53 protein-coding genes are annotated in these 56419 nt (G+C 62.2%); 31 read left to right on the top strand and 22 right to left on the bottom strand.

The annotated features are described in order from the left end of the window. Nucleotides 1-255 precede the first annotated feature (255 nt). The 5 genes from mnmE to rpmH all read right to left on the bottom strand — a co-directional run bounded on the left by mnmE (nucleotide 256) and on the right by rpmH (nucleotide 4178). Nucleotides 256-1626: a tRNA uridine-5-carboxymethylaminomethyl(34) synthesis GTPase MnmE gene (gene mnmE / locus NUH87_RS17210; protein WP_338521955.1), complete on the bottom strand. Its 1371-nt coding sequence runs from the start codon at nucleotides 1624-1626 to the stop codon at nucleotides 256-258. Nucleotides 1627-1705: 79 nt separating this feature from the next. After that, complete coding sequence (gene yidC, locus NUH87_RS17205; RefSeq protein WP_338521953.1) at nucleotides 1706-3382, bottom strand: membrane protein insertase YidC; 1677 nt, start codon at nucleotides 3380-3382, stop codon at nucleotides 1706-1708. Nucleotides 3383-3384: 2 nt separating this feature from the next. Continuing rightward, a complete protein-coding gene (yidD, locus tag NUH87_RS17200; protein ID WP_084615171.1) occupies nucleotides 3385-3630 on the bottom strand; it encodes a membrane protein insertion efficiency factor YidD in 246 nt (81 codons plus the stop codon). Beyond that, complete coding sequence (rnpA, locus tag NUH87_RS17195) at nucleotides 3623-4030, bottom strand: ribonuclease P protein component (protein ID WP_338526842.1); 408 nt, start codon at nucleotides 4028-4030, stop codon at nucleotides 3623-3625. The genes yidD and rnpA overlap by 8 nt, the downstream gene beginning before the upstream one ends. Nucleotides 4031-4043: 13 nt before the next feature. Continuing rightward, nucleotides 4044-4178, bottom strand: a complete 135-nt coding sequence (gene rpmH / locus NUH87_RS17190; protein WP_003213577.1) for a 50S ribosomal protein L34 — start codon at nucleotides 4176-4178, stop codon at nucleotides 4044-4046. A 565-nt stretch (nucleotides 4179-4743) separates the two neighbouring features. Here rpmH and dnaA point away from each other — a divergent pair. The 4 genes from dnaA to gyrB are packed head-to-tail and all read left to right on the top strand — an operon-like array spanning nucleotide 4744 to nucleotide 10961. Continuing rightward, nucleotides 4744-6258, top strand: a complete 1515-nt coding sequence (gene dnaA / locus NUH87_RS17185) for a chromosomal replication initiator protein DnaA (RefSeq protein ID WP_338521948.1) — start codon at nucleotides 4744-4746, stop codon at nucleotides 6256-6258. A 38-nt stretch (nucleotides 6259-6296) separates the two neighbouring features. Further along, nucleotides 6297-7400: a DNA polymerase III subunit beta gene (gene dnaN / locus NUH87_RS17180; RefSeq protein WP_338521946.1), complete on the top strand. Its 1104-nt coding sequence runs from the start codon at nucleotides 6297-6299 to the stop codon at nucleotides 7398-7400. A 35-nt stretch (nucleotides 7401-7435) separates the two neighbouring features. Beyond that, entirely contained in the window at nucleotides 7436-8539 is a 1104-nt protein-coding gene (gene recF / locus NUH87_RS17175) for a DNA replication/repair protein RecF (RefSeq protein WP_191489164.1), read from the top strand. Between the two features lie 4 nt (nucleotides 8540-8543). Beyond that, nucleotides 8544-10961 (top strand): DNA topoisomerase (ATP-hydrolyzing) subunit B, encoded by a 2418-nt coding sequence (gene gyrB / locus NUH87_RS17170; protein ID WP_338521942.1) that lies wholly within the window; start codon nucleotides 8544-8546, stop codon nucleotides 10959-10961. Nucleotides 10962-11172: 211 nt separating this feature from the next. Here gyrB and NUH87_RS17165 read toward each other — a convergent pair whose 3' ends face one another. Next, on the bottom strand, nucleotides 11173-11601 hold the full coding sequence (locus NUH87_RS17165; protein ID WP_338521940.1) for a nuclear transport factor 2 family protein: 429 nt from the start codon (nucleotides 11599-11601) through the stop codon (nucleotides 11173-11175). A gap of 162 nt (nucleotides 11602-11763) precedes the next feature. On the opposite strand from NUH87_RS17165, the gene NUH87_RS17160 reads away from it, so the two are divergent. Further along, a complete protein-coding gene (locus NUH87_RS17160; protein WP_338521938.1) occupies nucleotides 11764-12873 on the top strand; it encodes a saccharopine dehydrogenase family protein in 1110 nt (369 codons plus the stop codon). Further along, a complete protein-coding gene (locus NUH87_RS17155; protein WP_040071869.1) occupies nucleotides 12870-13343 on the top strand; it encodes a hypothetical protein in 474 nt (157 codons plus the stop codon). The genes NUH87_RS17160 and NUH87_RS17155 overlap by 4 nt, the downstream gene beginning before the upstream one ends. Nucleotides 13344-13465: 122 nt before the next feature. Here the strand turns inward: NUH87_RS17155 and NUH87_RS17150 are convergent, their stop codons facing one another. Beyond that, nucleotides 13466-14731 (bottom strand): sensor histidine kinase, encoded by a 1266-nt coding sequence (locus NUH87_RS17150; RefSeq protein ID WP_338521935.1) that lies wholly within the window; start codon nucleotides 14729-14731, stop codon nucleotides 13466-13468. A 390-nt stretch (nucleotides 14732-15121) separates the two neighbouring features. Here NUH87_RS17150 and NUH87_RS17145 point away from each other — a divergent pair, with 390 nt between their 5' ends. The 13 genes from NUH87_RS17145 (at nucleotide 15122) to NUH87_RS17085 (ending at nucleotide 28673) form a co-directional block, all read left to right on the top strand. After that, nucleotides 15122-16333, top strand: a complete 1212-nt coding sequence (locus NUH87_RS17145) for a methyl-accepting chemotaxis protein (RefSeq protein WP_422393868.1) — start codon at nucleotides 15122-15124, stop codon at nucleotides 16331-16333. A gap of 9 nt (nucleotides 16334-16342) precedes the next feature. After that, nucleotides 16343-16711, top strand: a complete 369-nt coding sequence (locus NUH87_RS17140) for a response regulator (RefSeq protein ID WP_040071872.1) — start codon at nucleotides 16343-16345, stop codon at nucleotides 16709-16711. 42 nt (nucleotides 16712-16753) lie between these two features. After that, complete coding sequence (locus tag NUH87_RS17135; protein WP_338521933.1) at nucleotides 16754-17053, top strand: STAS domain-containing protein; 300 nt, start codon at nucleotides 16754-16756, stop codon at nucleotides 17051-17053. Between the two features lie 65 nt (nucleotides 17054-17118). Continuing rightward, nucleotides 17119-19362, top strand: a complete 2244-nt coding sequence (locus NUH87_RS17130; protein ID WP_338526839.1) for a chemotaxis protein CheA — start codon at nucleotides 17119-17121, stop codon at nucleotides 19360-19362. Then, the gene (locus NUH87_RS17125) at nucleotides 19359-21017 is read left to right on the top strand and encodes a methyl-accepting chemotaxis protein (RefSeq protein WP_338521931.1); all 1659 of its coding nucleotides are present in this window, start codon (nucleotides 19359-19361) and stop codon (nucleotides 21015-21017) included. The genes NUH87_RS17130 and NUH87_RS17125 overlap by 4 nt, the downstream gene beginning before the upstream one ends. Nucleotides 21018-21058: 41 nt before the next feature. Then, a complete protein-coding gene (locus tag NUH87_RS17120; protein WP_040071875.1) occupies nucleotides 21059-21592 on the top strand; it encodes a chemotaxis protein CheW in 534 nt (177 codons plus the stop codon). A gap of 22 nt (nucleotides 21593-21614) precedes the next feature. After that, nucleotides 21615-22421 (top strand): CheR family methyltransferase, encoded by an 807-nt coding sequence (locus NUH87_RS17115; protein WP_338521928.1) that lies wholly within the window; start codon nucleotides 21615-21617, stop codon nucleotides 22419-22421. Beyond that, nucleotides 22418-22954 (top strand): chemotaxis protein CheD, encoded by a 537-nt coding sequence (locus tag NUH87_RS17110; RefSeq protein WP_338521926.1) that lies wholly within the window; start codon nucleotides 22418-22420, stop codon nucleotides 22952-22954. The genes NUH87_RS17115 and NUH87_RS17110 overlap by 4 nt, the downstream gene beginning before the upstream one ends. Then, nucleotides 22923-23990 (top strand): chemotaxis response regulator protein-glutamate methylesterase, encoded by a 1068-nt coding sequence (locus tag NUH87_RS17105; RefSeq protein ID WP_338521924.1) that lies wholly within the window; start codon nucleotides 22923-22925, stop codon nucleotides 23988-23990. The genes NUH87_RS17110 and NUH87_RS17105 overlap by 32 nt, the downstream gene beginning before the upstream one ends. Before the next feature lie 183 nt (nucleotides 23991-24173). Next, nucleotides 24174-25229, top strand: coding sequence for an FtsH protease activity modulator HflK (hflK, locus tag NUH87_RS17100; protein WP_338521922.1), 1056 nt, complete (start codon nucleotides 24174-24176; stop codon nucleotides 25227-25229). Then, a complete protein-coding gene (locus tag NUH87_RS17095) occupies nucleotides 25226-26107 on the top strand; it encodes a protease modulator HflC (RefSeq protein WP_338521920.1) in 882 nt (293 codons plus the stop codon). The genes hflK and NUH87_RS17095 overlap by 4 nt, the downstream gene beginning before the upstream one ends. Nucleotides 26108-26152: 45 nt before the next feature. Continuing rightward, the gene (locus tag NUH87_RS17090) at nucleotides 26153-27391 is read left to right on the top strand and encodes an NRAMP family divalent metal transporter (protein ID WP_338521918.1); all 1239 of its coding nucleotides are present in this window, start codon (nucleotides 26153-26155) and stop codon (nucleotides 27389-27391) included. A gap of 25 nt (nucleotides 27392-27416) precedes the next feature. Continuing rightward, entirely contained in the window at nucleotides 27417-28673 is a 1257-nt protein-coding gene (locus tag NUH87_RS17085; protein WP_338521916.1) for a TerC family protein, read from the top strand. Between the two features lie 13 nt (nucleotides 28674-28686). Here NUH87_RS17085 and NUH87_RS17080 read toward each other — a convergent pair whose 3' ends face one another. Continuing rightward, the gene (locus tag NUH87_RS17080; protein WP_338521914.1) at nucleotides 28687-29574 is read right to left on the bottom strand and encodes a LysR family transcriptional regulator; all 888 of its coding nucleotides are present in this window, start codon (nucleotides 29572-29574) and stop codon (nucleotides 28687-28689) included. Nucleotides 29575-29712: 138 nt separating this feature from the next. On the opposite strand from NUH87_RS17080, the gene NUH87_RS17075 reads away from it, so the two are divergent. Further along, complete coding sequence (locus NUH87_RS17075) at nucleotides 29713-31362, top strand: GMC family oxidoreductase (RefSeq protein ID WP_338521912.1); 1650 nt, start codon at nucleotides 29713-29715, stop codon at nucleotides 31360-31362. A gap of 100 nt (nucleotides 31363-31462) precedes the next feature. After that, complete coding sequence (locus NUH87_RS17070; RefSeq protein ID WP_338521910.1) at nucleotides 31463-33082, top strand: MFS transporter; 1620 nt, start codon at nucleotides 31463-31465, stop codon at nucleotides 33080-33082. Nucleotides 33083-33308: 226 nt separating this feature from the next. Here the strand turns inward: NUH87_RS17070 and NUH87_RS17065 are convergent, their stop codons facing one another. Genes NUH87_RS17065 through glyQ form a run of 4 tightly spaced genes read right to left on the bottom strand, consistent with a single transcriptional unit; the run spans nucleotide 33309 to nucleotide 37708 of the window. Next, nucleotides 33309-34103, bottom strand: coding sequence for a lysophospholipid acyltransferase family protein (locus tag NUH87_RS17065; RefSeq protein ID WP_209437115.1), 795 nt, complete (start codon nucleotides 34101-34103; stop codon nucleotides 33309-33311). Nucleotides 34104-34160: 57 nt separating this feature from the next. Then, nucleotides 34161-34694 carry a D-glycero-beta-D-manno-heptose 1,7-bisphosphate 7-phosphatase gene (gene gmhB / locus NUH87_RS17060; protein WP_338521907.1) on the bottom strand — a complete coding sequence of 178 codons (534 nt, stop codon included), beginning with the start codon at nucleotides 34692-34694 and terminating at the stop codon, nucleotides 34161-34163. 9 nt (nucleotides 34695-34703) lie between these two features. Further along, nucleotides 34704-36758 (bottom strand): glycine--tRNA ligase subunit beta, encoded by a 2055-nt coding sequence (gene glyS, locus NUH87_RS17055; RefSeq protein WP_338521905.1) that lies wholly within the window; start codon nucleotides 36756-36758, stop codon nucleotides 34704-34706. Then, the gene (glyQ, locus tag NUH87_RS17050; RefSeq protein ID WP_040062988.1) at nucleotides 36755-37708 is read right to left on the bottom strand and encodes a glycine--tRNA ligase subunit alpha; all 954 of its coding nucleotides are present in this window, start codon (nucleotides 37706-37708) and stop codon (nucleotides 36755-36757) included. The genes glyS and glyQ overlap by 4 nt, the downstream gene beginning before the upstream one ends. Nucleotides 37709-37789: 81 nt before the next feature. Between glyQ and NUH87_RS17045 the strand changes: the two genes are divergently transcribed. From NUH87_RS17045 to NUH87_RS17035, 3 genes are all read left to right on the top strand, one after another. Continuing rightward, entirely contained in the window at nucleotides 37790-38353 is a 564-nt protein-coding gene (locus NUH87_RS17045; protein ID WP_338521903.1) for a DNA-3-methyladenine glycosylase I, read from the top strand. Nucleotides 38354-38391: 38 nt separating this feature from the next. Beyond that, entirely contained in the window at nucleotides 38392-39279 is an 888-nt protein-coding gene (locus NUH87_RS17040; RefSeq protein ID WP_338521901.1) for a lysophospholipid acyltransferase, read from the top strand. Nucleotides 39280-39355: 76 nt separating this feature from the next. After that, on the top strand, nucleotides 39356-39601 hold the full coding sequence (locus NUH87_RS17035; RefSeq protein ID WP_338521899.1) for a PilZ domain-containing protein: 246 nt from the start codon (nucleotides 39356-39358) through the stop codon (nucleotides 39599-39601). Here NUH87_RS17035 and NUH87_RS17030 read toward each other — a convergent pair. The 5 genes from NUH87_RS17030 to def form a co-directional block, all read right to left on the bottom strand. After that, nucleotides 39588-39911, bottom strand: a complete 324-nt coding sequence (locus NUH87_RS17030; protein ID WP_338521897.1) for a tetratricopeptide repeat protein — start codon at nucleotides 39909-39911, stop codon at nucleotides 39588-39590. The genes NUH87_RS17035 and NUH87_RS17030 overlap by 14 nt on opposite strands. Nucleotides 39912-39936: 25 nt before the next feature. Further along, a complete protein-coding gene (gene trkA, locus NUH87_RS17025; protein ID WP_338521895.1) occupies nucleotides 39937-41310 on the bottom strand; it encodes a Trk system potassium transporter TrkA in 1374 nt (457 codons plus the stop codon). A 22-nt stretch (nucleotides 41311-41332) separates the two neighbouring features. Next, nucleotides 41333-42643, bottom strand: coding sequence for a 16S rRNA (cytosine(967)-C(5))-methyltransferase RsmB (gene rsmB / locus NUH87_RS17020; protein ID WP_338521893.1), 1311 nt, complete (start codon nucleotides 42641-42643; stop codon nucleotides 41333-41335). Next, nucleotides 42640-43584: a methionyl-tRNA formyltransferase gene (gene fmt / locus NUH87_RS17015; protein WP_338521891.1), complete on the bottom strand. Its 945-nt coding sequence runs from the start codon at nucleotides 43582-43584 to the stop codon at nucleotides 42640-42642. The genes rsmB and fmt overlap by 4 nt, the downstream gene beginning before the upstream one ends. A gap of 202 nt (nucleotides 43585-43786) precedes the next feature. Further along, nucleotides 43787-44293, bottom strand: coding sequence for a peptide deformylase (def, locus tag NUH87_RS17010; RefSeq protein WP_338521889.1), 507 nt, complete (start codon nucleotides 44291-44293; stop codon nucleotides 43787-43789). A 152-nt stretch (nucleotides 44294-44445) separates the two neighbouring features. Between def and NUH87_RS17005 the strand changes: the two genes are divergently transcribed. The 3 genes from NUH87_RS17005 (at nucleotide 44446) to NUH87_RS16995 (ending at nucleotide 47285) form a co-directional block, all read left to right on the top strand. Continuing rightward, the gene (locus NUH87_RS17005) at nucleotides 44446-45468 is read left to right on the top strand and encodes a LysM peptidoglycan-binding domain-containing protein (protein ID WP_040062973.1); all 1023 of its coding nucleotides are present in this window, start codon (nucleotides 44446-44448) and stop codon (nucleotides 45466-45468) included. Between the two features lie 111 nt (nucleotides 45469-45579). Further along, complete coding sequence (gene dprA / locus NUH87_RS17000) at nucleotides 45580-46680, top strand: DNA-processing protein DprA (RefSeq protein ID WP_338521886.1); 1101 nt, start codon at nucleotides 45580-45582, stop codon at nucleotides 46678-46680. A 47-nt stretch (nucleotides 46681-46727) separates the two neighbouring features. Next, nucleotides 46728-47285, top strand: a complete 558-nt coding sequence (locus NUH87_RS16995; protein ID WP_338521884.1) for an L-threonylcarbamoyladenylate synthase — start codon at nucleotides 46728-46730, stop codon at nucleotides 47283-47285. A gap of 63 nt (nucleotides 47286-47348) precedes the next feature. Here NUH87_RS16995 and NUH87_RS16990 read toward each other — a convergent pair whose 3' ends face one another. Next, nucleotides 47349-48326: a quinone oxidoreductase gene (locus tag NUH87_RS16990; protein WP_338521882.1), complete on the bottom strand. Its 978-nt coding sequence runs from the start codon at nucleotides 48324-48326 to the stop codon at nucleotides 47349-47351. A 180-nt stretch (nucleotides 48327-48506) separates the two neighbouring features. Here NUH87_RS16990 and hemF point away from each other — a divergent pair, with 180 nt between their 5' ends. Both hemF and aroE read left to right on the top strand, forming a co-directional pair. After that, nucleotides 48507-49427, top strand: a complete 921-nt coding sequence (gene hemF / locus NUH87_RS16985; protein ID WP_338521880.1) for an oxygen-dependent coproporphyrinogen oxidase — start codon at nucleotides 48507-48509, stop codon at nucleotides 49425-49427. Continuing rightward, nucleotides 49427-50248, top strand: a complete 822-nt coding sequence (gene aroE, locus NUH87_RS16980) for a shikimate dehydrogenase (RefSeq protein WP_338521878.1) — start codon at nucleotides 49427-49429, stop codon at nucleotides 50246-50248. The genes hemF and aroE overlap by 1 nt, the downstream gene beginning before the upstream one ends. Before the next feature lie 6 nt (nucleotides 50249-50254). Here the strand turns inward: aroE and NUH87_RS16975 are convergent, their stop codons facing one another. The 3 genes from NUH87_RS16975 to betC form a co-directional block, all read right to left on the bottom strand. Beyond that, entirely contained in the window at nucleotides 50255-51823 is a 1569-nt protein-coding gene (locus NUH87_RS16975) for a SulP family inorganic anion transporter (protein WP_338521876.1), read from the bottom strand. Between the two features lie 221 nt (nucleotides 51824-52044). Beyond that, nucleotides 52045-52965, bottom strand: coding sequence for a choline ABC transporter substrate-binding protein (gene choX, locus NUH87_RS16970; protein WP_040062955.1), 921 nt, complete (start codon nucleotides 52963-52965; stop codon nucleotides 52045-52047). 19 nt (nucleotides 52966-52984) lie between these two features. Continuing rightward, nucleotides 52985-54499 (bottom strand): choline-sulfatase, encoded by a 1515-nt coding sequence (gene betC, locus NUH87_RS16965; RefSeq protein ID WP_338521873.1) that lies wholly within the window; start codon nucleotides 54497-54499, stop codon nucleotides 52985-52987. Between the two features lie 114 nt (nucleotides 54500-54613). Between betC and NUH87_RS16960 the strand changes: the two genes are divergently transcribed. After that, a complete protein-coding gene (locus tag NUH87_RS16960) occupies nucleotides 54614-55564 on the top strand; it encodes a choline sulfate utilization transcriptional regulator (protein WP_040062952.1) in 951 nt (316 codons plus the stop codon). 31 nt (nucleotides 55565-55595) lie between these two features. Then, nucleotides 55596-55922 carry a DOPA 4,5-dioxygenase family protein gene (locus NUH87_RS16955; protein WP_040062950.1) on the top strand — a complete coding sequence of 109 codons (327 nt, stop codon included), beginning with the start codon at nucleotides 55596-55598 and terminating at the stop codon, nucleotides 55920-55922. A gap of 4 nt (nucleotides 55923-55926) precedes the next feature. Here the strand turns inward: NUH87_RS16955 and NUH87_RS16950 are convergent, their stop codons facing one another. Then, nucleotides 55927-56373 (bottom strand): anti-virulence regulator CigR family protein, encoded by a 447-nt coding sequence (locus NUH87_RS16950; RefSeq protein WP_338521870.1) that lies wholly within the window; start codon nucleotides 56371-56373, stop codon nucleotides 55927-55929. Nucleotides 56374-56419: the final 46 nt, after the last annotated feature.

Raw genomic sequence — 56419 nt, 5'->3', positions numbered from 1 at the left:
TTCATCCTCAGTTTTCAGGCCTGGTTATCAACTGACCTGAGGCGCGGTTATTCACAGGGCTTAATCCACAGAAAAAGGCCCGACGAGGCAAATCGCGGGCAGCCGAAAGCAGTCGAAACGATTTGAAATCATTCGACTGCCAAGGAAATCAATGGGGGTTTGCGCTCACTGTGGGAGCAGAGCTTGCTCGCGAAGAGGCCTTCAAGGCCGACAAAAGTTTCGCGGGCAAGCCCGGAGGGGGGCCGGCAGGTAAGGTTATTTACCGATGCAGAAGCTGGAAAAGATCCGCCCCAGCAGGTCGTCGGAGCTGAACGCGCCGGTGATCTCGCCCAGGAACTGCTGGGCCTGGCGCAGATCCTCCGCCAGCAGCTCGCCAGCACCGGCCAGGGTCAACTGTGCATGACCGTGTTCCAGGGCTGCACTGGCGTGACGGAGCGCTTCCAGATGACGCCGACGGGCGCTGAAGCTGCTCTCGGAGGTCTGTTCATAACCCATGCAGGCCTTGAGGTGCTCGCGCAGCAGCTCCAACCCCGCGCCGCCAGCCTTGGCGCTCAAGCTGATGGTGACATGGCCATCCTCGCTGACTTCCAGTGCCATGGCCTCGCCGCTCAGATCGGCCTTGTTGCGGATCAAGGTGACCTTGGCCGGATCGGGTCGTTGCTCGAGGAATTCCGGCCACAAGGCAAAAGGATCCACAGCTTCCGGTGCGGTGGCATCCACCACCAGCAACACCCGATCCGCTTCGCCAATGGCCTTGAGCGCACGTTCGACACCGATCTTTTCCACATGGTCATCGGTGTCGCGCAAGCCGGCAGTGTCCACCACATGCAACGGCATGCCATCGATGTGGATATGTTCGCGCAGGACATCACGAGTGGTACCCGCGATCTCGGTCACGATCGCCGCTTCACGCCCGGCCAGGGCATTGAGCAGGCTGGACTTGCCGGCGTTCGGTCGACCGGCGATCACCACCGTCATGCCATCGCGCAACAAGGCCCCCTGCCCGGCTTCGCGCATCACTGTGGATAACTCGTTGCGCACCGCATCGAGCAAGGCCAGCACATGACCATCGGCGAGAAAGTCGATTTCCTCCTCGGGAAAGTCGATGGCCGCCTCCACATAGATCCGCAGGCCGATGAGCTGCTCGGTGAGGTTATGCACACGCTGGGAAAACGCGCCTTGCAACGAACGCAGCGCATTGCGCGCGGCCTGAGCGGAGCTGGCTTCGATCAGGTCGGCAATCGCCTCGGCCTGGGCCAGGTCGAGCTTGTCGTTGAGAAACGCCCGCTCGCTGAATTCCCCCGGCCGGGCCAGCCGACAGCCCAGTTGCAGGCAACGCTGCAGCAGCATGTCCAGGACCACCGGACCGCCATGGCCCTGCAGCTCGAGCACATCTTCCCCGGTGAAGGAGTGCGGCCCCGGGAAATACAGGGCGATGCCTTCGTCGAGCACATCACCACTGTCGTCCAGGAACGGACCGTAGTGGGCGTAGCGCGGTTTCAACTCGCGACCGCTGATGGCCAGCGCCGCGGCGTGCGCCAAAGGCCCGGAAAGTCGGACAATACCGACCCCGCCACGGCCTTGGGCGGTGGCAACGGCGGCGATGGTTTCCCGAGGAAGGTTCATGAAGCGGGTCTCGACACTAAATGACAGATAGCAAAACGCCCCACTAGGGGGCGTCTTGAGTGGTTATCCACAGAGTAGGTTACGCAGTGGCTTTCTTGGTAGCCGCTTCGATACTACGTGTGATGTACCACTGTTGGGCGATGGACAGGCAGTTGTTCACAACCCAGTACAGCACCAGGCCCGCAGGGAACCACAGGAAGAAGAAGGTGAAGACGATCGGCATCAGCTTCATCACCTTGGCTTGCATCGGATCCGGAGGCGTCGGGTTCAGACGCTGCTGGATGAACATGGTGGCGCCCATGATGATCGGCAGGATGAAGAACGGATCCTTGATCGACAGGTCGGTAATCCACAGGATGAACGGGGTCTGGCGCATTTCAACGCTTTCCAGCAACACCCAGTACAGGGAAAGGAAAACCGGCATCTGCACCAGGATCGGCAGGCAGCCGCCCAGTGGATTGATCTTCTCCTTCTTGTACAGCTCCATCATGGCTTGCGACATTTTCTGCCGGTCGTCGCCATGTTGCTCTTTCAGTGCCGCCAGTTTCGGCGCCACGGCACGCATGCGCGCCATCGATTTGTAGCTGGCCGCCGACAACGGGAAGAAGAGCCCCTTGATCAGCATGGTCAGGACGATGATCGAGAAGCCCCAGTTACCGAGCAGGCTGTGGATATGTTGCAGCAGCCAGAAGATCGGTTGGGCGATGAACCACAGCATGCCGTAGTCGACCGTCAGTTCCAGGCCTGGGGATAACTGTTTCAGTGCCGCCTGGATTTTCGGGCCGGCGTACAGAACGGCGCTGGTCTCGGTTTTCTGGCCCGGGGCCAGGGTCAGCGAAGGACCGGTGTAGCCAATGATGTAGTTGCCTTGGCTGTCCTTGCGGGTGGTCATGACATTGCTGTCACCCTTGGCCGGAACCCAGGCGGTCACGAAGTAGTGTTGCAACCAGGCAACCCAACCGCCTTGGGCGGTTTCCTTCAGCTGGGCCTTGTCGATATCTTTCATCGACACTTTCTTGTACGGCTCGGAACTTGTCCCCAGGGCGGCGCCCAGGTAAGTCGCGGTACCGGTGGCGGTGCTGGAGGATGGATCGGTGCTGGCGTCGCGTTTCAGCTGGGCGAACATCGCACCCGACCAGGACTGGGCGCTTTCGTTGTCGATCAGATAAGACACGGTCATGTCATACAGGCCGCGTTTCAGGGTGAAACGCTTGATGTAGTTGACGCCGTTTTCACTGAATTTCAGGTCGACGACCAGTTGGTCCTGACCGTCAGCCAGTTGATAACTTTTCTGCGCGGAAGCGTACAGCGGGCGACCGGCCGCACTCGAATCCGGGCCGTTGGTACCGATCAGGCCGCTCTGGGCCAGGTAGGTACGCTCGCCACCGTTGTCGAACAACTGGAAAGGAATTTCCGGATGGTCCTGACGACGTGGATAGAGTGGCAGCTTCAGCTGGGCAATATCCCCGCCTTTTGGATCGATAGCCAGGTCGAGCACATCCGTTTTCACGTGGATGAGGTCGTTGCTGGCAGCCACCGGTGCTTCTACAGGCGCACTGGTGTCATTGGCTGCACGTGGAATGTCATCACTGGCGCTGGCTTTGTTGCCAGGTACCGAATCCGGCAAACCGGGAACGGTGGTAGCGACATTCTGGGTCGGCAGGGCAGCTTGACCGTAGTCCTGGTTCCATTTGAGAACCCCGACATAGGTCACGATTGCCAGGGCGACGATCAGGATTGTGCGTTTGATATCCATGATTACTCGGCCATCGAAGAAGAACGGGAGGTAGGGATTGGTGGAACCGGGTCATAACCACCGGCATTCCACGGATGACAGCGACCTAAGCGACGAACGGTCAGCCAGCCACCGCGCAGGAATCCATGAGTTTCAATGGCTTCATACGCGTAGCAAGAACAACTGGGGTAGAAACGACAGTGATTGGCCATCAAGGGACTGATGGCATAGCGATAAAACTGGATCGGAACGAGGGCCAGTTTACGCATCTGGGCTGTCTACCCTCACAGTTTCGGTTTTGACTGCAGGTACCGCTGGCGCCGTACGGGCCAGGCGTTTCCAGAGTTTGCCGAAATGCTGGATCAATTCAGGGTTTTCTACATCGCCCAGACCTTTGCGCGCGACGATAACGATATCCCAGCCGACCAGTGAATCCTGGTGCAGGCGGAACGACTCGCGCATCAGACGTTTGAGGCGATTGCGCTCAACGGAGAGCTTGACGCTCTTTTTACCGATAACCAGCCCCAGACGGGGATGATCCAGATCGTTGTTGCGCGCAAGGAGCAGGAGATTTTTCCCCGGAACCTTGCCGGTAGGGGAGTCAAAGACTGCCTTGAAATGTCGAGGAGTAAGCAGACGCTTTTCCCGACTGAAGTCCTGACTCACCACCCGCGCCGGATTATCAAACTGCCAGACGAGCACGGCCTTTGGCGCGGCGACGCGACAGGACGGCACGACCGTTCTTGGTTGCCATGCGAGCACGGAAACCGTGGGTGCGGGCGCGTTTGATAGTGCTGGGTTGGAAAGTACGTTTCATGGCGTTGCTACCTGGTTCGTCACAACGGGCCGGAATGGCCCCCGTTTTAAGAGACCGGGGATTCTAGAGAAAGCAAGCCCGCAGGTCAATTTCCAACCAGCTTTTACTTCATATAGGTATTCGAGCCGATCACCCGGTCCCACTCGCGACCCAGATATAAAAATAAAGAAGGGAATTATTTAAAGCTTTTCTGTAAAGCTTATAGAAGCTTAGGTAGCGGTTATCTGTGGATAAGTCGCGTGAGGCCAGAAAACACGTACTGTACAGAGAATGACAACTGGGTGGGTAAGCGGTGCTCCGCCTGTGCCGTGCTATCGGATAAGCTGTGCGCGGAATGCCAGGTTATCCACAGGCGGGTTACCCACAGACTTTCGCCCCCACTTGTACAACGACCTCAAGCACGGTTATCCACAGAGCTTATGCACATGCCGTTGGTCGCCTTGTCCACTGATAAGCGGTTGATTCCTCAGGTTGTCCCTGCAACCTACATGTGGATAAGTGCTCTGGCTGCCGGTACAATGGCGGCTTGTTTTTGCCTCACCGGCTTTCAACTTAGGGGATATCCGTGTCAGTGGAACTTTGGCAGCAGTGCGTGGAGCTTCTGCGTGATGAGCTGCCTGCCCAGCAATTCAACACCTGGATCCGTCCACTACAGGTCGAAGCCGAAGGCGACGAGTTGCGTGTCTATGCACCGAACCGTTTTGTGCTCGACTGGGTGAATGAAAAGTACCTGGGACGTTTGCTCGAACTGTTGAACGAGCACGGCAACGGCCTGGCGCCGGCGCTCTCCTTATTAATAGGCAGCAAGCGCAGTTCCGCTCCGCGTGCCGCGCCGAATGCCCCGTTGGCCGCCGCCGCGTCCCAGGCCATGGCTGCAAGTGCTCCGGCACCGGCCGCCGTAACCCCGCCTGCACAGCTGGCCCCGACCCCGAAGACGGCGGTCGAGGTCAGCGAAGAACCGTCGCGCGACAGCTTCGACCCGATGGCCGGCGCCAGTTCGCAACAGGCCCCGGTGCGTGCCGAACAACGTACCGTCCAGGTGGAAGGCGCGCTCAAGCACACCAGCTACCTGAACCGCACCTTCACCTTTGAGAATTTCGTCGAAGGCAAGTCCAACCAGTTGGCCCGGGCCGCGGCCTGGCAGGTGGCGGACAATCCCAAGCACGGCTACAACCCGCTCTTCCTGTATGGCGGCGTCGGCCTGGGTAAGACCCACTTGATGCACGCTGTGGGTAACCATCTATTAAAGAAGAACCCGAATGCCAAGGTGGTCTACCTGCATTCGGAGCGTTTCGTCGCGGACATGGTCAAGGCCTTGCAGCTCAACGCCATCAACGAATTCAAGCGCTTCTACCGTTCGGTGGATGCCCTGCTGATCGACGACATTCAATTCTTCGCCCGCAAGGAACGCTCCCAGGAAGAGTTTTTCCACACCTTCAACGCCTTGCTTGAAGGCGGTCAGCAAGTGATCCTGACCAGTGACCGTTATCCGAAAGAGATCGAGGGACTGGAAGAGCGCCTGAAGTCGCGCTTCGGCTGGGGCCTGACCGTTGCGGTCGAACCGCCGGAACTGGAAACCCGGGTCGCGATCCTGATGAAGAAGGCCGACCAGGCAAAAGTCGAACTGCCCCATGACGCGGCGTTCTTCATTGCCCAACGTATTCGTTCCAACGTCCGTGAACTCGAGGGCGCGCTGAAACGGGTGATCGCTCACTCGCACTTCATGGGCCGCGATATCACCATCGAGCTGATCCGCGAATCGCTGAAAGACCTGCTGGCGCTGCAAGACAAGCTGGTGTCTGTGGATAACATTCAGCGCACGGTGGCCGAGTACTACAAGATCAAGATTTCCGACCTGCTGTCCAAGCGCCGTTCGCGCTCGGTGGCACGTCCACGTCAGGTCGCCATGGCCTTGTCCAAGGAACTCACCAACCACAGCTTGCCTGAAATTGGTGATGTCTTTGGCGGACGCGACCATACTACGGTCTTGCATGCATGCCGCAAGATCAACGAACTTAAGGAATCCGACGCGGACATCCGCGAGGACTACAAGAACCTGCTGCGCACACTGACCACTTGATGACACCAGCGCAGCTTACTAAGGCAAGGGACTAGACCATGCATTTCACTATTCAACGCGAAGCCCTGTTGAAACCCCTGCAACTGGTCGCAGGCGTCGTCGAGCGCCGCCAGACCTTGCCGGTGCTCTCCAATGTGCTGCTGGTGGTCGAAGGCCAGCAACTGTCGCTGACCGGTACCGACCTCGAAGTCGAACTGGTCGGTCGCGTCCAGCTCGAAGAGCCGGCGGAGCCGGGTGAAATCACCGTGCCGGCGCGCAAGCTGATGGACATCTGCAAGAGCCTGCCCAACGACGCCCTGATCGACATCAAGGTCGACGAGCAGAAGCTGGTGGTGAAGGCCGGTCGTAGCCGCTTCACCCTGTCCACCTTGCCGGCGAATGATTTCCCGACAGTGGAAGAAGGCCCGGGCTCGCTGACTTGCCAGCTTGACCAGAGCAAGCTGCGTCGCCTGATCGAACGTACCAGTTTCGCCATGGCCCAGCAGGACGTGCGTTACTACCTCAACGGCATGCTGCTGGAAGTGTCCGCCGGTGTGATCCGCGCCGTGGCCACCGACGGTCACCGTCTGGCCATGTGCTCGATGCAGGCTGATATCGGTCAGCCGGATCGTCACCAGGTCATCGTGCCACGCAAGGGCATCCTGGAAATGGCCCGCCTGCTGACCGAGCCGGAAGGCAACGTGAGCATCGTCCTCGGCCAGCACCATATTCGTGCGACCACCGGCGAGTTCACCTTCACCTCCAAGCTGGTGGACGGCAAGTTCCCGGACTACGAGCGTGTCCTGCCAAAAGGCGGTGACAAGCTGGTCCTGGGGGATCGCCAGGCACTGCGCGAGGCCTTCAGCCGTACCGCGATCCTGTCCAACGAGAAGTACCGCGGCATCCGTCTACAGCTGGCCAATGGTCAACTGAAGATCCAGGCCAACAACCCGGAGCAGGAAGAAGCGGAAGAAGAAGTGGGCGTCGAGTACAACGGCGGTCCCCTGGAAATCGGCTTCAACGTCAGCTATCTGCTGGACGTGCTGGGCGTGATGACCACCGAGCAGGTGCGTCTGATCCTGTCCGACTCCAACAGCAGCGCGCTGGTGCAGGAGTCCGACAACGACGACTCCGCCTACGTCGTCATGCCGATGCGCCTGTAACGGTGTCGCGCCTGCCCATGTCCAGCCAACGCTAGATGTCCCTCAGTCGTGTTTCGGTCACCGCGGTGCGTAACCTGCAGCCGGTGACCTTCTCCCCCTCCCCGCGTATCAATATTCTTTACGGCGCCAACGGCAGCGGAAAAACCAGCGTGCTCGAAGCGCTGCATCTGCTCGGGCTTGCACGCTCGTTCCGCAGTACCCGCCTGCTACCGGTGATCCAGTACGAGCAACTCGCCTGCACGGTCTTCGGTCAGGTGGAGTTGGCCGAGGGCGGGCACAGCGCGTTGGGGATATCGCGGGATCGACAGGGTGAATTCCAGATCCGCATCGATGGGCAGAACGCCAAGAGCGCCGCGCAACTGGCGGAAATCCTGCCGCTGCAACTGATCAACCCGGACAGCTTTCGCTTGCTGGAGGGTGCGCCGAAGATCCGTCGACAGTTCCTCGATTGGGGCGTGTTCCACGTGGAACCTCGTTTCATGTCGACCTGGCAGCGCTTGCAGAAGGCCCTGCGGCAGCGGAACTCATGGCTGCGGCATGGTACACTTGACGCCGCTTCGCAAGCGGCCTGGGACCGGGAACTGTGCCTGGCCAGCGCCGAAATCGATGAATACCGCCGCGCTTACATCAAAGCCTTGAAACCAGTCTTTGAGCAAACCTTGAGCGAGCTAGTCGAACTCGAGGGCTTAACGCTGAGCTATTACCGGGGTTGGGACAAAGAGAAGGAATTGAGCGCTGTGCTCGCCTCTTCCCTGCACCGGGACCAGCAAATGGGTCACACCCAAGCCGGACCACAGCGAGCTGATTTGCGTCTTCGATTGGGCGCACACAATGCCGCGGACATCTTGTCCCGGGGTCAGCAGAAACTGGTGGTCTGTGCCTTGCGCATTGCTCAGGGGCATCTGGTCAGTCAGGCCCGGCGCGGCCAGTGTATTTATCTGGTGGATGACCTGCCGTCCGAGTTGGACGAGCAACACCGTCGTGCACTCTGTCGCTTGCTGGAAGACTTACGCTGCCAGGTGTTTATCACCTGTGTAGACCACGAATTATTGAGGGAAGGCTGGCAGACGGAAACGCCAGTTGCTTTGTTCCACGTGGAACAGGGCTGTATCACCCAGACCCACGACCATCGGGAGTGAAGGCATGAGCGAAGAAAATACGTACGACTCGAACAGCATCAAGGTGCTGAAAGGTTTGGATGCCGTACGCAAACGTCCCGGTATGTACATTGGCGACACCGATGATGGCAGCGGTCTGCACCACATGGTGTTCGAGGTGGTCGACAACTCCATCGACGAAGCGCTCGCCGGCCATTGCGACGACATCAGCATCATCATCCACCCGGATGAGTCCATCACCGTACGCGACAACGGTCGCGGTATTCCGGTAGACGTGCACAAGGAAGAAGGCGTTTCCGCAGCCGAGGTCATCATGACCGTGCTGCACGCCGGCGGTAAGTTCGACGACAACTCCTATAAAGTCTCCGGCGGTCTGCACGGTGTAGGTGTGTCGGTGGTGAACGCCCTGTCCGAATTGCTGGTGCTGACCGTGCGTCGCAGCGGCAAGATCTGGGAACAGACCTACGTCCACGGTGTGCCTCAGGAACCGATGAAAATCGTCGGCGAGAGCGAAACCACCGGTACCGAGATTCACTTCAAGGCCTCCGCCGAAACCTTCAAGAACATCCACTTCAGCTGGGACATCCTGGCCAAGCGGATTCGTGAACTGTCCTTCCTCAACTCCGGTGTCGGCATCGTCCTCAAGGACGAGCGCAGCGGCAAGGAAGAACTGTTCAAGTACGAAGGCGGCCTGCGTGCGTTCGTTGAATACCTGAACACCAACAAGACTGCGGTCAACCAGGTGTTCCACTTCAATATCCAGCGCGAAGACGGCATCGGCGTGGAAATCGCCTTGCAGTGGAACGACAGCTTCAACGAGAACCTGTTGTGCTTCACCAACAACATTCCACAGCGCGATGGCGGTACTCACCTGGTGGGCTTCCGCTCCGCGCTGACCCGTAACCTGAACAACTACATCGAACAGGAAGGTCTGGCGAAGAAGCACAAGGTCGCCACCACCGGTGACGATGCCCGTGAAGGCCTGACCGCGATCATTTCGGTCAAGGTGCCGGATCCGAAGTTCAGCTCCCAGACCAAGGACAAGCTGGTCTCTTCCGAAGTGAAGACCGCTGTCGAACAGGAAATGGGCAAGTACTTCTCCGACTTCCTGTTGGAAAACCCGAACGAAGCCAAGCTGGTGGTCGGCAAGATGATCGACGCCGCCCGTGCCCGTGAAGCGGCGCGTAAAGCGCGTGAAATGACCCGTCGCAAAGGTGCGCTGGATATCGCCGGCCTGCCGGGCAAACTGGCGGACTGCCAGGAAAAGGACCCTGCCCTTTCCGAACTGTACCTGGTGGAAGGTGACTCTGCTGGCGGTTCCGCCAAGCAGGGTCGTAACCGTCGTACCCAGGCGATCCTGCCGTTGAAGGGCAAGATCCTCAACGTGGAAAAAGCCCGTTTCGACAAGATGATCTCGTCCCAGGAAGTGGGCACGCTGATCACCGCACTGGGCTGCGGTATCGGTCGCGAAGAGTACAACATCGAGAAGCTGCGTTATCACAACATCATCATCATGACCGATGCTGACGTCGACGGTTCGCACATCCGTACCCTGCTGCTGACGTTCTTCTTCCGTCAGCTGCCGGAGCTGATCGAACGCGGCTACATCTATATCGCCCAGCCGCCGTTGTACAAGGTGAAGAAAGGCAAGCAGGAGCAATACATCAAGGACGACGACGCCATGGAAGAGTACATGACGCAGTCGGCCCTGGAAGACGCGAGCCTGCACCTGAATGAAGATGCCCCGGGTATTTCCGGCGAAGCGCTGGAGCGTCTGGTGAATGACTTCCGCATGGTGATGAAGACCCTCAAGCGCCTGTCGCGCCTGTACCCGCAGGAGCTGACCGAGCACTTCATCTACCTGCCGGCGGTGAGCCTGGAGCAACTGGGCGATTACGCGGCGATGCAGGAATGGCTGGCCAAGTATGAAGTCCGTCTGCGTCTGAACGAGAAGTCCGGCCTGGTCTACAAAGCCAGCCTGCGTGAAGATCGTGAACGTAACATCTGGCTGCCGGAGGTCGAATTGATCTCCCATGGCCTGTCCAACTACGTCACCTTCAACCGCGACTTCTTCGGCAGCAACGACTACAAGACCGTCGTAACCCTGGGTGCGCAGTTGAGCTCCCTGCTCGACGAGGGGGCTTACATCCAGCGTGGCGAGCGCAAGAAAGAGGTGACCGAGTTCAAGGAAGCCCTGGACTGGCTGATGGCCGAAAGCACCAAGCGCCATACCATCCAGCGCTACAAAGGGCTGGGTGAGATGAACCCGGATCAGCTGTGGGAAACCACCATGGACCCGACGGTTCGCCGGATGCTGAAAGTGACGATCGAAGATGCCATCGGTGCGGACCAGATCTTCAACACGCTGATGGGTGATGCGGTAGAGCCACGTCGTGACTTTATCGAGAGCAATGCGTTGGCGGTGTCGAACCTGGATTTCTGATCAGGTGTAGGTTCACAGAATAGTTGCGCATTTTCACAAATAAATGGTTCGGCTAACCCCATGGGTTGGCCGGCCATGCCCAAAGGAGGCCCGCTATCAGCGGGCCTTTTTTTTGCGTGCGACGATACTATTGCCCGGTGTGTCATGACCCAAGCGCGTGTGGCGTGAACCTGTGCAAGCTGACACTGCATTACGCGCCGTAGTGTGAAACTCAGTTCTTGGCAGCCGCCAGGTAGGGTGCCAAACGCCGCCCCATTTCCTCGCCGAGTGCCTGCAGCGCGTTCATGGGGCGAACCATGACTTCGAACTCGACAATCTTGCCGGTCTCGTCGAAACGTATCATGTCGATGCCCTTGAGCTGCCGGCCCGCCACCTCGGCGCTGAACTCCAAGACCACACTGAGACCGTCAGCCGTGACCAGTTCACGATGATAAGTGAAGTGCTCGAAGACCTTGATGACCGTGCCGAGGATGGTCGAGACCACCAGCACACCGGGGTATGGGGTATGAGCCACGGGAGAACGGAACACCACATCCGCCGCCAACAGCTCGGGCAAGGCGGCCAGTTCGCCGTGCGCGACCATGTCATGCCAGCGTTGCAGCGAGGCAGCGGCTTGCGGGTGAAGCTTGAGTTCGGACATCTTGCGTTCCTCGGTATCGTTATTGTTCTGGAGTGCATTCAACGTTCAGCAGCCAACTGCGAGCCCCGAAGGTATTGGAGGTTTGCGGGGACCTCAGCCTTCATTGAACTGTGCAGTGCAGCCTTATACTCTAGCCGCTGAGAGCTTATGCCAAGGATAGTCATGCGCGTCATCGTAATAGGCGGTTTGGGCAACTTCGGAGCGCGTATCTGCCAGCGCCTCGCGCAGGAGCCAGGTTTGACGGTGATCGCTGCCAGTCGCAGCACTAGCGGGGGCGTCCATACGTTCAGCTCCGGACAGACCGTGACCACCCTCCCCCTTGATATCAACTCCACCGACTTCGAAGCGCGCCTCGCCGAAGCTTCGCCGGGTCTGGTCATCCACTGTGCCGGTCCCTTTCAGGGCCAGGACTATGCTGTCGCGAAGGCGGCTTGTGCCGCCGGCGCACACTACCTGGACCTCGCGGACGGTCGGGACTTTGTCGAGCACTTCTCAGCCAATGTAGACGCCCAGGCAAAAGCCGCGGGTGTGCTCGCCATTTCGGGAGCCAGTAGCGTGCCCGGTTTGTCTTGCGCGGTGGCCGATCACCTGGCCAAGTCCTTTATCCGTGTGGACAGCATCAGGACCGTCATCGCGCCCGGCCAGCAGGCCGCGCGAGGCATCGCCACCATCGAGGCGGTGTTTGGTTATGCCGGGTTGGCCTTTGCGCGCTGGAATGGCGGCGCATGGCGTAAACAGTTCGGTTGGCAGGACATCCGGCGTTTCAGCTTCGTTGGCCTGGGCCCACGCTGGGGAGCGGCGTGCGATGTGCCGGACCTCGCGCTGTTTCCTGCCCGATACGCGGGTGTCAGCGATGTCGAATTCCATGCGGCGCTGGAACTGCGGATTCAGCATGTCTGCCTCTGGCTGGCTGCCGCCTTGCGACGGCTTGGATTGCCATTGCCGATCCATCGATGGGCGGCTCGGCTGGACGCAATGTCCGCCCTGGTGCTGGATCCGCTGGGCAGCGACATGGGGGCCATGAAGGTTCAAGTGCGTGGGGCGCTTAAGGGTAACGAACAAGGTTGTTTGACTTGGCAGTTAACCGCACCGGGTGGGCACGGGCCGGAAATTCCGTGCATGGCGGCGGTGTTGCTCGCCCGTAAGTTGGCGAATAACGAGCTTCACCTGACGGGAGCCGTCCCATGCATGGGGTTACTGGAGTTGGAAGAGTTCGAGGTTGAGTTCCAACGCTGGAAATTCACGTCTGCCATTGTCGAGGAAACGCAATGAAGCAACGTCGAATCACCCTGATCATGCCTTCCTCCGCCTCCGATGCTTTTGAAGCTTTTCACAACCACAGTGTGCGTCGGCAGTGGGATACGCTGTTGTCCCATGCGGCGGTCGAGGGTGGGGGCAGTCACCCCTACATCGGTGCAATCACGATCAACCAGGGGCGCGGGTGGAAACGTCTGTTTGCGTTGCGTACTCGCTTCGTCAATTACCGGCCGGCTCAAGTGGCGGCAGCGGTAATAGTGGAGCCGGCCGGATGCTTCCAATGGTGGGCAGCTTCAATGCGCCATCGTGATCTTGATGGGGCGACCTCGGAGCTGATTTATACGTTTAGCGTCCGATTGCGGCCGAGGTGGTTGGGGTGGATTCTGGATCCGGTGGTGAACCGAGTGTTCGAATGGGAGACTCGGCAACGTTTTGCAGCGATGGCGACGTACCTACGTGCTGTTACCAAGGAACGTAGGGTGTGAAGGTCGGTTTTCGCCCCAAAGTCGGCGAGGGATTGTCGTCTTTTAAAGAAAAACCCCGGCCCCCAAAGGCCGGGGTTTTTTGCTATAGCCGCAGGCGGTCGAGATACCCCTATAGCCCCAGCTCATGAAAGCACGGCTTCTTCTGTTATTTTGATCGGGAGTTCAAGCGTAAAAGTCGCCCCTTTGCCCACCCCGTCGCTCTGCACCGTCAAGCTGCCGCCCATCTCGTGAGCGGCGATCACGCAGCTGTGCAGGCCAAAACCGTGGCCGTCCTTGCGAGTGGTGAAACCATGGGAAAAGATACGTGTCAGGTTTTCCGGCGCAATCCCCTCACCGTTGTCCGCGACCTGGATCTGAACGCTTTGTCCCTGATCCCAAAGCAGACGCAAGATGATCTGGTGTTGTCGGTCAGGCACACCGCCCATCGCATGCTTGGCATTACTGATGAGGTTGATCAGTATTTCCAGAACGCGACGCTTGTCGATCGACAACGAGGGCACGTCGGCCAATTCTTTCACCACCGTCACCTGATGGCGCGAGAGTGAAGAGGCACTCATCTTCATGGCCTCTTCAATCAGATCCTGTACCTGAACCGGTTCCAGCATACTGGAGGTACCGGCGTAGGCTTGCTGGGCAGCGACGATATCCTTGATATGGCCAATACCGTTGCTGAGCTGCTCCAGTTCTTCGATGATGCCCTGTCGCTCTACCGTCACCGCCTCCGCCAGCTTGAGCAGGTAGTCGGGCAGCATTTTTCCTTTCTGGTCCCGGGTGAGAAAATCGCTCAGGTCATGGGCGTGTTCGCTCATCAGATCAGCCACCTTGCCCAGCCCCTGGGCTTTCGAGCCACGCATCCGGCTGCTGACCAGCTCCGCCGATATGTTCACGCTGTTGAGTACATTGCCGACGTTATGCAACACGTTGGTGGCGATTTCCGCCATTCCCGCCTGACGGGCCGTAGAAACCAGTTTGGCCTGCGTGTCTCGCAATTCTTCATTCACTTTGGCCAGCTGTTGTGGGCTCGGGATGAGCAGTGCCGCAGGGATCAATTTAATCAGGAGAACAGCGGTGATGCAGGAGGCGATGGCGGTAATGACCTTGATGAAAGCGGATAGCCAGTAAGTGGGATGCCATATGGTCCATATTTCCAGCACATGGGTGCTGCCACAAGCGAGGATAAAGACCCCAAAGGCGCCAAACATCCAGTCAAAGGGGATGTCACGTCTTTTGCGGATAAAGTAGATAAGGGTGATTGGAATCGTCATATAGGCCAGCGCAATCAGCGTGTCCGAAATGACGTTCATCCACAGGAGTTCGGGGATCCACAAATAGCAGTGCCCATGGGGCATGAATCCATCAGAACTTAATAAGTTGTACAGGTATTCCATAGCGGCTCTCCCACCTCATCATGTATGGCGTCCGTGAGTCTGGAACGTTGCTCTGCGTATCGATTCACCTTCTGTGTGTTTGGCCTGCGGTGTGGTGCCCTGCCAGTGGGTACTGCACTGAGTTCATAGTAGTCGCCGCCCGCTTCGACGGAGGGGATGTGCCCCCGTCCCTTTTTTCGCGATTAAAAGAGAATTCCTCCTTTTGTATTCAGCAAGCCTGTCTACACTCAAGAGTCTATGCCCATAGATGGCATTGTGCCGCACCCGGAAATTGAACGGTTTTACCACTATCCGACGACTGACCCTGCGCCCTGCTCAAGCGGGCCGGGGGCCCGGCGGATAGCCTTGTTATGCAGTGGAGCTTTGTTCAACTGATTCAGGGAGGAACCTATGTCGTCATCCGGCAACTTTCAGGTATCGCAGCCCGCCCCCCAGGCCGGCGCTTTTTTCTGGATGCCCCTCGTCCCCGCTGCCTGCGGTGCTGGCGTGCTGCTGTTGAGCGACTGGCGCCCTGCCAACCTGGCCTGGTCGGCGGGTTTGCTGGTGGTAGGGGGCCTCGTCGGACTGCTGAATCAGCGTCGCTACCGGCACCTTTCAGCCCAGCTATCGATTGCAGTCCAAGACGCCCTGACCACCACCGATACGACGGCGACAGGCGGTCTGGAAGCGGTCTGCCTGGAGGCCATTCCCATCTGGTCCCGGCAAATCGAAAGCTCTCGCGCCGAGACCGAAACCGCCATCATCGAACTGACCCGCCGTTTCAGCGCCATCGCCGAACATTTGCAGCAGACCGTCGACACCTCCCAGGCCACCGCGGGCGATCTGGCCGACCACAACCAGGGCGGTGCACTGGAGGTATTGGCCCAGAGCGATGCCGAGTTGCTGCATGTGATCGAGTCGCTCAAGACCATTCAGCAGAGCCGTGACGAGATGCTGGTACAGGTCCGCCACCTCACGAGCTACACCGGTGAGCTGCGCACCATGGCCAGTGAGGTGGCGGCCATCGCCCAGCAGACCAACCTGCTGGCGCTCAACGCGGCCATTGAAGCGGCCCGAGCCGGGGAAACCGGGCGTGGCTTCGCCGTGGTGGCCGATGCGGTGCGTACCCTCTCCAGCCAGTCCAGCGAAACCGGGCAGAAGATGTCCGCCAAGGTCGACATCATCAATGCGGCCATCACTCATCTGGTGGCGGCCGCGGCCAGCAGTACCGATCACGACAAGGATTCGGTGGCCCACTCCGAAGCCTGCATCCAGGGGGTACTCGAGCGTTTCAAGAGCATCACCGGCCAACTTTCCGACTCCGCGGCCCTGCTGCAACGTGAAGGACTGGGGATTCGCGACGAGGTCACCGAGGTGCTGGTGAACCTGCAATTCCAGGATCGGGTCAGCCAGATCCTCGCGCAGGTGCGCAATAACATGGAAGCCCTGCTCGGCCATTTGCGCGAAGCCCAACAGACCTCGGGAGCCTTGGTCGTCGACGCTCCCGCCTGGCTCGCGGAAATGGAGCTGACCTACGCCACCGATGAGCAACGGCGCAATCACCGCACGGGCAAGGTCAACGTCAATCAACCCACGAATACCCAGGAAATCACCTTCTTTTAGGAGCCGGTCATGGCGAAGAACGTAATGGTGGTCGACGATTCGAGCAGTGTTCGTCAGGTAGTCAGCATCGCTCTGAAAAGCGCCGGATACGACGTGATCGAAGCCAGTGACGGCAAGGACGCACTGGGCAAGCTGACCGGGCAGAAAATCCACCTGATCATCAGCGACGTGAACATGCCGAACATGGATGGCATCACCTTCGTCAAGGAAGTGAAAAAGCTGCCCAGCTACAAATTCACCCCGATCATCATGCTCACCACCGAGTCCCAGGAAAGCAAGAAGCAGGAGGGACAGGCCGCCGGGGCGCGGGCCTGGGTGGTCAAGCCGTTCCAGCCGGCGCAAATGCTCGCGGCCGTATCCAAGCTGATCCTGCCCTGAATCCAGGCACGACCAGGACCGGGCGAACAGGGAGATTCGAGTATGCCGATCATTTGCCAAGCCGACACTTCGACACCGCAGCTGGGTATCGAAGGCGAGATGACCATCTACACCGCCGCGCAGCTGTATGCCGAACTGGCGCCGTTCCTGGAACGGGCCAGCGCGCTGGAGATCGATCTCTCGCAAGTCACGGAAATCGATGGCGCGGGCCTGCAACTGCTGATGCTCGCCAAGCGCGAGACCTTGCGCACGGGCGTGGCCCTGCAACTGCGCGGACACAGTCCGGCGGTGCTTGAGGTGTTCGAACTGTGCGACCTGGCCGGCACGTTGGGCCATCCATGATCCAGGACTGCAACCTTCCCAGGGGTCTCTGAACCCGGGGCGATAAAAAGGACTCTATCGTGAGCATCAACCTCGATCTGGACCAGGCACAGCAAACCTTCATCGTCGAAGCGCGCGAGTTGCTCCAGGACATGGAGGCTTCGCTGCTGCTCCTGGAGTCCGAACCCGCCGACAATGACGCCATCGGTGCGATCTTCCGTGCGGCACACACCATCAAGGGCTCCGCCGGACTGTTCGGGCTGAGTCCCATCGTCGGCTTTACCCACATAGTCGAGGACGTCCTGGACCGACTGCGCGATGGCGCCATCCAGGTCGATGGCGAGTTGATCGCCCTGCTGCTCAGAAGTGCCGATCACATGCTGGAGCTGGTGGAAGTGGTGGCCGGTGCCGGCGAGGCGTTGAGCGATATCGCCCAGGAGCGTGAAGCGATCCTGCGCCTGGGTTTGCAGAACTACCAGGCCATGCAGGCGGCGTCTGTCTTGCCCGCCCTGCTCGATATTCCCGTGGCCCTGCCGATGGCCAGCGAGGATTCGGTCAGTTCCGGCTATTGGCACATTTCCCTGCGTTTTGGCACCGACGTGTTTCGCAATGGCATGGATCCGCTGTCCTTCCTTCGTTACCTCAATACCTTGGGGGACATCGTCCATGTGGTGACGCTCGCCGATACCTTGCCCACCTTGCAACAGTTCGATGCCGAGAGTTGCCACCTGGGATTCGAGATCGATCTGGATTCAGATGCCAGCCGCGAAACCATTGGCGAAGCTTTCGATTTCGTTCGCGACGATTGCCAGATTCATATCCTGGCGCCCCACAGTCGAATGGAGGAATACCTGCGACTGATCGATGCGCTGCCCGAAGAGCCTGCCCGCCTGGGGGAAATCCTTACCCGATGTGGCGCACTGACGGCCAAGGAGCTGGAAGACGGCTTGCGGACCCAGCGCGAGCGCACCGAGTCGGCCGGAACACCGGCGATGCCACTGGGTGAGATCCTGATTGAACAGCGTGTGGTCGAACCGGCTGTGGTGCAGTCCGCGCTGGAAAAGCAGGGTCGCCACCGCGAACCGTCCCAGGGGACGGCTGCCGAGGCGCACTTTGTCCGGGTCAATGCCGACAAGCTGGATGAACTGATCAATCTGGTCGGTGAGCTGGTCATTGCCAGCGCCGGGGCCAACCTGCTGGCGCGCAGCAGCGCGAGCGGTCCGTTGCAGGAGTCCACCTCGGTGGTCTCGGGACTGGTGGAGGAAATCCTCGACGGCGCGCTGCACCTGCGCATGATCCCCATCGGCGAGACCTTCAACCGCTTCCGCCGTGTGGTACGGGATGTCAGCCAGGAACTGGGCAAGGACATCGAGCTGCTGATCAGCGGCGCCGACACCGAGCTGGACAAGACCGTGGTGGAGAAAATCGGCGATCCGTTGATGCACCTGTTACGCAATGCGATGGATCACGGCATCGAATCCCCGGCGGTGCGCCAGGCCGCCGGCAAGCCCGCCAAGGGTCGGCTGCAGCTCAACGCCTTTCACGACTCGGGGAGCATCGTCCTGGAGATCGCCGATGACGGTGCCGGCCTGAACCGCGACCGCATTCTGCAAAAAGCCGTCGAGCGTGGCCTGGTTACCGCGGCTTCGAACCTGACGGATCAGGAAATCCACAACCTGATCTTCGAACCGGGGTTTTCCACCGCCGAGGCGGTGACCAACCTGTCCGGACGGGGCGTGGGCATGGATGTGGTCAAGCGCAATATCACCCTCTTGCGGGGGACGGTGGACCTGGATAGCCAACCCGGCCAAGGCACGATCATCCGTATCCGCTTGCCGCTGACCCTGGCGATCATCAACGGATTCCTCGTGGGCGTCGGCCAGACTCACTACGTGGTGCCGCTGGAGATGGTCCAGGAGTGCATCGAATTGAACGCCCTGCAGCGTCAGGACAACTACCTGGACCTGCGCGGCGAAGTGCTGCCGCTGGTGCGTTTGCGCGACCACTTCGGCCATACGGGACACAGCGTTCGCCGCGAGAACGTGGTGGTGGTGCGCTGTGCCGAGCAAAAGGCCGGGCTGGTGGTCGATGACCTGCTGGGCGAACTCCAGACCGTCATCAAGCCCCTCGGCAAGCTGTTCAATGCCCTGCGCAGCATCAGCGGTTCGACCATCCTGGGCAGCGGTGAAGTGGCGCTGATCCTCGACGTTCCATCCTTGCTGGGGGAGCTGGTCCAGCGTGAAACCCGGCAAGCCACTGTTTATTCCTTGACCGATAGCAAACCTGGCAACTCAGCCAACCACACCGCACATGGAGGGGCCCTTCAATGAAATGGTTCTACGATTTGAGGATAGCGACCAAGCTCATCACTTCGTTTCTGGTGGTGTTGGTCCTGATGGCGGCGATGGGGGTGTTCGCCGTCATTCAACTGGGCAAGGTCAACCAGACGGCCAGCGACATGCGCGAGAACTGGCTGCCTTCCGTGCGCCTGGCCTCTGGCCTGCGTTTCTTTGTCGCCAACTATCGGATCAAGGAGATCCGCTATCTGCTGGCCGAAGACCCTGCGGAACAGGCTCAGTATGAACAGGAGGCCGCCGACGCGCGCAAGGATGTCGACACCCGCATTGTCCGCTATGAAAAGGAGGGGCTGATCTCCAGCCCTGAGGAACAAGCGCTGTTCGATACCTTCAAGAGCGACTGGGAGAGCTATCTCACCACCAGCAAGAAGCTGTTCAGCGAGTCCCGGCAGGGTGCCAGGGAACAAGCCATGGCCGTCCTCAAGGGAGACTCGAAGCGAGTCTTTGAGGTTATCGCCAACGATCTGCTGAAAGTGATCGAACTCAACGACAACGGTGCAACCGCCGCCAATCAACGGGGTAACGAGATCTACGCCAACGGCCGGATGTCGATCATGGCCGCGGTCATCGCCGCCCTGCTCGTGGGCATCGCCCTGGCGTTGTTCATTTCGCGGATCATTGCCAACCCGCTGAAAACGGCTGCCGGGGTGGCCACCCAGTTGGCCGAAGGCAACCTGGCGGTGACCATCGAGCCGGGCGCCAAGGACGAAACCGGTCGCGTGCTCACGGCGATGCAGACCATGGTCGGCAAGCTCTCGCAGATCATCGGCGAAGTGCGCACCGCCGCCGACAACCTGGCCAGCGCGTCCGAGGAAGTCAGTGCCACGGCCCAGTCCATGAGCCAGGCCACCAGCGAGCAAGCGGCCAGTGTCGAGGAGACCAGCGCGTCCATCGAGCAGATGAGCGCCAGCATCAACCAGAACACCGAAAACGCCAAGGTGACCGATGGCATGGCGAGCAAGGCGGCCAAGGAAGCCACCGACGGTGGTGACTCCGTGCAGCAGACCGTGCAGGCCATGAAGAAAATCGCCCAGCGCATCAGCATCATCGATGACATTGCCTACCAGACCAACCTGCTGGCCCTGAACGCGGCCATTGAAGCGGCGCGTGCCGGCGAGCATGGCAAGGGGTTCGCCGTGGTGGCGGCCGAAGTGCGCAAACTGGCCGAGCGCAGCCAGGTGGCGGCGCAGGAAATCGGCGAGCTTTCCACCAGCAGTGTCGAAATGGCCGAGCGGGCCGGGCACTTGCTGGATGAGATGGTGCCCTCGATCAACAAGACCTCGGACCTGGTCCAGGAGATCACGGCGGCCTCGGAGGAACAGGCCGCGGGCGTGGCGCAGATCAATACGGCCATGAACCAGCTCAATCAGGTCACCCAGCAAAACGCCTCGAGCAGCGAAGAGCTGGCGGCCACGGCCGAAGAGATGAGCAGCCAGGCCGAACAGCTGCAGCAGGCGATGAGCTTTTTCACCTTGGCGGTGAGCAGCGCGACCCTGCACGTGGCACAGGGCCCGTCGCGTTCGGTGGGCGGCGTGGCGCAGGCGTTCGCGCGGGCACCGCAACCGGCGTTGCACAAGAGCTTCGCCCAGGCGGTCGGCCCCGACGAAAGCGAGTTCACCCGGTTCTGATCGACGCCTGGACGCGGGCCTTTTTCATGCAGGAGAGCAACATGGGTGCATTAACGACTACCCGCCAGGCGACCGCGGTGCAAACCCAGGAGGCGCAGTACCTGACGTTCCTCCTGGCCGGCGAAATGTTCGCCATCGGTATCCTGGGGATCAAGGAAATCATCGAGTACGGCAACGTCACGCCGGTACCGATGATGCCCGCCTTCGTGCGTGGGGTGATCAATCTGCGCGGGGCCGTGGTGCCGGTGGTGGACCTGGGCGCGCGTTTCGGCCAGCAGCGTTCGACCGTGACCCGGCGCAGTTGCGTGGTGATCATCGAGGCCAACAGTGACGACGGCCAGGTGCAGGATATCGGCCTGCTGGTCGACACCGTGTCCGAAGTGCTGGAAATACCGGCGGCCGAGATCGAGCCCCCGCCCAGCTTCGGTGCCCGCATTCGCGCCGACTTCATCAGCGGCATGGCCAAGGTCGAAGGCAAGTTCGTCATCGTCCTGGCGGTTGATCGGGTGTTGTCCGTGGATGAGATGTCGCAACTGGCGGAGGTCGGCGACAGCCCCGCACACCTGCTGCAGTGAGGGATGGGGAAGGAGTGTCAGGTTGAACGGCATCAAGCTTGAGGATCGCGAGTTCACTCAGTTCCAGGCCTGGCTATACGGGGCGGCGGGCATCAGCCTGTCGCCCGCGAAAAAGGCCCTGGTCGCCGGGCGTCTGTTCAAGCGCCTCAAGCACCACGCGCTGGAGAGCTACGGCGCCTATTTCAAACTGATCATGGGCAAGGAGAACGCCGGCGAGTTGCAGGTGGCCCTCGACCTGCTGACCACCAACGAGACGTATTTCTTCCGTGAACCCAAGCACTTCGACTTCCTGCGTCAACAGGTGTTGCCCCTCGTCTCGCCGGGAAAGACCTTCCGGGTATGGAGCGCGGCCAGTTCGTCGGGCGAAGAGCCCTACAGCCTGGCCATGACCCTGGCCGAGAGCCTGGGCCGCACGCCCTGGGAGGTGATCGGCTCGGATATCAGCACCCAGGTGCTGGCCAAGGCCCGTGCCGGGCACTACCCGATGGAGCGTGCGAGCAACCTGCCGCAACCCCTGCTGGCCCGTTATTGCCTCAAGGGCATCGGCCAGCAGGCCGGCACCTTCCTGATCGACAGGAGCCTGCGCCAGCGGGTGAGTTTCATCCAGGTCAACCTGAACGACAGCCTGCCGCAACTGGGCGAGTTCGACGTCATTTTCCTGCGCAACGTGATGATCTACTTCGATCAGGAGACCAAGCGCAAAGTGGTCGGTCGCCTCGTTCCGTTTCTCCGGCGCGGCGGCTATTTCATGATCAGCCACTCGGAAAGCCTGCACGGCGTCAGCGACGCGTTCAAGCTGGTGGCCCCTTCCATCTATCAAAAGCCATGAAGGCCGCCATCGCCATGGACGTCGAGGAAATCTACCTGGCTCCCGGGAGCCTGTGCTTTCGCAGCAACCCCACCCGTATTCGTACCCTGCTGGGCTCTTGTGTCTCGATGATTGTCTGGCATCCGGTGCGCAAGCTGGGCGGGATATCCCATTGCCTGCTGCCGGGCCGCCGACAGCGGGGCATGCTCCTGGACGGCAGCTATGTCGACGAAGCCTTCGAATGGCTGATGCAGAATATCCAGGGGTATCGGAGCGAGGCCAGCGAGTATCAGCTGAAGTTGTTCGGCGGCGGCGAGATGTTTCCCGAACAACCGCGCGATCATGCCGTCGGCGATATCGCCAGCCTGAACTGCGCGGCCGTCACCGCCATCGCGGCGCGTCTGCAACTGTCGCCCTGCGCCATGGACCTGGGGGGAACCGGGCACCGCAGCCTGGTCTTCGACACCTGGAGCGGTGACGTCTGGGTCCGGCATCTCTCTTTGCAAACAGTAAAAGGCCGTCATGAAGAAAATAAGCGTCTTGCTGGTCGATGATTCCGCCGTGGTCCGGCAAGTGTTGATGGCGATTCTCGGCCAGGCACCGGATATCGAGGTGACGGTAGCTTCCGATCCGATCTTCGCCATGGACAAAATGGCCAAGGCCTGGCCGGACGTGATCGTGCTGGACGTGGAAATGCCGCGCATGGACGGCATCACCTTCCTGAGAAAGATCATGGCCGAGCGGCCCACGCCCGTGGTCATCTGCTCCTCGCTGACCGAGCGCGGCGCCGAGACCACCTTGCAGGCGCTGGCGGCAGGGGCTGTGGATATCATCACCAAACCCCAGGGCGGCGTTAAGCACTTCCTGCTCGAATCGGCCGCCCAGCTGCTCGCGGCCATTCGCGGCGCGGCCGGCGCCAACGTCAAGAACCTCGTCAAGCGTGCCGCCGCGCCGCGTCTTGAAGTCGGCAGCAAGCTGAGCGCCGACGCGATGCTGCCGGCGGCGGGTAGCCAGGCGATGGCCCAGACCACCGAACGTATCGTCGCCATCGGCACCTCCACGGGCGGCACCCAGGCGCTGGAGGCACTGCTCACCGTGTTGCCGAGGGTCTGCCCGGGGATCGTCATCGTCCAGCATATGCCGGAGAAATTCACCGCCTCCTTTGCCCAGCGTCTCAACGGCCTGTCGCAGATCGAGGTCCGTGAGGCGCAAAACAACGATCGGGTGCTGCCCGGCCTGGCCCTGATCGCTCCCGGCGGCAAGCACATGATGCTGGTGCGCAACGGCGCCTATTACCACGTCCAGGTGGCGGACGGCCCGTTGGTCAATCGTCATCGGCCATCGGTGGATGTGCTGTTTCGCTCGGTGGCCAGGTTCGCCGGGAAGAACGCCACCGGCATCATCATGACCGGCATGGGCGACGACGGTGCCCGTGGCCTCAAGGAAATGGTCGATGCCGGCGCCGTGACCGTGGCCCAGGACGAGGCCAGCTGCGTGGTGTTCGGCATGCCCAGGGAAGCCATCAAGTTGGGCGCCGCCAAACGTGTCCTGCCCTTGCAGGACCTGCATCTGGCGGTACTGGGCAAGTAGCGCGCCTGCCGCGGTTCCAGGCCAGCCCTGGGAATATTCCCGCTCGGCACATTTGCCCTCCAGGCGCTCAATCATTGCGCCATGTCAGGAGCGATTCAGTTCTCGGCTGTATGATGTCGAGAAATATGCGGTAATAGAAAACTTCGATCCGTCTCCCCGGCCAGACGCCTCCAGGATAAGACCATGTCCGACCCGCAGCCCTTGACTCCCCTGGAACCGGAAAAGCCTTCCGCCTCACTGGGCGAACAAGCCCGCTCGATGGGCCTCAGGGCCAATCGCTTCGTCGCCCTCACGGGACTGCAAGGCAAGGGGCTTGCGCTGGTGCTCGGGTTGCTGGCTTTTGTCTGGGTCGTCGGCGGCATCTACAAGGTCCAGCCCGACGAACAGGGCATCGTCCTGCGCTTCGGCAAATGGGTCGACACCACCGAAGCCGGCCTGCACTACCACCTGCCCTTCCCCATCGAAACGGTGCTGCTGCCCAAGGTCACCACGGTCAACCAGCTGCAACTGGGGCATGGCCCGGCGCTCGGCCTGAACGACAGCTCCCTGTCCCGCGACAAGCAGATGCTCACCGGCGACGAGAATATCGTCGAGGCCGATTGCGCGGTGTTCTGGCGGATCAAGGACGCCGGGCAGTTTCTGTTCAGCATGGACAAGCCCGAATTCGCCATCAAGCTGGCCGCCGAAAGTGCCCTGCGCGAAGTGATCGGCCGCACGCCGATCCAGGCGGCCCTGTCCGACAAGCGCCAGCAGATCGCCGATGAAACCAAGGCGTTGTTGCAAGGCCTGCTCGATGCGGAAAAAGCCGGCGTATTGATCACCCAGATCCAGCTGCAGCGCGTCGATCCGCCGCCGGCGGTGATCGATGCCTTCAACGATGTGCAGCGCGCCCGGGCCGACCAGGAACGCGCGCGCAACGAGGCGGAGGCCTACGCCAACGACATTCTTCCGCGGGCCCGGGGTGAAGCGTCGCATATCAACCAGGAAGCCGAAGCCTACAAGGCCCAGGCGGTGAACCTGGCTGAAGGTGATGCGAAAAGCTTCCTGGCGGTGTACGAAAGTTATGCACAGGCCAAGGACGTAACCAGCTGGCGCCTGTACATGGAAAGCACCGATGAAGTGCTGAAAAAAGCTTCCAAGGTGATCATCGATACCTCCGGCAAAGGCGTTTCCGGGGTGGTGCCCTACATGCCGCTGTCGGAGCAGGACAAACGCCCGGCCAAGGAGCAGACCCGATGAAACCGTCGATTCGTGGGGCCTTGGTGATCCTGGCGCTGGTTGTCCTGTGGGGGATCGGTTCTTCGTTGTACACCGTCGATGAATCCCAGCAGGCCCTGGTGGTCAGGTTGGGGGCGCCGACCGAGCCGGTGCGCACCCCGGGGCTGAAACTCAAGGTGCCGCTGATCGATACCGTCATCTACTACGACACCCGCATCCTGACCCTGGCTCCACCCTCCGAGCAGGTGATCCTCGGCGACCAGAAACGCCTGGAGGTGGAAACCTATGCGCGTTATCGCATCGTCGATCCGCTGCGTTTCTATCAGGCCTTGCGCACGGTCGACCAGGCTAATGCGCAGTTGGCCCAATTGGTCAGCTCGTCGCTGCGGCGTGAGTTGGGACAGGTCATGCTCAAGTCGCTGCTGTCCGCCGAGCGGCCGAAGATTGTCGAGCGTATCCAGAACGAGGTGGTGGAGAAGGCCAGGCCCCTGGGTATCGAAGTCACCGAAGTGCGTTTTCATCGGGCCGACCTGCCCTTCGAAACCAGTCAGGCCATCTATGACCGGATGAAGTCCGAGCGCCAGCGCGAGGCCAAGGAACTGCGGGCCCAGGGCTTCGAATGGGCGCAACAGATCCAGGCCAATGCGGAGCGCGAACGTGCGGTGCTGATCTCCGAAGCGCAACGGCAAAGCCGCATCACCCGTGGCGAAGCCGATGCCCTGGCGAACCGCATCTCGTCCCAGGCGTTCGACAAGGACCCCGAGTTCTACAAGCTGTACCGCAGCCTCCAGACCTATCGGCAATCGCTGTCCGAATCCGCGCCGACCCTGGTGCTTTCACCGGATACGGCGTTCCTCAAGGATCTCAAGAGCGGCCCGGCGGTGAATAGCCGACCCTGATGCCCACCCTGTACAGATGCTCTCGATGAGCCGGGAACAGACATGATGCCAAGCGTTTCAATCCGCTCGAGCCGGCTGCGCCTGATGGCCGCCGCCGTGGGCCCGGGGCTGGTGGTGATGCTGGCGGATACCGAGGCCGGCAGCGTGATCACCGCCGCGCAGAGTGGCGCGCAATGGGGCTATCGGCTGCTGTTGCTGCAGTTCCTCATCATTCCCCTGCTGTATACCACGCAGGAGCTTTCGATCCGCCTGGGGCTGGGAACGGGCAAGGGCTTTGGCGAGCTGGTGCGCCAGCGGTTTGGCCGGGGCATTGCGTTGCTCTCCCTGGCGACGCTGGTCCTCAGTTGTTTCGGTGCCCTGGTAACCGAACTGAGCGGGCTGGCCGGGGTCGGCCAACTCTTCGGCGTCCCCCTGTGGGAAACCATCGGCGTGCTGGTGGTGCTGATCTTCGCGATGGTCTGCACCGGCTCCTACCATGGCGTCGAGCGCGTTGCGATTTGCCTCGGTCTGTTCGGCGTGGCCTTTATCGCCGTGGCCTGGAACGCTCACCCCGATCCTCGGCAGATCGCGGCGCAGTGGTACCAGATGCCGCTCCACGACAGCTCCTATCTTTATCTGGTGGCCGCCAACCTGGGCACCAGCGTCATGCCGTGGACGGTGTTCTACCAGCAATCGGCGCTGATCGACAAAGGCCTGGGCGCCCGGCACCTGAAAGCGGCGCGCATCGAAACCCTGCTCGGCGCGACCCTCTGCCAGATCTTGACCGCCGCCGTGGTGATTGCTGCGGCGGCGTGTTTCAACCGATCCGATGCCTCCTTCACCCTGACCAACGTGCCGCAACTGGCCGATGCCTTTACTGCTTCCCTGGGCCAGACGGTCGGGCGCGTGGTCTTTGCGATGGGCTTGGCCGGGGGCGCGCTGGTTGCCACCATCGTGGTCTGCCTGACCGTGGCCTGGGGCGTTGGCGAGGCCACCGGCCGACGGCATTCGCTGGAACAGCATCCCACCGAGGCGCCCTGGTTCTACGCGGCATTCGCCGCCATGTTGCTGGGGGCCGGGGCGCTGGTGGGTTCCGGAGTCAATCTGGTCGAGCTGTCGATCTTCACCGGCGTGGTCAATGCGCTGCTGCTGCCGGCGGTGCTGGGGCTTCTCTATTGGCTGGCGCGCACGCAGTTGACCGGGGCTTTCAGGTTGCAGGGGTGGTATGCGCGGGGGGTGGGCCTGGTGTTCGGGTTGGCCTCCCTCACCGGCCTGTTCTGTGGTGTGGGAGGTTTGTGGAATTGATGAAGACGGTTGCGGGAGCGGCAAGATGATCGGGTTGGATGCCGGGATGCAGGGGATCAACCTGACACTGCAGGTGTTCCTGCTGGACCTGCTGCTGAGTGGCGACAACGCCGTGGTCATCGCGCTGGCCTGCCGTCACCTGCCGGCCCGGCAGATGCGCCAGGCGATATTCGCCGGGATGGGCGTGGCGGTCGCCCTGCGGGTCCTGTTCACGGCGGTGATCGGTCTGTTGCTCAAGGTGCCCTGCCTGAAACTGCTGGGCATGTGCGCGCTGGTGGTGATTGCCATCAAGCTGCTGGTGGCGGATGAAGATGCCGAACACCTGTCGCAGCGTTCGGGCAGCACGCTGTGGTCGGTGATCGGGCTTATCGTGTTCGCCGACCTGACCATGAGCCTGGACAACGTGGTGGCCCTGGCTGCCGTGGCCCAGGACAACGTGGGGATTCTGGTACTGGGGTTGCTGCTGAGCATCCCGATGCTGATGTATGGCAGTTTGTTCGTCAGCGGGCTGTTCAAGCGTTATCCGTGGTTGGTCCCGGCGGGTTGCGCCTTGCTGGGTTGGGTGGCCGGGGATATCGGCATGTCCGATCCGCTGATCGCCGATTGGGTGACGGCCCAGGCACCGGGGCTGGTGTTGGCGATGCCGCTGGCCTGTGCGATTTTCGTGCTGGTGGAAAGCCGGATCATCCGGCGCAACCTGCGTTTGCTGCCCAGGCCTGAACCGGTAGTGCGCCAGGCCCGTGTGGATGAGCCACTGCCGGCCAGTGTGGTTCGACTGGTCGCGGCGGCAGAGGATATTCCCGGGGTTCGTGAACCCCTGCCTGCCGAGTCGCGCTCTCCCGAGACGCCTTTGCCGCCTGTGGATAACCCGCCGGTCGAGCCTTTGCCGGACGAACCGAACCGCAAGCGTCGATGGTACTGGGCCGGGGCGCTGGTGGCGGTACCGGTGCTGGCCTATATCGGCTATTCGGTGATCTATGTTGGCATCATCAATCGCGGCTACATGCCGACGCCCAGGCTGTTGAGCAGCTACGAGTGCCCTGGCTTCAACGGGCCGTTCATCTTTTTCTACCAGCATGGCAAGGACACCGTGCGTATTCGTGGCAGTGCCGGTTCCCTCGATGGTGCGCTGATCAAGGGCCGGCTGGAGTGGATCAATGCCACCCGGGCCTCGTCGCTGCTCGGCTTTACACCGCCCGAGGAAATCACCAATGACGATGCCACCTCCATTCGCATCAATGGGGGGAGCTTTTCGCAAATGGACTGTTACAGGAAAGGCTAGAGGGGCGATATTTTCACTGTGCCAGCAACACGCCCTGCTCACTCGCACACAACGCCAGCAGAAAATCCCACACCACCCGTAACCGCACGGACTTGTGCAACTCCCGCCGGGTACTGATCCAGTAGCTGCGCTGGATGGTTTCCTCCGGCAGCACGCGCACCAGCTGCGGATCGTCCTTGGCCATGTAGTTGGGCAGCACCGCAATCCCCAGCCCGGCCCGCGCCGCCTGTTGCTGGGCGATCACGCTGGTGCTGCGAAAAATCACATTCGGCGTGCGGCAGAAGTTGTTGAGGAACAGCAGTTCCTCGCTGAACAGCAGGTCGTCGACGTAGCCGATCCAGTTGTGTTGCGACAGGTCGTCCCGCTGCTGCAAGGCCGGCGCACGGGCGAGATAGTCCCGGCTGGCATAGAGCGCCAGGCGATAGTCGGTGAGCTTGCGGGTGATCAACAGGTCGGCGTTGGGCCGGTCGAGGTGGATGCTGATTTCCGCCTCACGATTGAGGATGCTGACGAAACGCGGCACCGCCACCAGTTCCACTTCCAGCCCCGGATAACGTTCGAACAACCCGCCCATGCGGGTGCTGAGAAACATGATGCCGATCCCTTCGGTCACCCCCAGGCGAATCTTGCCCAGGGGCGCGATGGCCTGGGTGATTTCCTCCTGGGCCAGCAACGCGACGTTCTCCATGGCCTCGGCATGCTTGAGCAGGGCCTGGCCCGAGGGTGTCAGCTCGTAGCCCTGGGCGTGCTGGACAAACAGCGCCGTGCCCAGGCTCTGCTCGATGGTCTCGATATGCCGGGCCACGGTGCTATGGGTGGTGTTCAGGCGCTTGGCCGCGGTCAGCAGGCGTCCGCTGCGCTGCAGCTCGAGAAAAAAACGCAGGTCGTTCCAGTCGAACATGGGGCTTCCTTGTGAATCGCGGGGTTCACCGGCCTTGTTTGAAAACGCACAGCACTTGCGCAAAAACGAAGGTTTTCATCTCGAAACTAATCAATAACATGAGGGGAGACAAGAACAATAAAAAAGGCGAGGTTGCCTATGCCATCAACCCACTTGCCCTATGACTACGTGATAGTCGGCGCCGGGCCCGCCGGCTGTGTGCTGGCCAACCGGCTGTCCGCCGATCCACGCAATCATGTCCTGCTGCTGGAAGGCGGCGGCCAGGACAACTACCCGTGGATTCATGTGCCGGTGGGGTATCTGTACTGCATCGGTAATCCGCGTACCGACTGGTGCTTCAAGACCGAAGCGCAACCCGGCCTGCAAGGTCGCAGCCTCGGCTACCCGCGTGGCAAGGTGCTGGGCGGCAGTTCTTCCATCAACGGCATGATCTACATGCGTGGCCAGGCCGGCGACTATGATCGCTGGGCCGCGCAAGGCAATCCGGGCTGGGCCTGGAACGACGTCCTGCCGCTGTTCAAGCACAGCGAAAACCACTTTGGCGGGACCAGCGAATTCCACGGCGACCAGGGCGAGTGGCGGGTCGAGCAGCAGCGCTACTCCTGGCAGATCCTCGATGCATTCCGCGATGCCGCCGCTGAAAACGGTATTGCCAGCGTCAGTGATTTCAACGCTGGCGACAATCAGGGCTGTGGATACTTTCAGGTCAACCAGCGTTCCGGCGTGCGCTGGAACTCGTCGAAAGCCTTCCTGCGGCCGATACTCAAGCGTCCCAACCTGACGATCCTGACGGGTGTCCAGGTCGACCGGGTGAACCTGGAAAACGGTCGTGCCTCCGCCGTCGTCGCCCGCTGGCAAGGTGAGGAACATGTGTTCAATGTTCGCCGCGAGATCATCCTGTGCGCCGGCTCGGTCGGCTCCCCCGGCATTCTCCAACGTTCGGGCATCGGCCCACGGCCCTTGCTGGAAAACCTCGGGATCGCGGTTCGTCACGAACTGCCCGGCGTCGGCGGCAATCTGCAGGATCATCTGCAACTGCGGCTGATCTACAAAGTCAGCAATACCCGCACCCTCAACCAGGTCGCCAATAGCCTGTGGGGCAAAGTCGGCATGGGCCTGCGCTATCTCTACGACCGCAGTGGTCCGCTGGCCATGGCACCCAGCCAGTTGGGGGCGTTCGTGAAGTCCTCGCCCGAACAGGCCTCGGCCAATTTGCAGTACCACGTGCAGCCCTTGTCGCTGGAGCGCTTCGGCGAGCCGCTGCATCGGTTCCCGGCCTTTACCGCCTCGGTGTGCAACCTGCGGCCGCTGAGCCGGGGACGGATCGATATTCGTTCGGCCGATCCGGATGTGGCGCCGTTGATCGACCCGAATTACCTGAGCGATCCCGAGGATCTGAAAGTCGCGGCCCAGGCGATTCGGCTGACCCGGCATATCGTCGACTCCCCTGCCCTGCGGGTGTTCAAACCCGAGGAATACCTGCCCGGACCGGCGCTGCAAACCGAGGAGCAGCTGCATGAGGCGGCTGCGCGGATCGGTACGACGATCTTTCATCCGGTGGGCACCTGCCGGATGGGCAACGGTCCTCTGGATGTGGTGGATGCGCGGCTGCGGGTGCACGGCGTCCCGGGGTTGCGGGTCGCCGATGCGTCGATCATGCCGGACATCGTCTCCGGCAATACCTGTTCGCCGACGGTGATGATTGCCGAGAAGGCGGCGCAGATGATCCTGGAGGATGTTTCGGCTATTTCCGACATTCGAACGGCGGAGATTCCGGCTGGCACCTAGCATCAATACCGCAAGAGCGGATTCCGGTGACGGTCAGCCGGAGTCCACAGTGGAACAACAACAATAATCACTGTGGCCCCCAGGGCCGAGGACAGGGCAAATGTCGGACTACATCGAACAGCCGGTGAGTGCAACCGTGAGCACCGGCAAGGAAGAACGGAAGATCATCTTTGCGTCATCCCTCGGGACGGTTTTCGAGTGGTATGACTTTTTTCTCTATGGCGCCCTGGCGGCGGTGATCAGCAAGCAGTTCTTTGCAGGGGTCAACGACACCACGGCGTTTATCTTCGCCCTCATGGCCTTTGCCGCGGGCTTCCTGGTACGGCCTTTCGGCGCCCTGGTGTTCGGGCGCCTGGGGGACATGATCGGGCGCAAATACACCTTCCTCATGACCATCGTCCTGATGGGCCTTTCCACCTTTGCCGTCGGCCTGTTGCCGACCTACACCAGCATCGGCATCGCCGCGCCGATCATCCTGGTCCTGCTGCGCATGCTCCAGGGCCTGGCGCTGGGCGGTGAATACGGCGGTGCCGCGACCTATGTGGCGGAACACGCCCCGACGGGCAAGCGCGGCTCGCATACCGGCTGGATTCAATCCACCGCCACCCTGGGTCTGCTCCTGTCCCTGCTGGTGGTGCTCGCCAGCCGCGCGATCAGCGGCGACCAGTTCGAAGTCTGGGGCTGGCGCCTGCCGTTCCTGCTGTCGATCTTCCTGCTGGCGATTTCCACCTGGATCCGCCTGAGCATGCACGAGTCGCCGGCCTTCGTGAAAATGAAGGCCCAGGGCAAGGCCAGCCGCTCGCCGATCCGCGAATCCTTCGGTTCCTGGCAGAACCTGAAGATCGTCCTGACCGCCCTCTTCAGCATCAACGCCGGGCAGGCGGTGACCTTCTACACCGCACAGTTCTACGTGCTGTTCTTCATGACCCAGATGCTCAAGATGGACCCGACCCAGGCCAATACCCTGCTGATCATCAGCGTGGTGATCGGCGCGCCGTTCTTCGTGCTGTTCGGCTGGCTGTCGGACAGGGTCGGCCGCAAGCCGATCCTGATGCTCGGCCTGCTGTTGGCGACACTGTGCTATTTCCCGCTGTTCAAAGCCTTGAGCCATTACGCCAACCCGCAGATCGACGCGGCCAGCCGGCAGGCGCCGATCGTGGTGATGGCCGACCCGGCGACTTGCACCTTCCAGTTCGATCCGGTGGGCAAGGCGCGTTTCGACAGCCCGTGCGACAAGGTCAAGACTTTCCTGGTCAAACAGGGCCTGCCCTATAGCTCACAGGCCGCGGCGCCCGGGGCGAACGTGACGGTGTCGGTGGGTGAACAGAAGATCGGCGGCTTCGACGAAGCGGCGATGCGTTCGGCGATCACGGCGGCGGGCTACCCGGCCAAGGCCGATAGTGCGTCAGTGAACGAACCGATGGTGGTGCTGCTGATCGTGTTGATGATCCTGATTGCCACCATGACCTATGGCCCGCTGGCGGCGGTGATGGTCGAGCTGTTCCCGACGCGCATCCGCTACACCTCCATGTCGCTGCCCTACCATATCGGCAACGGCTGGTTCGGTGGGTTCCTGCCCACGGTTTCCTTTGCGCTGGTGGTCTACACCGGGGATATCTTCTATGGCCTGTGGTACCCGGTGCTGATTACCGGGGTCAGCCTGCTGGTGGGGCTGTTCTGCCTGAAGGAAACCAAGGGTGTGGATCTCGACAAGGTCTGAGGGGGTCGACAACCTTGTGAACGCCACACCTGTGTAGGAGCCAGCAAGCTGGCTCCTACAAGTACCCTGAAAGACCGGCATCAAAGCCGGTTTTTTTATCGCCAGAAAAAACTTATGCACGATTTACAGCAGAAAGTCATACAGAAAAATAAGTAACAAAATCATCTACTTACGTTATTTTTCTGAAGACAATCCAAATCTTGTGCACAAGTTATCCACAAGTACATCAAACCGCAACAGGTGTCTCTGCCGCAGGCGCCGGCGGCAAGGACCCCATGTCCCGCTGGGTCTGCTCGTTCCAGGCCTGGACCCGGTCGTTGAGCTCGGCAATCGCCCGTGGCCCGCTGCCTTCGGCCGTCATCGGCGCACCGATCACCACCGTGATGGTGCCGGCTTTCTTCGCCCAGCCGGTCTTCGGCCAGAACTTGCCGGCGTTGTGGGCAATCGGCAGTACCGGCAGTTCAGCGTTCACCGCCAGTGCCGTACCGCCCCGGGAAAACTTGCCGACCGTGCCGTACGGCACGCGGGTGCCTTCCGGGAAGATCAGCACCCAGACATGGTCCTTGAGCAGCTCATCGCCCTTCTTCGCCACGTGCTTGAGCGCCGCCTTCGGGTTGTCCCGGTCAATGGCGATCGGCCGCAGCATGGCCATGGCCCAGCCGAAGAACGGCACATACAGCAGCTCGCGCTTGAGCACCTGGCTCAAGGGCGAGAAGTAGGCCGACAGGAAGAAGGTTTCCCAGGTGCTCTGGTGATTCGACAGAATCACGCAAGGGCGCTCGGGTACGTTCTCCGCGCCCTTGATCTCGACCGTGATCCCCAGGAAGACCTTGGTCAGCCACAGGGCACAGCGGCACCAGAACACGTTGATGAAGCGATAACGTGCCTTGAACGGCAGGAACGGCGCGATAAAAAAGCTCAGGGAGCACCACAGCAGCGAACTGGTGCCCAGCAGCAGGTAAAAGAAAAAGGTTCTGATGGCCTGCAGGATCGACATAGCGGCATTTACCGTTGCGGGCATTGCCCGCCTATAAAAAGCGCTTCCCGAACAGTCCTTGGTCAGGAGGTCAGAAGAGCTTCAGTTGTGGATAAGTTCTGCGGCAACCGCCGCCAGATCGTCAAAAACCAGGGTGCCCACCGGCAGGGTTTTACCCAGTGTCTTTTCGCCTTTACCGGTTTTTACCAAAACGGGCTGACAGTCGACGGCGTGTGCGGCCTCCAAGTCACCGAGGCTGTCGCCGACAAACCATAGCCTAGCCAACGGCACGCCGTAATGCTCGGCGATGGTGTGCAGCATGCCCGGCTTGGGTTTGCGGCAAGCGCAGCCTTCGTCCGGCCCATGGGGGCAATACACTACCAGGCCGAGCTCGCCGCCCTGCTGCGCCACCAACGAACGCAGGCGCTCGTGCATGGCTTCCAGGGTGGCGATGTCGTAGTAGCCGCGAGCGATGCCGGACTGGTTGGTGGCCACCGCCACCGTCCAGCCGGCCTTGCTCAACTGCGCGATGGCTTCGATCGAGCCGGGGAGTGGAATCCATTCCTCCACCGACTTGATGTAGGCGTCGGAGTCCTGGTTGATCACCCCGTCCCGGTCGAGAATCAGCAGCTTCAAGACGCGTCCTCAGCCCAGCAGCGAAATATCGGCGACACCCAGGAACAGGCCCCGCAGACGCGCCAGCAGCGCATAACGGTTGGCGCGCACCTTGGCGTCTTCGGCATTGACCATCACCGCTTCGAAGAAGGCGTCGACCGGCTCGCGCAGGGCGGCCAGGCGCGCCAGCGACTCGTTGTACTGGCGTGCCGCGGCCATCGGCTGGACCGCCTGGTCCGCCTGCTGGATCGCCGAGTACAGCGAGAACTCGTTGGCGTTGTCGAAGTACTTGGCTTCCACGGTGGTCGGAACGCTGCCTTCGATCTTGCTCAGCAGGTTCGACACGCGCTTGTTCACCGCCGCCAGGGCAGCCGCTTCCGGCAACTGGCGGAACTTCTGCACGGCCTGTACGCGCTGGTCGAAGTCCAGGGCCGAACCCGGCTTGAGGGCACGCACCGACAGGTAGGTCGCCACATCCACGCCTTCGTCTTCGTAACGGGCACGCAGACGGTCGAAGATGAACTCCAGCACCTGGTCGGCCAGGCCTGCGGCCTTGACCCGGGCACCGAAGGCCTTGACCGCGAACTCCACGGTCTCGATCAGGTCGAGGTCCAGCTGCTTGTCGATCAGGATGCGCAGCACGCCCAGGGCGGCGCGACGCAGGGCGTAGGGGTCCTTGCTGCCGGTGGGCAGCATGCCGATGCCGAAGATGCCGACCAGGGTGTCGAGCTTGTCGGCAATCGCCACCGCCGCACCGGTCAGGGTGCTCGGCAGTTCGGCACCGGCACCGCGCGGCATGTACTGTTCGTTCAGGGCCAGGGCGACGTCTTCCGGCTCGCCGTCATTGAGGGCGTAGTAGTAACCGGCGATACCTTGCATCTCCGGGAACTCGCCGACCATCTCGGTGGCCAGGTCGCACTTGGACAGCAGGCCGGCGCGGGCCGCGCGCTGGGCGTCGCCGCCGATGCGCGGGGCAATGAAGGCGGCCAGTTTCGACACGCGCTCGGCCTTGTCGTAGACGCTGCCCAGTTTTTCCTGGAACACCACGTTCTGCAGGCGCAGGTTGAACTGTTCGAGCTTCTGCTTCTTGTCCTGCTTGAAGAAGAACTCGGCGTCGGTCAGGCGCGGGCGAACGACTTTCTCGTTACCGGCGATGATCTGTTGCGGGTCCTTGCTCTCGACGTTGGCGACGGTGATGAAGCGCGGCAGCAGCTTGCCGTCGACGTCCAGCAGGCAGAAGTACTTCTGGTTGTCCTGCATGGTGGTGATCAGGGCTTCCTGCGGCACGTCGAGGAAGCGCTCCTCGAAGGAGCACACCAGCGGCACCGGCCATTCGACCAGGGCGCTGACTTCGTCGAGCAGGTCCGCCGGCATGATGGCCGTGCCTTCCTGCAAGGTCGCCAGCTCGGTGGTGCGCTTGCTGATGATCTCGCGACGTTCGGCGGCGTCGGCCAGCACGTAGGCGGCGCGCAGGTCATTCAGGTAGTTGGCCGGCGAGGTGATGCGCACGCTGTCCGGGTGGTGGAAGCGGTGGCCACGGGAATCGCGACCGGCTTTCTGGGCGAGGATGGTGCAGTCGATGACCTGGTCACCGAGCAGCATCACCAGCCATTGGGTCGGACGCACGAACTCTTCCTTGCGCGCGGCCCAGCGCATGCGCTTGGGAATCGGCAGGTCGTTCAGCGAATCCTCGACGATGGTCGGCAACAGGCTGGCGGTCGGCTTGCCCTGGATGCTCTGGGTGTAGCGCAGTTTCGGCCCGCTCTGGTCGATCTCGCTCAGTTCCACGCCGCATTTCTTGGCGAAGCCCAGGGCCGCCTGGGTCGGGTTGCCTTCGGCGTCGAAGGCGGCCTGGCGTGGCGGCCCGTCGAGGTTGATGCTGCGGTCCGGCTGCTGGGTCTCCAGCTTGGTCAGCAGAACGGCCAGACGGCGTGGTGCGGCGTAGACCTGCTTGCTCTCGAAGCTCAGGCCGGCGCTTTGCAGGCCTTTTTCGATACCGGCGAGAAAGGCCTCGGCCAGGGTATTGAGGGCCTTGGGTGGCAGCTCTTCCGTGCCCAGTTCAACCAGAAAATCTTGAGCACTCATTGTGCAGCCTCCAACTTAGCCAACACTTCGTCACGCAAATCCGGGGTCGCCATCGGGAAGCCCAGCTTGGCCCGGGCCATCAGGTAGGCCTGTGCCACGGAACGGGCCAGGGTGCGGACCCGCAGGATGTACTGCTGGCGCGCGGTCACCGAGATCGCCCGGCGTGCATCCAGCAGGTTGAAGGTGTGCGAGGCCTTGAGGACCATTTCGTAGCTCGGCAACGGCAGCGGCTGGTCCAGTTCGATCAGGCGCTTGGCTTCGCTTTCATAGAAGTCGAACAGTTCGAACAGCTTCTCGACGTTGGCGTGTTCGAAGTTGTAGGTCGACTGCTCCACTTCGTTCTGGTGGAACACGTCGCCGTAGGTCACCTTGCCGAACGGGCCGTCGGCCCAGACCAGGTCGTAGACCGAATCGACGCCCTGCAGGTACATCGCCAGGCGTTCCAGGCCGTAGGTGATCTCGCCGGTCACCGGGTAGCACTCGATGCCGCCCGCCTGCTGGAAGTAGGTGAACTGGGTGACTTCCATGCCGTTGAGCCAGACTTCCCAGCCCAGGCCCCAGGCGCCGAGGGTCGGCGATTCCCAGTTGTCCTCGACGAAACGGATGTCGTGCACCAGCGGGTCGAGGCCGACGCGCTTGAGCGAGCCCAGGTACAGCTCCTGGAAGTTGTCCGGGTTGGGCTTGAGGACGACCTGGAACTGGTAGTAGTGCTGCAAGCGGTTCGGGTTTTCGCCGTAGCGGCCGTCAGTCGGGCGACGGCTGGGCTGTACGTAGGCGGCGTTCCAGGTTTCCGGGCCGATGGCGCGCAGGAACGTGGCGGTATGAAAGGTGCCGGCGCCTACTTCCATATCGTAGGGCTGAAGTACCACACAACCTTGCTCGGCCCAGTATTGTTGCAGGGCGAGGATCAAGTCTTGGAAGGTACGCACGGCTGGCGTAGGCTGGCTCACGAAATTCACCTGTTACTTGGGCTGCGATTCAAAAGGCGGGAGTATACCCGATTCGGCCACGCGCACGCCCCCTGGAGCCTTATGCCACGCTGCTTTTGGTGCAACGACGATCCTTTGTACATGGCCTATCACGATCAGGAGTGGGGCGTGCCGCTGCGCGATGGGCAGCGTCTGTTCGAGTTGCTTTTGCTCGAAGGGTTCCAGGCCGGGTTGTCCTGGATCACTATCCTGAAGAAACGTGAGCACTACCGGAAGGTCTTGTTCGGTTTCGATGTGCGAAAAGTCGCGGCCATGAGCGATGCCGACCTCGAGCAACTGATGCTCGACCCCGGGATCATCCGCAATCGCCTGAAACTCCAGGCCGCGCGGCGCAATGCCCAGGTCTGGCTGACCCTGGAAGATCCGGTGGCACTGCTCTGGTCCTTTGTCGACGATGTGCCCAGGGTCAATCATTTCAACGGGCGCGGCGAGGTCCCGGCCGTCACGCCCCAGGCCGAGGCCATGAGCAAGGCCCTGAAGAAACTCGGCTTCAAATTCGTCGGTCCGACCATCTGCTACGCCTTCATGCAGGCCTCGGGCATGGTCATGGACCACACCACCGATTGTGATCGCTACGCCACATTGGCTATACCACGGTTACAATAGTCGGCTGATGACAAGCTCGATCACGACAGGAGTGGCCTGTGGAAAAGTTTAAAGGCGCCATGCTGGTGGGGGCGTTGCGATTGTTTGCGCTGCTGCCCTGGTGTGCCGTGCAGCGGGTGGGCGCAGCCATCGGCTGGGTGATGTGGAAGCTGCCCAACCGTTCCCGCGACGTGGTGCGGATCAACCTGGCGAAATGTTTTCCGGAACTGGACCCGGTGGCCCGCGAGCAGCTGGTGGGCCGCAGCCTGATGGGGATCGGCAAGTCCTTTACCGAAAGTGCCTGCGCCTGGATCTGGCCGGCCCATCGCTCGATGGAGCGGGTGCGCGAAGTCGAAGGCCTCGACATCCTCAAGGAGGCCCTGGCCTCGGGCAAGGGTGTGGTGGGCATCACCAGCCACCTGGGCAACTGGGAAGTGCTCAATCACTTCTATTGCAGCCAGTGCAAACCGATCATTTTCTACCGTCCGCCCAAGCTCAAGGCGGTGGACGAACTGTTGCGCAAGCAGCGGGTGCAGTTGGGCAACCGGGTTGCCGCCTCCACCAAGGAAGGCATCCTCAGCGTCATCAAGGAAGTGCGCAAAGGTGGTGCGGTGGGCATTCCCGCCGACCCGGAACCGGCCGAATCCGCCGGGGTGTTCGTGCCGTTCCTCGGCACCACGGCGCTGACCAGCAAGTTCGTACCCAACATGCTGGCCGGCGGCAAGGCGGTGGGCGTGTTCCTGCACGCGCTGCGCCTGCCGGACGGTTCTGGCTTCAAGGTGATCCTGGAAGCCGCGCCCGAAGCCATGTACAGCACCGATACCGAGACCTCCGTGGCCGCCATGAGCCAGGTGGTGGCGCGTTATGTGCGGGCTTATCCGGACCAGTACATGTGGAGCATGAAGCGCTTCAGGCGGCGTCCGGCGGGTGAGAAACGCTGGTACTGAGAGCCTGTTGGCATGATCTGTGGATAAGTCGGTGCGACTGATTTATCCACAGCTGCACCTTTCAAGGACGCAACAGATGTCCGATCACAATCATTCGCTGCGTATCAAGATCCAGCACCCCAGCATCGGCGAGTGCCTGGGACAGACACGCAACCTGTCCAGCAAGGGCGTGTATGTGACGCACCCGAGCTTGTCGCGCCTGACCACCGGTGCGGTGGTCTATGGCCAGGTGCAGGATCTGCCGGCGGCGGCGCCGCGGATTCGGATGGAAGTGGTACGGGTCGACGCCGAGGGCATCGGCCTGCGCTTCATCGATCTTTGAGCGCGGCTTTTTCCAGCTTTTTCAGAAACACCGTCATCTCTTTTTCCGCCTGCTTGTCGCCATGGGCGCGAGCGGCTTCCAGTCCCTGTTCCCAAGCCTGTCTGGCGGCCGCGTTGTCGCCCGCGGCCTGATGCGCCTTGCCCAGCAGTTTCCAGGCGGCGGAGTATTTCGGGTCGAAGCCGACGCAGCGTTGCAGGTGTTCGACGGCCTTGGTGTTTTCCCCCAGATCCAGATAACCCTTGCCGAGGCCGAAGCGCAGCAGGGAGTTATCCACACCCTTGGCGAGCATTTTTTCCAGTGATTCGAGCATGGCGAGCCTCCGGTAGGGTCACAGGTCAGAAAAAGCTCAGACCGACATGAAACAACTTTTCCACATCGCGGATCTGCTTTTTATCCACAAGGAACAGAATGACATGGTCGCCGGCCTGGATCACCGTCGCATCGTGGGCGATCAGCACCTCTTCATCGCGAATGATTGCGCCGATGGTCGCCCCCGGCGGCAAGGCGATGTCGGCGATGGCCCGGCCAATCACCCTGCTCGACTTCGCGTCGCCATGGGCAATCGCCTCGATGGCCTCCGCCGCCCCGCGCCTGAGGGAGTGCACGCTGACGATATCGCCCCGGCGCACATGGGCCAGCAAGGTGCCGATGGTCGCCAGTTGCGGGCTGATGGCGATGTCGATCTCGCCACCCTGGACCAGGTCGACATAGGCCGGGTTGTTGATCAGGGTCATGACTTTCTTCGCCCCGAGGCGCTTGGCCAGCAGCGATGACATGATGTTGGCTTCATCGTCGTTGGTCAGGGCCAGGAACACATCGGTGTCGCCGATGTTCTCTTCCAGCAGCAGGTCGCGGTCCGACGCGCTGCCTTGCAGCACCACGGTGCTGTCCAGGGTGTCCGAGAGGTGGCGGCAGCGCGCCGGGCTCTTCTCGATGATCTTGACCTGGTAACGGCTTTCGATAGCTTCGGCCAGCCGCTCGCCGATCTGCCCGCCGCCGGCGATGACGATGCGCTTGTAGGTCTCGTCAAGGCGGCGCATTTCGCCCATCACCGCGCGGATATGCGCCTTGGCGGCGATGAAAAAGACTTCGTCGTCGGCTTCGATCACCGTGTCGCCGCGGGGCAGGATCGGCCGGTCGCGACGGAAGATCGCCGCCACGCGGGTGTCGACGTTGGGCATGCGCTCGCGCAACTGGCGCAGTTGCTGCCCCACCAGCGGCCCGCCGTAGTAGGCCTTGACCGCCACCAGCAAGGCCTTGCCCCCGGCGAAGTCGATCACCTGCAAGGCGCCCGGATGTTCGATCAGGCGCTTGATGTAGTGGGTGACCACCTGTTCCGGGCTGATCAGCACGTCCACCGGAATCGCGTCGTTGTCGAACAGCCCGGCGCGGGTCAGGTAGGCCGCTTCGCGGACCCGGGCGATCTTGGTCGGGGTGTGGAACAGGGTGTGGGCGACCTGGCAGGCGACCATGTTGGTCTCGTCGCTGTTGGTCACCGCCACCAGCAGGTCGGCATCATCCGCGCCGGCCTGGCGCAGGATCGTCGGGAACGAGGCGCGGCCCTGGACGGTGCGGATGTCCAGGCGGTCGCCGAGATCGCGCAGGCGCTCGCCATCGGTGTCGACCACGGTGATGTCGTTGGCTTCGCTGGCCAGGTGCTCGGCCAGCGTGCCGCCGACCTGCCCGGCACCGAGGATGATGATTTTCATCGGGTCGCTCCGTTACCCCGGCTCAGCCGCGCGCGGCGGCGATCTTGATCAGTTTGGCGTAGTAGAAGCCGTCGTGGCCGCCTTGCTGGGCCAGCAACTGGCGCCCGTGGGGCTGCTTGACACCGAAGGTCCCGGCGATGTCCAGCTCGCGGGCCCCGGAGGTGCGGGCGAGGAACGCTTCGATCACCTCGGTATTCTCGGTCGGCAGGGTCGAACAGGTGGCGTAGAGCAGGATGCCGCCGACTTCCAGGGTCGTCCACATCGCGTCCAATAGCTCGCCTTGCAAGGCGGCCAGGGCGGCGATGTCGTCGGGCTGGCGAGTCAGCTTGATGTCGGGATGGCGACGGATCACGCCGGTGGCCGAGCACGGGGCATCCAGCAGGATCCGCTGGAACGGCTTGCCGTCCCACCAGGTGGCCGTATCGCGGCCGTCTGCGGCGATCAGTTCGGCGTCCAGGCCGAGGCGTTCGAGGTTCTCGCGTACCCGTACCAGGCGCTTGGCCTCCAGGTCCACGGCGACCACGCCGGCCAGTTGCGGCTGGGCTTCGAGGATATGGCAGGTCTTGCCGCCGGGGGCGCAGCAGGCGTCGAGCACCCGTTGGCCCGGCGCCAGGTCCAGCAGGTCGGCGGCCAGTTGCGCGGCTTCGTCCTGGACGCTGATCCAGCCTTCATTGAAGCCGGGCAGGTTGCGCACATCGCAGGCCTCTTCCAGGACGATGCCGTCCTGGCTGTAGGCACAGGCCTGGGCGCCGACACCGGCCTCGCCCAGCAGCTTGAGGTAGGCATCGCGCGGGTGATGGCGGCGATTGACCCGCAGGATCATCGGCGGATGGGCGTTGTTCGCCGCGCAGATGGCTTCCCACTGTTCGGGCCAGAAGGCCTTGAGGGATTTCTGCAGCCAGCGCGGGTGGGCGGTGCGCACCACCGGGTCGTGTTCCAGCTCGGCCAGCAGCGCCTCGCTTTCCCGTTGCGCGCGGCGCAGCACGGCGTTGAGCAAGGCCTTGGCCCAGGGCTTTTTCAGCTTGTCGGCGCAACCGACGGTCTCGCCGATGGCGGCGTGGGCCGGTACACGGGTGTAGAGCAGCTGATACAGGCCGACCAGCAGCAAGGCTTCGACATCGGCATCGGCGGCCTTGAAGGGTTTCTGCAGCAGCTTGGTCGCCAGTGCCGACAGGCGGGGTTGCCAGCGCGCGGTGCCGAACGCCAGGTCTTGGGTCAGGCCGCGATCGCGCGCCTCGACCTTGTCCAGTTGCAGCGGCAGCGAGCTGTTGAGCGAGGCCTTGCCGCTGAGGACGGCGGCCAGTGCCTTGGCGGCGGCCAGACGTGGGTTCATTGGCCGAGCACCGTACCGAGGGCGAATTTCTCGCGACGGCTGTTGAACAGGTCACTGAAGTTCAGCGCCTTGCCGCCGGGCAGTTGCAGGCGGGTCAGGCACAGGGCGCCCACGGCGGTGGCGACGATCAGGCCGTCCTTGCTGGCGGCGAGGATTTCCCCCGGTTGGCCCTGGCCTTCGGCGACGCCGGCGGCGAGGACTTTCAGGGCTTCGCCATTGAGGGTGCTGTGGCAGACCGGCCAGGGGTTGAAGGCGCGAATCAGTCGCTCCAGCTCGACCGCCGGGCGATTCCAGTCGATGCGCGCCTCGTCCTTGTTCAGCTTGTGGGCGTAGGTGGCGAGGCTGTCGTCCTGGACCTCACCGTCCAGGGTCGCGGCGGCGAGACCGGCGATGGCCTGGAGCACGGCGGGCGGGCCGAGTTCGGCCAGGCGGTCATGCAAGGTGCCACCGGTGTCTTCGGCGCTGATCGGGGTGACGGTCTTGAGCAGCATCGGTCCGGTGTCGAGCCCGGCTTCCATGCGCATCACGGTCACGCCGCTTTCGCGATCGCCGGCTTCCACGGCGCGCTGGATCGGCGCCGCGCCGCGCCAGCGCGGCAGCAGCGAGGCATGGCTGTTGATGCAGCCCAGGCGCGGGATATCCAGCACGACCTGCGGCAGGATCAGGCCGTAGGCGACCACCACCATCAGGTCCGGCTTGAGCGCCGCCAGTTCGGCCTGGGCCTCGGCGTTGCGCAGGGTCGGCGGCTGCAGGACGGCGATGCCGTGTTCCAGGGCGAGCTGCTTGACCGGGCTCGGCATCAGCTTCTGCCCACGGCCCGCCGGACGATCCGGCTGGGTGTAGACCGCGACGATCTCGTAAGGGCTGTCGAGCAGGGCCTTGAGGTGTTCGGCGGCGAATTCGGGGGTGCCGGCAAAGACGATGCGCAGTGGCTCAGTCATAAAAAGCTCGCTTAAACAAAGAAAGGCTTGCCTTGCAGACCCTGTGAAAACTACTGCGCTCGGCAATCCTGCGTTAAAAACAGGCTCGGAATGCTCATTTACAACCAGTAAACTCCGCTTCCTCGCCTGTTTTTGCCTTGTCTTGCCTTCGCTCGTTACGTTTTCACAGGGTCTGCTTCGCAAGCCTTTGGTATGAGGGGGATCAGGCGTTCTGGCGATGCAGCTTTTCCAGCTTCTTCTTGATCCGGTCGCGCTTGAGCGTAGACAGGTAATCGACGAACAGCTTGCCGTTCAGGTGATCGCACTCGTGCTGGATGCACACCGCCAGCAAGCCATCGGCTTCCAGCTCGAACGGCTGGCCGTCGCGGTCGAGGGCCTTGACCCGCAGTTTCGTCGGGCGGTCGACGTTCTCGTAGAAGCCCGGCACCGACAGGCAGCCTTCCTGGTACTGGTCCATGTCTTCGGTCAGGGTTTCGAACTCGGGGTTGATGAACACCCGGGGTTCGCTACGGTCTTCGCTCAGGTCCATGACCACGATCCGCTGGTGCACATTGACCTGGGTCGCCGCCAGGCCGATGCCCGGGGCTTCATACATTGTTTCAAACATGTCATCGATCAACTGACGCACCTTGTCGTCCACCACGGCCACGGGTTTGGCGATGGTGCGCAGGCGCGGGTCTGGAAATTCGAGGATGTTTAAAATGGCCATAGGCGTATTTGCTGCACATGTGAGGTAAAGTCAGGGACGGTCGCCGAAATGTCCCGGTGGGATCGGCTACCGTTGTAAAACGTTCTCCCTGGGAGCGAGCCGCGGGGGCTCTGGCGTTTCACGCGAAGGCACATAATAAAGGGATTCACTGCATGAGGAAAACACTACTCGCCCTGTTGCTGGCCGTTAGCGGCGTCGTGCAGGCGCAAGTGCAGCTCAAGGAGGGTTATCCACAGCGCTATACCGTCGTGCGTGGTGACACACTTTGGGACATTTCCGGGAAATTCCTCCGCGAACCGTGGAAGTGGCCGGAGATCTGGCACGCGAACCCCCAGGTGGCCAACCCGGACCTGATCTACCCCGGCGATACCCTGACGCTGCAGTTCGTCGACGGCCAGCCACGGCTGGTGGTCGATCGCGGCGTCTCCCGGGGCACCGTCAAGTTGTCGCCGCAGGTGCGTCGCTCACCGGTGGCCGAGGCGATTCCGAGCATCCCGCTGGAAAAGATCAATGCCTTCCTGTTGAGCAACCGCATTGTCGATGATGCGGCGGACTTCCAGAAGGCCCCGTATATCCTGGCCGGCAACAACGAGCGGGTGCTCAGCGGCATGGGCGACCGGATCTATGCCCGTGGCGTGTTCGATCCGGCGCACTCGGTGTATGGCCTGTTCCGCCAGGGCAAGGTCTATACCGACCCACAGACCAAGGAATTCCTGGGGATCAACGCCGACGACATCGGCACCGGTGAACTGGTGGCGACCGAAGGCGATGTCGGTACGCTGAACCTGCGGCGCACCATCGAGGAGGTTCGCCTGGGGGATCGCCTGTTCGTCAGCGAGGAGCACCCGGTCAATTCGATGTTCATGCCCAGCGCGCCGCAAGCGCAGATCCACGGCACCATCATCGATGTGCCACGAGGTGTTACACAGATCGGGGTCATGGACGTGGTCACGATCAACAAGGGACGGCGCGATGGCCTGGCCGAAGGCAACGTCCTGGCGGTGATGAAGACCGGCGAGACGGTGCGCGACCGGGTGACCGGCGAGGCCGTGAAGGTCCCCGATGAGCGTTCGGGCCTGCTGATGGTGTTCCGCACCTACGAAAAGCTCAGCTATGGTTTAGTACTTACTGCCACGCGGTCCCTGGCGGTCCTGGACAAGGTGCGCAATCCGTAGCGCCGGACGATAACGTGGGCCGATTCCGTTAGCGGGTTAAACAGGTTACACACAGAGTTATCCACAGCTTGTTCCGCCGTTTGAGGACCGCCACCGATCAAGGATGATCCGATGTCGCTGTCCACCTGTACCTCCCTGTCCCCGGCGGAGCTGGAAGCCCGTCTGCGCCTGCATCGTCTACCGGAACTCGGTCCACGGCGCTTTCGAACCCTGATCGATGCCTTCGGCTCGGCCTCGGCGGCCCTCGGCGCACCGGCCGCTGCCTGGCGGGCGCTGGGGTTGCCGGCGGCCTGTGCCGGGGCTCGCCGCAGCCCTGACGTCCGTGACGGTGCCAGTGCTGCGTTGCGCTGGCTAGAGCGTCCGGCCCGGCATCTGCTGATGTGGGACGGGGCCGACTACCCCGCTCTGCTGGCCGAGCTATGCGACGCCCCGCCCTTGCTGTTCGTCGCCGGCGACCCTGCCCTTCTGGAAAAACCGCAGTTGGCGATAGTCGGCAGCCGACGGGCCTCCAAGCCGGGCACGGACACGGCGGCGGCCTTTTCCCGGAGCCTGGCCGGTGCCGGTTTCGTCATCACCAGCGGGCTGGCACTGGGGATCGACGGGGCGGCCCACCAGGCCGCCCTGGACATCGGTGGGCGGACCATCGGCGTTCTTGGCACCGGTCTGGAAAATTTTTATCCACAGCGCCATCGCCGACTGGCGGAGGCCATGATTGCCCAGGGCAGCGCCGTGGTTTCCGAGTTGCCCCTGGAGGCACCGCCGCATCCGGGCAACTTTCCCCGACGCAATCGGATCATCAGCGGCTTGTCGCTGGGCGTGCTGGTGGTGGAGGCGAGTGTCGCCAGTGGCTCGCTGATCACCGCCCGGCTGGCGGCGGAACAGGGGCGCGAGGTGTATGCGATTCCCGGTTCCATCCATCACCCCGGCGCCAAGGGCTGTCATCAGTTGATCCGCGACGGTGCGGTGCTGGTGGAAAGCGTCGAACATATCCTCGAGCCCCTGCGCGGTTGGCAGCGGGTGACGGCCAGCCCGATCCCCGCCGCGTCCGAGCATCCGCTGTTGGGTTTGCTACACGCGGCACCGCAGAGCAGCGAGGCCCTGGCCCGGGCGTGTGGCTGGACATTGCCGCGGGTGCTGGCGGCGCTGACCGAACTGGAGCTCGAAGGCCGGGTTGCCAACGAAAGCGGGCGCTGGTTAGCTCGCGCGAGGTAGGGTTACCTGAGTAAACTGCAAATAGCGTTAAATCCGGAGAGCAAGCAATGGTCAAGAGTTGGCGTGTGCAAGAAGCCGCACGAGAAATTCGCGCAGGGGCGGTGATTGCCTATCCAACCGAGGCGGTCTGGGGGCTGGGCTGCGATCCGTGGAACGAAGAGGCGGTGGATCGCCTGCTGGCGATCAAGAATCGCTCGGTGGACAAGGGACTGATCCTGATCGCCGACAATATCCGCCAGTTCGACTTTCTTTTCGAGGATTTCCCGGAAGACTGGATTGCCCGCATGGCCAGTACCTGGCCGGGCCCCAATACCTGGCTGGTGCCGCATCAGGACCTGTTGCCGGAGTGGATCACCGGCCGGCATGACACCGTGGCCTTGCGGGTCAGCGATCATCCGCTGGTGCGGGACCTGTGCTCGTTGGTGGGGCCGCTGATTTCCACCTCGGCCAATCCCCAGGGACGGCCGGCGGCGCGCACGCGGATTCGCGTGGAGCAGTATTTCCGCGGGCAGGTCGACCTGGTGCTGGGCGGTAACCTGGGCGGGCGCAAGAACCCGAGCCTGATTCGCGACCTGGTGACGGGGAATATCGTTCGTCCGGCGTGAGCTGAACCCTTGTGGCGAGCGGGCAAGCCCGCTCGCCACAAATCCAGGCCAGACTCGGTAGTTTTAAGGCAACAGCACCGTCGACCCGGTGGTGTGCCGCGCCGCCAGTTCGGTCTGGGCCTTGGCCGCGTCCGCCAGGCTGTAACGGGCGCCGATCTCGATCTTCAGCTTGCCGCTGGTGATCATCCCGAACAGATCGTTGGCCATGGCCTGCAGGTTTTCCGCGTTGTTGGCGTAGCTCGCCAGCGTCGGCCGGGTCACATACAGCGAGCCCTTGGCCGACAGAATCCCCAGGTTGACCCCGTCCACCGCGCCCGAGGCGTTGCCGAAGCTGACCATCAGCCCACGGGGAGCCAGACTGTCCAGCGAGGTCAGCCAGGTGTCCTTGCCGACGCCGTCATACACCACCGGCACCTTCTTGCCATCCGTCAGCTCCAGCACCCGCTTGGCCACATCCTCGTGGCTGTAGTCGATGGTTTCCCAGGCTCCGAGGGACTTGGCCAGGGCGGCTTTTGCCGGGGAACTGACCGTACCGATCAGTTTCACGCCCAGGGCCTTGGCCCACTGGCAGGCGAGCAGGCCGACGCCTCCGGCCGCCGCATGGAACAGCACGGTTTCGCCCCCTTTCAACTCATAGGTCTGGCGAAACAGGTATTGCACCGTCAGGCCCTTGAGCATCACCGCGGCGGCCTGTTCGAAGCTGATGCCCTCCGGCAGCTGCACCAGGTTCGCCGCCGGCAGCACATGCACTTCGCTGTAGGCGCCGAGCGGACCGCTGCCGTAGGCCACGCGGTCGCCGACCTTGAACCGGCTGACCTCGCTACCGACCGCCTCGACAATGCCCGCGCCTTCGGAGCCCAGGCCCGATGGCAAGGCCGGTGGCGCATACAGCCCACTGCGGAAATAGGTGTCGATGAAGTTCAGGCCGATGGCGTGGTTGCGTACCCGCACCTGCTGCGGGCCCGGCTCGGCGGGGGTGTAGTCGACATATTCAAGGACTTCCGGGCCGCCATGGGCGCGAAACAGGATACGTTTGGCCATCTTTCTCTCCTTGGACATTGCTCAAAGGGGCGCCGTGCGGCGCGATGCAAGGGCCCTATCGGACTCCTTCGCTTGACCTTCGTCAACAGCGACAGTCACAAACGCGGTGCTATGCTACGCGCCTCTTTGCTACCGGCCGTCCGATGTGCCGTGTAGCTTTGCCCGATTCAAGGTGATGCCATGACTACCCGCACCGAGGCCGTGAAAGCCTACCTGCTCGACCTGCAAGACCGCATCTGTGCTGCCCTGGAAGCCGAAGACGGGGGCGCGCGCTTCGTCGAAGATGCCTGGACCCGCCCCGCCGGCGGCGGCGGTCGGACCCGGGTGATCGCCAACGGTCAGGTGGTCGAGAAAGGTGGCGTCAACTTCTCCCATGTCTTCGGCAGCGGCCTGCCGCCTTCGGCCAGTGCCCATCGTCCTGAGCTGGCCGGGCGTGGCTTCGAGGCCCTGGGCGTGTCCCTGGTGATTCACCCGCACAACCCCCACGTGCCGACGTCCCACGCCAATGTGCGCTTTTTCATCGCCGAGAAGGCCGGTGAAGAGCCGGTCTGGTGGTTCGGTGGCGGTTTCGACCTGACGCCCTACTACGCCAACGAGGAAGACTGCGTGCACTGGCACCGGGTGGCCGAACGGGCCTGTGCGCCGTTCGGCGCGGATGTCTACCCGCGCTACAAGGCCTGGTGCGACAGCTACTTCTATATCAAGCACCGCAACGAGCCACGGGGCATCGGCGGTCTGTTCTTCGATGACCTGAACGAATGGGACTTCGATACCAGCTTTGCCTTCATGCGGGCGATCGGCGATGCCTATATCGAGGCGTACCTGCCGATCGTGCAGCGTCGCAAGGCCCAGGCCTGGACCGAACAGCAGCGCGAGTTCCAGGAGTTCCGTCGTGGTCGTTATGTGGAATTCAACCTGGTGTACGACCGTGGCACCCTGTTCGGCCTGCAATCGGGCGGTCGCACCGAATCGATCCTGATGTCGTTGCCGCCGCAAGTGCGCTGGGGCTACGACTGGAAGGCTGAGCCTGGCAGCGAAGAGGCGCGCTTGACCGAGTACTTCCTGCAGGATCGCGACTGGTTGGCGGAGGGCAATGCCTGATGGACCGTTACGTCGTCTTCGGCAACCCCATCGGCCACAGCAAGTCGCCGTTGATTCACCGCCTGTTCGCCGAGCAGACCGCCCAGAAGCTGGACTACAGCACCTTGCTCGCGCCTCTTGATGATTTTTCCGGCTGCGCCAGGGCTTTTTTCCAGGACGGACTCGGGGCCAATGTGACGGTGCCTTTCAAGGAAGAGGCCTATCGCCTGGCTGACAGCCTGACTGCCCGGGCGCAGCGGGCCGGGGCGGTGAACACCCTGAGCAAGCTGGCCGACGGCAGCCTGCTGGGCGACAACACCGACGGTGCCGGACTGGTACGCGACCTGACGGTCAATGCCGGGTTCGGCCTGGAGGGCAAGCGCATCCTGCTGCTGGGCGCCGGCGGGGCGGTACGTGGGGCGCTGGAGCCATTGCTGGCGGAACAGCCGGCTTCACTGATCATTGCCAACCGGACGGTGGAGAAAGCCGAGTTGCTGGCTGAGCTGTTCGCCGATCTGGGGCCGGTGTGCGCCAGCGGGTTCGACTGGTTGCAGGAGCCGGTGGACCTGATCATCAATGCCACCTCGGCCAGCCTGTCGGGCGATGTGCCGCCGATTGCGTCGAGCCTGATCGAATCGGGCAAGACCTTCTGCTACGACATGATGTACAGCAAGGAGCCGACCGCCTTCTGTCGCTGGGCCAGCGCGCACGGTGCGGCGGTCTCGATGGATGGCCTGGGCATGCTGGCCGAACAGGCGGCGGAGGCGTTCTTCCTGTGGCGCGGTGTGCGCCCGGATACCGCGCCGGTGCTGGCGGAGTTGCGGCGCTTGCTGGCCTTGTAGGGGCAATCAATCCTCAAAGCGGATCGGGCACTTATCCACACCCTCGAGCTTGATCAACTCCTCCACCACCGGCGCCCGCGCCCGCCTCAGGGTCAGGCTGCGGCCTTCTCGCGCCAGGCGCCGGGCTTCCTGGTGCAGCATTTCCACCCCCGAGTAATCGATGAAGTTGATCTGCTGCGCTTCGATCACCACCTTCTGTCCGTGCAATCGTTGTAGCCGGACTTGCAGGTAATGGCTGGCGCCGAAAAAGATCGATCCGCCGACCCGCAATACGTCCTCCTCGCCATCGCGCCAATGGTGTACCCGCGGCTGCGAGGTGCGCTTGAGGTAGAAAAACAGCGAGGCCAGTACCCCGGCATAAATCGCCGTCTGCAACTCCAGCAGCAAGGTCGCCACGCAGGTCAGCGCCATCACCGCGAACTCGGCGTGACTGACCCGCAATAACGCACGGATACCGCGCCGGTCCACCAGCCCCCAGCTGATCAGCAGGATACTGCCGGCCATCGCCGGGATCGGGATGTGCGCGATCAGTGCCGAACCGGTCACGGCGAACAGCGTCACCCAGAGGGCGGAAAACACCCCGGCCAGGGGCGAGTAGGCGCCGGCCTCATAACTCAGCGCGGCACGGGTGAACGAACCGGCCGACAGATAGCCGGAAAACAGGCTGCCAACCATGTTCGACAGGCCCTGGGCGCGGACTTCCTGGTTGGCGTCGAGCAACTGTTGGGAACGCGCGGAGATCGAACGGGCAATCGACAGGCTGGTCACCAGCCCGAGCATGCCCACCGCGACGGCGCTGGGCAGCAGGCGCAGGATGGTTTCCAGGTCCAGCGGCAAGGGGCTGAACGGCGGCAGCCGGCCGATGAAGCCCTTGACCAACTGCACATGCCCGAACAGGCCCGGGCACAGCCAGACCAGCGCACTGGCCAGTACCAGGGTGATCAGCAGGGTCGGCCAGCGCGGCAGCAGGGATTTGAGCGTGAAACCGAGGATCAGGGTGCCCAGCCCCAGCAGCAGCGAGGGTTTGTCCAGTTCGCCAAGGTGCTGGCTCAGTTGCAGCAGGCTGTTCAGGGCGGTCGCCTGGTTGGGGACGTCGAGCCCCAGCAGGTTGGGCAGTTGCCCGAGGGCGATGACCACGGCGGCGCCCAGGGTGAAACCCAGCACCACCGAATGCGAGACGAAATTCACCAGGGCGCCGAAGCGCAGCATGCCCAGCAGCCACTGGAAGATCCCGGCGATGCAGGTCAGCAGCAGGATCAGGGTGATGTAGTCCTGGCTGCCGGGCACCGCGAGCGGGCTGACACTGGCGAACAGGACAATCGAGATGGCGGCCGTGGGCCCGCAGATCAGGTGCCAGGACGAGCCCCAGAGACAGGCGATCAGCACCGGGACGATGGCGGCGTACAGGCCGTATTCGGGTGGCAGGCCGGCGATCAGCGCGTAGGCGACCGATTGCGGCAAGGCCAGGATCGCCCCGCTCAGGCCGACGATCAGATCACGGCTGATGCTGGCGCGGGTTTGCCGGGGCAGCCAGCTGAGAAATGGCAGGAGTTTGTGGCGGTTGGTCCAGCCCATGGGGCCCTCGGTTGGATGAGTCGGCTTCAGCGTGAGGAGTGTCTCTGGAGTTTACGCGGTGAAATACCGACCTGTAGGAGCCGGCTTGCCGGCGATGGCGGCCTGAAGGACGATGCAAGGCTCAAGGGCCTCATCGTCGGAACGCCGCCCGCAGCAAGCCAGCTCCTACAATGATTGCGTTCATCGCCGTTAGACGGTATCCACAGGTTTTGTGTTGGCCTTTAGAGCTTGGCCTTCACCACCGGCAACGCATCCTGGCCATCCACGGTCTTCACCCCGTCCAGCCATTTATCCAGCACCGCCGGATTGGCCTTGATCCAGGCACGGGCTGCATCGGCATTGCTCAGCTTCTTGTTCGCTACCTCGGCCATGATGCTGTTTTCCATGTCCTGGGTGAAGCTCAGGTTGCTCAGCAACTTGCCGACGTTCGGGCAGGCCTGTGCATAACCCTTGCGGGTCACGGTATAGACGCTGCCGGTATCGCCGAAGTACTGCTCGCCGCCCTTGAGATAATGCATCTTCATCTGCACGTTCATCGGGTGCGGGGTCCAGCCGAGGAAGACCACGAACTTCTGCTTCTTCACCGACCGGGCCACTTCGGCCAACATCGCCTGCTCGCTGGACTCCACCAGTTTCCACTGGCCCAGGTCGAACTGGTTCTTCTTGATGATCTCCGCCAGCGAGGCATTGGCCGGTGCGCCGGAACCGATGCCGTAGAGTTTCTTGTCGAACTTGTCCGCATACTTGTTCAGGTCGGCAAAGTTATGCACACCCGCGTCCCAGACATAATCCGGGACCGCCAGGGTGAATTCGGTGCCGTCGAGGTTCTTCGCCAGTTGCGTGACATCGCCGTTGGCCACGAACTTGTCGTAGAAACCCTGCTGCGCCGGCATCCAGTTGCCGAGGAACACATCCACCTGGCCGTCCTTGAGACCGCCATAGGTGATCGGCACCGCCAGGGTATCGACCTTGGCCGTGTAGCCCAGGCCACCCAGCAGCAGGCTGGTGATGGCGTTGGTCGCGGCGATATCGCTCCAGCCCGGATCGGCCATTTTCACGGTGTCGCAGCTCTGTTCGGCATAAGCACTCAGGCAGCTCGCGGCCAGCAGGCCGGCCGTCAGTGCTGTGGATAACTTTTTCATCGCCTTCCCCTCTCGTTCGTTATTGATGTTGGCAGGGTTGTGGATAACGCGCCTTGCGTTCCAGATCGTCGAGGTCGATATGGTTGCGCATGTATTGCTGACTGGCGTCCACCAGTGGCTGGTGATCCCAGCTCTTCAGCTTCCCTTGGGTCAGTGCGGCGGCGACGAAACGCCGTCGGCGCTGACTGGCGAGCACCTGTTGGTGGATCGCCGGGATGTTCCATTTCGCCCGGGCTTCGGCCAGGAAGTCGTTGAAAAGTGTCTGATGCGGCGCGGACTGGCTGAGTTCTTCTGCTTCGCGGGGGTCGTTGTGGACATCGAAGAGCAGGCAGGGGTCGTCTTCGCTGTAGATGAATTTGTAGGCCCCGCGACGAATCATCATCAGCGGGCCGATGGTCCCTTCGGCCATGTATTCGCCGAACACTTCGTCGTGGCCGCCCTCCCCGCTGAGGTGCGGGACCAGCGAGCGACCGTCCAGCGGCAGCTCGGCGTGCAGCGTGCCGCCGGCCAGTTCCACCAGGGTCGGCAGCAGGTCGGCGGTGGAGACGGCCGCGCTGACGCGCCCGGCGGCGAATTGCCCCGGGGCGCTGATCAGCAGCGGTACCCGGGCGGACATTTCGAACCAATGCATCTTGTACCAGAGGCCGCGCTCGCCGAGCATGTCGCCGTGGTCGCCGGAGAACACGATCAGCGTGTCCTCCGATAGGCCGGTTTCCTCCAGGGTTTGCAGGAGTTTGCCGACGTTGCTGTCGATATAGCTGCATGCGCCGAAGTAGGCACGGCGGGCGTCGCGGATCTTATCCACAGGCAGCGGCTTGTCCCACAGGTCATAGACCTTGAGCAAACGCCGGGAATGCGGATCGAGGCTGTCCTGGGCCGGTGTCTCCGGCAGCGGGATGTCCTCGTCGCGATACAGGTCCCAGAATGCCTTGGGAATGGTGTAGGGATCGTGGGGATGGGTCATGGACACGGTCAGGCAGAACGGCCGGTCGCCGTCTTCACGCACGTGATCGAACAGGTACTGCTGCGCCTTGAACACCACCTCTTCATCGAAGTCCAGCTGGTTGGTGCGCACACAGGGACCGGCCTGCAGCACCGAGGACATGTTGTGGTACCAGCTGGGCCGCACGTCGGGCTCGTCCCAGTTCACCGCCCAGCCGTAGTCCGCCGGATAGATATCGCTGGTCAGGCGTTCTTCATAACCATGCAACTGGTCCGGCCCGCAGAAGTGCATCTTGCCCGACAGCGCGGTGCGATAGCCCAGGCGCCGCAGATAGTGGGCGTAGGTCGGCACATCGGCGGGGAAATCGGCGGCGTTGTCGTAGGCGCCGATCTTGCTCGGGAGCTGGCCGCTCACCAGGGTGAAGCGCGACGGGGCGCAGAGCGGGCTGTTGCAATAGGCGGCATCGAAGACCACGCCCTGGGCGGCCAGGCGGCTCAGGTTCGGAAGCTTGATGGGCGATACCCCGTAGAGCGGCAACAGGGGCGCGGCCATCTGATCGGCCATGATGAAGAGAATGTTCTTGCGCTTCATGGTATCGCGGCGTTCCATAGTGAATTGTTATGCGATAGTGCTGAGATCCAGCATGTGTTCCATGGAATTTGTGGTAAAGCCCCTGCCAAACAATGACTAGGATAAGTACAGCTTATGTATGAATCGCTGGGTGACCTGTCCCTCGATCTGCTCCGGGCCTTCGAAGCGGCGGCGCGCCATCACAGTTTTACCGCCGCGGCGGTGGAGCTGGGCACCACCCAACCGGCCATCAGCCAGCAGATCAAGCGCCTGGAGGAGCAACTGACCACCCGCCTGTTCGACCGTATCTACCGGGGGATCGAGTTGACCGAAGCCGGCTCGATCCTGTTCGAGCAGGTCCAGGCCGGTCTGCAGAGCATCGACAGTGGCTTGAGCGCGGTGACCGCCCAGCGTCAGCACGAGGTGCTGCAGGTCGCCACCGACTTTGCCTTTGCCGCCTATTGGTTGATGCCGCGCCTGCATCGCTTTCATGCGGCCAATCCCCAGGTCGATGTCAGCCTGGTGACCAGTGAGCGCAGTCACAACATGCTGCGCACCGACATCGATGTGGCGGTGTTGTTCGGCAAGGGCCGCTTCAAGCAGGGCGAGAGCCATTGGCTGTTCAGCGAGGAAGTGTTTCCGGTGTGCAGCCCGCAATTGCTCAAGGGGCGCGAGCTGCCGTTGCCCACCGAGGCCCTGCTGGAGTTTCCCTTGCTGCATCTCAAGGGCGAAAACAGCAGTCACTGGTTCGATTGGACCGGTGTTTTTCGCGAGCTGGGGCTGACCGCGGCACCGGCGCCGGGGCAATTGCGCTTCGACAACTACACCCTGTTGATCCAGGCGGCGATTGGTGGCCAGGGCGTGGCCATCGGCTGGCGGCACCTGGTGGATAACCTGCTGGAGCAGGGGTTGTTATGCCGACCGATCAGCCAGACGGTGATGTCCACCTTTGGCTACTACGTGGTCTTGCCCCAGCGTAAACGGCGCGGGGCGCTGATCCAGCGCTTCTTCGACTGGCTGATGGCCGAGCAGGCCGATAGTGCGCAATCGCTGGTGGGGCTGGGCTTGCCCTCGATTGCGGTGTAGCATTTTCCAAGGCTGAACGAACGAGAGCGGCATGCAACGTATCAAGGGCTACCACGCCCATATCTATTTCGATGCCTCGACCCTTGAGCAGGCCCGTGAGCTGTGTGAAACGGCAGCGGCGACCTTTCCGCTGAAGATGGGACGCATGCACCAGCGCCCGGTGGGGCCGCATCCGGATTGGAGTTGCCAATTGGCGTTCGATGCGCAGTACATCGGCGTGGTCTTGCCGTGGCTGGCGCTGAACCGCAAGGGGCTGGTGGTGTTCATGCATCCCCTGACCGGCGATGACCTGGCCGACCACCGCGATCACGGGATCTGGATGGGGGCGGTCAGGCCATTGGATCTGTCGATTTTCTAGGCGGTCAGTTCAGCACACCCTCGAGAATCTCGTAGACGACCCCGGTGCCGATGGCGATCAGGACCACGTCATCGCCCATGCGCCGCCACTCGTAACCTTCATACCTCGGCAGGCGCTCCAGCTCCCAGCCACCCAGGCGCTCGCCTTCATAGCCACGTGGCAGCGGTCGGCCGCGCTCCACGCGGAAGCCCGGTGGCAACGGCTCGCCGCGGCGGAAATGCTCGTGGTCTTCATGAATCATCTGCCGGACCGGGCCGAAGTCCCGGGGTGGGCGGTGTTCATAGTGTTCGTCATGCTCGCGGTCCCGCCCCCTGTCGTCGCCCCTGTCCCGATGCTCATAGCCACCGCGATCATGATCTTCGCCGCGCCATTGGTCCTCGGCATGCAGCAGGGGGCTGGTGCTGAGCATCAACAGGCCAAGGCCGGCGATCAGGCGTTTGGGCATTTTCATCGGGGGCATTCCTCACCACACAGGCAATACATCGAAAGGGGTGAAG

Origin of the sequence: Pseudomonas batumici, from assembly GCF_036585405.1 — a bacterium.
Taxonomy (GTDB): Bacteria; Pseudomonadota; Gammaproteobacteria; order Pseudomonadales; family Pseudomonadaceae; genus Aquipseudomonas; species Aquipseudomonas batumici.
The sequence above is the reverse complement of the archived record's forward strand: the minus strand, read 5'-3'. Positions and strand labels throughout refer to the sequence as shown.

Bases quoted from the DNA above. Each gene is read 5' to 3' on its own strand.
- mnmE (WP_338521955.1), bottom strand. From the start codon at position 1,626: ATGAACCTTCCTCGGGAAACCATCGCCGCCGTTGCCACCGCCCAAGGC.
- yidC (WP_338521953.1), bottom strand. From the start codon at position 3,382: ATGGATATCAAACGCACAATCCTGATCGTCGCCCTGGCAATCGTGACC.
- yidD (WP_084615171.1), bottom strand. From the start codon at position 3,630: ATGCGTAAACTGGCCCTCGTTCCGATCCAGTTTTATCGCTATGCCATC.
- rpmH (WP_003213577.1), bottom strand. From the start codon at position 4,178: ATGAAACGTACTTTCCAACCCAGCACTATCAAACGCGCCCGCACCCAC.
- dnaN (WP_338521946.1), top strand. From the start codon at position 6,297: ATGCATTTCACTATTCAACGCGAAGCCCTGTTGAAACCCCTGCAACTG.
- recF (WP_191489164.1), top strand. From the start codon at position 7,436: ATGTCCCTCAGTCGTGTTTCGGTCACCGCGGTGCGTAACCTGCAGCCG.
- gyrB (WP_338521942.1), top strand. From the start codon at position 8,544: ATGAGCGAAGAAAATACGTACGACTCGAACAGCATCAAGGTGCTGAAA.
- NUH87_RS17165 (WP_338521940.1), bottom strand. From the start codon at position 11,601: ATGTCCGAACTCAAGCTTCACCCGCAAGCCGCTGCCTCGCTGCAACGC.
- NUH87_RS17160 (WP_338521938.1), top strand. From the start codon at position 11,764: ATGCGCGTCATCGTAATAGGCGGTTTGGGCAACTTCGGAGCGCGTATC.
- NUH87_RS17155 (WP_040071869.1), top strand. From the start codon at position 12,870: ATGAAGCAACGTCGAATCACCCTGATCATGCCTTCCTCCGCCTCCGAT.
- NUH87_RS17150 (WP_338521935.1), bottom strand. From the start codon at position 14,731: ATGGAATACCTGTACAACTTATTAAGTTCTGATGGATTCATGCCCCAT.
- NUH87_RS17145 (WP_422393868.1), top strand. From the start codon at position 15,122: ATGTCGTCATCCGGCAACTTTCAGGTATCGCAGCCCGCCCCCCAGGCC.
- NUH87_RS17140 (WP_040071872.1), top strand. From the start codon at position 16,343: ATGGCGAAGAACGTAATGGTGGTCGACGATTCGAGCAGTGTTCGTCAG.
- NUH87_RS17135 (WP_338521933.1), top strand. From the start codon at position 16,754: ATGCCGATCATTTGCCAAGCCGACACTTCGACACCGCAGCTGGGTATC.
- NUH87_RS17125 (WP_338521931.1), top strand. From the start codon at position 19,359: ATGAAATGGTTCTACGATTTGAGGATAGCGACCAAGCTCATCACTTCG.
- NUH87_RS17120 (WP_040071875.1), top strand. From the start codon at position 21,059: ATGGGTGCATTAACGACTACCCGCCAGGCGACCGCGGTGCAAACCCAG.
- NUH87_RS17110 (WP_338521926.1), top strand. From the start codon at position 22,418: ATGAAGGCCGCCATCGCCATGGACGTCGAGGAAATCTACCTGGCTCCC.
- NUH87_RS17105 (WP_338521924.1), top strand. From the start codon at position 22,923: ATGAAGAAAATAAGCGTCTTGCTGGTCGATGATTCCGCCGTGGTCCGG.
- hflK (WP_338521922.1), top strand. From the start codon at position 24,174: ATGTCCGACCCGCAGCCCTTGACTCCCCTGGAACCGGAAAAGCCTTCC.
- NUH87_RS17095 (WP_338521920.1), top strand. From the start codon at position 25,226: ATGAAACCGTCGATTCGTGGGGCCTTGGTGATCCTGGCGCTGGTTGTC.
- NUH87_RS17090 (WP_338521918.1), top strand. From the start codon at position 26,153: ATGCCAAGCGTTTCAATCCGCTCGAGCCGGCTGCGCCTGATGGCCGCC.
- NUH87_RS17085 (WP_338521916.1), top strand. From the start codon at position 27,417: ATGATCGGGTTGGATGCCGGGATGCAGGGGATCAACCTGACACTGCAG.
- NUH87_RS17080 (WP_338521914.1), bottom strand. From the start codon at position 29,574: ATGTTCGACTGGAACGACCTGCGTTTTTTTCTCGAGCTGCAGCGCAGC.
- NUH87_RS17075 (WP_338521912.1), top strand. From the start codon at position 29,713: ATGCCATCAACCCACTTGCCCTATGACTACGTGATAGTCGGCGCCGGG.
- NUH87_RS17070 (WP_338521910.1), top strand. From the start codon at position 31,463: ATGTCGGACTACATCGAACAGCCGGTGAGTGCAACCGTGAGCACCGGC.
- NUH87_RS17065 (WP_209437115.1), bottom strand. From the start codon at position 34,103: ATGCCCGCAACGGTAAATGCCGCTATGTCGATCCTGCAGGCCATCAGA.
- glyS (WP_338521905.1), bottom strand. From the start codon at position 36,758: ATGAGTGCTCAAGATTTTCTGGTTGAACTGGGCACGGAAGAGCTGCCA.
- NUH87_RS17045 (WP_338521903.1), top strand. From the start codon at position 37,790: ATGCCACGCTGCTTTTGGTGCAACGACGATCCTTTGTACATGGCCTAT.
- NUH87_RS17035 (WP_338521899.1), top strand. From the start codon at position 39,356: ATGTCCGATCACAATCATTCGCTGCGTATCAAGATCCAGCACCCCAGC.
- NUH87_RS17030 (WP_338521897.1), bottom strand. From the start codon at position 39,911: ATGCTCGAATCACTGGAAAAAATGCTCGCCAAGGGTGTGGATAACTCC.
- trkA (WP_338521895.1), bottom strand. From the start codon at position 41,310: ATGAAAATCATCATCCTCGGTGCCGGGCAGGTCGGCGGCACGCTGGCC.
- rsmB (WP_338521893.1), bottom strand. From the start codon at position 42,643: ATGAACCCACGTCTGGCCGCCGCCAAGGCACTGGCCGCCGTCCTCAGC.
- fmt (WP_338521891.1), bottom strand. From the start codon at position 43,584: ATGACTGAGCCACTGCGCATCGTCTTTGCCGGCACCCCCGAATTCGCC.
- def (WP_338521889.1), bottom strand. From the start codon at position 44,293: ATGGCCATTTTAAACATCCTCGAATTTCCAGACCCGCGCCTGCGCACC.
- NUH87_RS17005 (WP_040062973.1), top strand. From the start codon at position 44,446: ATGAGGAAAACACTACTCGCCCTGTTGCTGGCCGTTAGCGGCGTCGTG.
- dprA (WP_338521886.1), top strand. From the start codon at position 45,580: ATGTCGCTGTCCACCTGTACCTCCCTGTCCCCGGCGGAGCTGGAAGCC.
- NUH87_RS16995 (WP_338521884.1), top strand. From the start codon at position 46,728: ATGGTCAAGAGTTGGCGTGTGCAAGAAGCCGCACGAGAAATTCGCGCA.
- NUH87_RS16990 (WP_338521882.1), bottom strand. From the start codon at position 48,326: ATGGCCAAACGTATCCTGTTTCGCGCCCATGGCGGCCCGGAAGTCCTT.
- hemF (WP_338521880.1), top strand. From the start codon at position 48,507: ATGACTACCCGCACCGAGGCCGTGAAAGCCTACCTGCTCGACCTGCAA.
- aroE (WP_338521878.1), top strand. From the start codon at position 49,427: ATGGACCGTTACGTCGTCTTCGGCAACCCCATCGGCCACAGCAAGTCG.
- NUH87_RS16975 (WP_338521876.1), bottom strand. From the start codon at position 51,823: ATGGGCTGGACCAACCGCCACAAACTCCTGCCATTTCTCAGCTGGCTG.
- choX (WP_040062955.1), bottom strand. From the start codon at position 52,965: ATGAAAAAGTTATCCACAGCACTGACGGCCGGCCTGCTGGCCGCGAGC.
- betC (WP_338521873.1), bottom strand. From the start codon at position 54,499: ATGAAGCGCAAGAACATTCTCTTCATCATGGCCGATCAGATGGCCGCG.
- NUH87_RS16960 (WP_040062952.1), top strand. From the start codon at position 54,614: ATGTATGAATCGCTGGGTGACCTGTCCCTCGATCTGCTCCGGGCCTTC.
- NUH87_RS16955 (WP_040062950.1), top strand. From the start codon at position 55,596: ATGCAACGTATCAAGGGCTACCACGCCCATATCTATTTCGATGCCTCG.
- NUH87_RS16950 (WP_338521870.1), bottom strand. From the start codon at position 56,373: ATGAAAATGCCCAAACGCCTGATCGCCGGCCTTGGCCTGTTGATGCTC.